This is a genomic window from Burkholderia sp. Ac-20345 (genome assembly GCF_017104825.1).
Classification (GTDB): Bacteria; Pseudomonadota; Gammaproteobacteria; order Burkholderiales; family Burkholderiaceae; genus Burkholderia; species Burkholderia lata_B.
The window spans coordinates 1-41073 of record NZ_JAAGPO010000084.1; the positions used below are offsets into that span (position 1 = coordinate 1).

Below are 41073 nucleotides of genomic sequence, written 5' to 3' on the forward strand. Positions count from 1 at the left end.
GCGTGGTGGATGATCGCGGCCGGCGGCATCGCGTACCTGGCCGGGCGCAGCGTGCCGACTTCCGCGGTGCTGTGCGCGGCGCTCGGCGGCGTGCTGCTTGCCGATCCGTGGGCCGTGCTGTCGGCCGGGTTCTGGCTGTCGTTCGGGGCGGTCGCCGTGATCCTGCTGGCCGTGGCCGGCTGGCGCGCTGTGCGTGAGGCCGATGCGGAAAGCGAGGAGGGCGACGGCACGGCCGGCTTGTCGAGCCGGTTGCGTGCGTGGGGCGCACGCGCCGGGCGGCGTATCGCCGAGGCCACGCGCGTGCAATACGCGGTGACGATCGGTCTCGCGCCGCTGACGGCTGCGTGGTTCGCGCAGATATCGCTGTCGGGCCCGCTCGGCAATGCGTTCGCGATTCCGTGGGTCAGCTCGGTCGTAACGCCGGTCGTGCTGGCCGGCATCGCGCTGCCCGCGCCGTTCGATGCGTATGCGTTCCGGCTTGCGCACGTGGCGCTCGAACCGATGATGACGTTGCTCGGATACCTTGCTGACTGGCCGGCCGGCGTGTTCTGGCTGCGCATGCCCGACTGGCCGGTGCTGGTGCTGGCCTGCGTGGGCGTCGCATGGGCGCTGATGCCGCGCGGCTGGCCGTTGCGCTGGGCGGCGCCGCTCACATGGCTGCCGCTCGTCGCGCCGGCAGCCGATGCGCCGCCGCCGGGCGGTTTCCGGCTGACCGTGCTCGACGTCGGTCAGGGCGCGTCGGTGCTGGTGGAAACCGCGCGGCGCACCTTGCTGTTCGATGCCGGGCCGGGTGCGGAGTCGACCCACGCCGGCGCGCGGATCGTCGCGCCGGCGTTGCGTGCTCGCGGCATCACGGTGATCGATTCGCTCGTGCTCAGTCACGCGGATGCCGATCACGCGGGCGGTGCACCGGCCGTTTATGCGACCGCTGACGTACGCCAGTTGCTGGCCGGCATTGCGCCGAACAGCCGGCTGTGGCGCGATGCGGCCGCCGCCGGCGTCGCCGACCGGCTGCCGTGCGCGGCCGGGCAACGCTGGGCTTGGGATGGTGTCACGTTCATGATGCTGTGGCCACAGGGCGGCCCGGGCACGGGCTCGTCGAACGGGCAGTCGTGCGTGCTGCGCATCGACGCGGGCGATACGTCCGCACTGCTGACGGGCGACGTCGAAGCGCGCGGCGAACGCCGCCTCGTGGACACCGCGCGCGACGCGCTGGCCGCGCAGATCCTGGTCGTTCCGCACCACGGAAGCCGCACGTCGTCGGTCGAGCCTTTCCTCGATTCGGTCGGGCCGCGCGTCGCGGTATTTCCTGTAGGCTATCGCAATCGTTTCGGACATCCGCACCGGACGGTTCTCGCCCGTTACGAGGCGCGCGGGATTCCGCTGCCGCGCACCGATCGCGACGGCGCCGTGCGGTTCGACGTCGCGCCGGCCGACGGCGGGTTTGCCTTCGAGCGTCATCGCGACGTTCGGCGGCGGTACTGGATGGATCGGTGAGCGCGGCGGGAGCCGGCGTATCGAGAAACAAGGCCCGGGACCCGCGCTCAATGCCGAAGCATGGGCCCGGCAGAACGCGAAGCATGAGACCGGAGCAGGGGCTGAAGCACAGACTCCGGCCGATCGCCAAGCATGGGGCGGGAGTAAGCGCTAAAGCACTAACTCCCGTCGACAAAGGAGACATCGGCGTTTGAAGGACATCCTCCACTTCTCGCATGCGAACGGCTTTCCGGCATCGACGTACCGCACGATCTTCGCCGAACTGGCCGACGACTACGAGCTGCGCTACATCGAACGGATCGGCCACGACCGCCGCTACCCGGTGACGCGCGACTGGCCGCATCTCGTCGAGCAACTGCTCGACGACATCGGCAGCCGCTACGAGCGTCCCGTCTGGCTGGTCGGCCATTCGCTCGGCGGCTACCTGTCGCTGATGGCCGCGCTGAAGAAGCCGCAATGGGTGCGCGGCGTCGTGATGATCGATTCGCCGATCATCGCGGGCTGGCGCGCCGGCGCATTACGTGCGAGCCAGTGGGCAGGGCTCGACGAGCGGCTGTCGCCGGCCGCCGCGACGCGCAACCGGCGCACGCGCTGGGTGAGCCGCGACGAAGTCTGGCGGCACTTCCGCGAGAAGCCGGCGTTCGCGCGCTGGGACGAACGGATGCTGGCCGACTACATTGACTACGGGATTCCGCAGGCCGGCGCCGACGGCGAGCGGGCGCTCGCATTCGACCGGCAGGTCGAATACCTGATCTACCGGACGCTGCCGCACACGCTTGGCCCGCGGCTCGCGCACGGCGCGCCGGTGCCGCTCGGCTTTCTTGCCGGCACGCGTTCGCGCGAGGTGCGCCAGGTCGGGCTCGATGCGACGCGACGCGCAGCGCGCGGCCGCGTCGAGTGGCTGGAAGGCAGCCACCTGTTCCCGATGGAGCGGCCGCTCGAGACCGCCCGCGCATTGCAGCGGATGCTGAATTCGCTGAGGGCGGTGGAGGGCGATGCGTCGCAGGGCGGCGCCCCGCTCACGAGGCGCGCCTGACGCATGGTCTGGCGGCCGGGGCACGCCTCCGGCACGCTCGATTGTGGCTGCCGGTGGGCGGTTTCATCCGGGCGCGCACGGCCGGTGCGGGTCGGCGCGAAAGGGCGCGATCATCGAGTCAATTGCTGAGAGAAGGGCGGGCTTTACGGTATAATCCGTTTTTCCCGCGAGCATCCAGCGATGACCAAATATGTTTTCGTCACCGGCGGCGTAGTTTCTTCCCTTGGCAAGGGTATTGCCGCCGCTTCCCTCGCCGCGATCCTCGAATCGCGCGGTCTGAAAGTCACCCTCCTCAAACTCGATCCCTACATCAACGTCGACCCCGGCACGATGAGCCCGTTCCAGCACGGCGAAGTGTTCGTGACGGAAGATGGAGCGGAGACTGACCTCGACCTCGGCCACTACGAGCGCTTCATCAGCACGAAGATGCGCAAGGCCAACAACTTCACGACCGGCCAGATCTACGAATCGGTGATCCGCAAGGAACGCCGCGGCGACTATCTCGGCAAGACCGTGCAGGTCATCCCGCACATCACGAACGAAATCCAGGCGTTCATCGAGCGCGGGGCCGCGTCGGCCACCTGCGGTGAGCCGGATGTCGCGATCGTCGAGATCGGCGGCACGGTCGGCGACATCGAATCGCTGCCGTTCCTCGAAGCCGCGCGCCAGATGAGCCTGCGCCTCGGCCGCAACAGCGCGTGCTTCGTGCACCTGACGCTGGTGCCGTACGTCGCGACGGCCGGCGAGCTGAAGACGAAGCCGACCCAGCACAGCGTGCAGAAGCTGCGCGAGATCGGCATCCTGCCGCACGTGCTGCTGTGTCGTGCGGACCGCCGCATTCCGGACGACGAATCGAAGAAGATCTCGATGTTCTCGAACGTGCCGGAAGACGCCGTGATCTCGGTGTGGGACGCCGACAGCATCTACAAGATTCCGCAGATGCTGCACGACCAGGGCCTCGACCGCATCATCTGCGAGGAGCTGAAGCTGTCGCCGAAGGACGCCGACCTGACCATGTGGTCGGAACTCGTCGAGAAGCTCGAGAACCCGAAGCACGAAGTGACGATCGGCATGGTCGGCAAGTATGTCGACCTGACCGAGTCGTACAAGTCGCTGATCGAAGCGCTGCGCCACGCATCGCTGCACACGTCGACCAAGGTCAACATCGAATACATCGACTCGGAAGAGATCGAGACGAACGGTGTCGACAGCCTGAAGCACCTCGACGCCGTGCTGGTGCCGGGTGGCTTCGGCCGTCGCGGCACGGAAGGCAAGATCGCGGCGATCCGCTATGCGCGTGAAGCCAAGGTGCCGTATCTCGGCATCTGCCTCGGCATGCAGCTCGCGGTGATCGAGTTCGCGCGCGACGTCGTCGGCCTGAAGCAGGCAAACAGCACGGAATTCGAGCCGGACACGCCGGAACGCGTGGTCGCGCTGATCACCGAGTGGTACGACCGCGACGGCAAGGTCGAGACGCGCACCGAGGAATCCGATCTCGGCGGCACGATGCGCCTGGGTTCGCAGCGCTGCCCGATCAAGCCCGGCACGATGGCGGAAGAAATCTATGGCAAGGACGTGAACGAGCGCCATCGCCACCGTTATGAAGTCAATAACCGCTTCGTGCCCCAGCTCGAAGCCGGCGGCCTTATCATCAGCGCCCGTACCCCGAGCGAGGATCTGCCGGAAATGATGGAACTGCCGCGTTCGATGCACCCGTGGTTCGTCGGCGTCCAGTTCCACCCGGAATTCACGTCCACGCCGCGTGACGGTCATCCCCTCTTCAAGTCGTTCGTCGAAGCTGCGCTTGCCAACAAGCAAGCGCGCGGAGTGTAAGCATGAAGCTGTGCGATTTCGAGGTCGGTCTCGACAAGCCTTTCTTCCTGATCGCGGGTACCTGCGTCGTCGAATCGGAGCAAATGACGATCGACACGGCGGGCCGCCTGAAGGAGATCTGCGCGAAGCTGAACGTTCCGTTCATCTACAAGTCGTCCTACGACAAGGCGAACCGCAGCTCGGGCAAGTCGTTTCGTGGCCTCGGAATGGACGAGGGCCTGCGGATCCTGTCCGAGGTGAAGCGCCAGCTCGGCCTGCCGGTGCTGACCGATGTGCATTCGATCGAGGAGATCGAGCAGGTCGCGTCGGTCGTCGACGTGCTGCAGACGCCCGCGTTTCTGTGCCGCCAGACCGATTTCATTCATGCGTGCGCGCGCTCGGGCAAGCCCGTCAACATCAAGAAGGGCCAGTTCCTCGCGCCGCACGACATGAAGAACGTGATCGACAAGGCGCGCGAAGCGGCCCGTGAAGCGGGGCTGTCGGAAGACCGCTTCATGGCGTGCGAGCGCGGTGTCTCGTTCGGCTACAACAATCTCGTGTCGGACATGCGTTCGCTCGCGATCATGCGCGAGACGAGCGCTCCCGTCGTGTTCGACGCGACCCACTCGGTGCAGCTGCCGGGCGGGCAGGGCACGAGCTCGGGCGGCCAGCGCGAATTCGTGCCGGTGCTCGCGCGTGCAGCGGTCGCGACGGGCGTCGCGGGCCTGTTCATGGAAACGCACCCGAATCCGGCCGAGGCAAAGTCGGACGGCCCGAACGCGGTGCCGCTGAACCGGATGGGTGCGCTGCTGGAGACCCTCGTCACGCTCGACCAGGCGGTGAAGCGCAATCCGTTCCTGGAAAACGATTTCAATTAAAGATCGAATGAACCTTGCGACGGCTTCGCGCGTCAGTAGCGAAAGCGGTTCAGGCGCGCGCGCCGTCGCAGTTTGAAGAATCCATCGTCATTCTCAGAGGAAACCCATGAGTGCAATCGTAGATATCATCGGCCGCGAGATTCTGGATTCGCGCGGCAACCCCACCGTCGAATGCGACGTGCTGCTCGAATCGGGCACGATGGGCCGCGCGGCGGTGCCGTCGGGCGCGTCCACCGGCTCGCGTGAAGCGATCGAACTGCGCGACGGCGAAGCCGGCCGCTACAACGGCAAGGGCGTGCTGAAGGCAGTCGAGCACATCAACACCGAAATCTCCGAAGCCATCATGGGCCTCGACGCGTCGGAACAGGCGTTCCTCGACAAGACGCTGCTCGAGCTGGACGGCACCGACAACAAGTCGCGCCTTGGCGCGAACGCGATGCTGGCCGTGTCGATGGCCGTCGCGAAGGCAGCCGCCGAAGAGGCAGGCCTGCCGCTGTACCGCTACTTCGGCGGTTCGGGCGCAATGCAACTGCCGGTGCCGATGATGAACATCGTCAACGGTGGCGCGCACGCGAACAACAGCCTCGACATCCAGGAATTCATGATCGTCCCGGTGAGCCAGCCGACGTTCCGTGAAGCCCTGCGTTGCGGCGCGGAAGTGTTCCACGCATTGAAGAAGATCCTGAGCGACCGCGGCATGAGCACGGCAGTCGGCGACGAAGGCGGCTTCGCGCCGAACTTCGGCAGCAACGACGAGTGCCTGTCGACGATCCTGCAGGCGATCGAGAAGGCCGGCTACCGTGCGGGCGAAGACGTGCTGCTCGCGCTCGATTGCGCGGCATCCGAGTTCTACCACGACGGCAAGTACCAGCTCGCGGGCGAAGGCCTGCAACTGTCGTCGGCCGAATTCACCGACTACCTCGCGACGCTCGCCGACAAGTTCCCGATCGTGTCGATCGAGGACGGCATGCACGAAAGCGACTGGGAAGGCTGGAAGCTGCTGACCGACCGCCTCGGCAAGAAGGTGCAGCTGGTCGGCGACGACCTGTTCGTCACGAACACGCGCATCCTGAAGGAAGGCATCGAGAAGGGCATCGCGAACTCGATCCTCATCAAGATCAACCAGATCGGTACGCTGACCGAAACGTTCGCGGCAATCGAAATGGCGAAGCGCGCAGGCTACACGGCCGTGATCTCGCATCGCTCGGGCGAAACGGAAGATTCGACGATCGCGGACATCGCGGTCGGCCTGAACGCCGGTCAGATCAAGACGGGTTCGCTGTCGCGCAGCGACCGTATCTCGAAGTACAACCAGCTGCTGCGCATCGAGGAAGATCTCGGCGACATCGCAAGCTACCCGGGTAAATCGGCTTTCTATAACCTGCGCTAACGCGCTACTATCGGGTTCGTCATATCGACGCCGCTCTGTGCATGTGCGCGGAGCGGCGCTTCTTATATCTGCGGTTCTTACATGCGGCTTGTCACTGTCGTCCTGATTGCCTTGCTGGCGCTCATTCAGTACCCCCTATGGTGGGGACACGGCGGCTGGCTGCGGGTGCATGAATTGCGTCAGCAGCTCGACGACCAGCTCCAGAAGAATGCGGACGAGAAGCTGCGCAACGAGCGCACAGCGGGCGAAGTGCAGGATCTGCAGGGCGGCACCGCGGCCATCGAGGAGCGCGCGCGCTACGAGATGGGCATGGTGAAGGACGGCGAGGTATTCGTGCAGTTCGTGTCGCCGAATGCGCCGGCCGTGCCGCTGAACAACACGCCGTCGAATACGTCGACGCGCGGCGCCGTATCCGCGGCACCGGTGCGTGTCGTGCCGAATCCGCAGTCGATCGCGAAGCCGTCGCGGCATCATGGCGGCGACAAGGCCAAGGCCGCGCATCACTGAGCACGATTGCTCGAATCCATTGAAAAAGCGCGGGAAATGCCGCGCTTTTTTATTTCCTGCTGGTAATCAATCCGCTGAGCGAGGCGCGCTCACCACCACCATCCCGGGTAGCCGTAGCCGATACCCGTGCCCCAGCGATTGCCCCATCCACCGTAATACCCGCCGTAGACGGTCACGGGTGGCGGCGAGTAATAGGCCCACGCGCGCGCGGCGGCCTCGGCGGCCATCGCGCTGTTCTGTTCGCGCAGCACTTGCTGGTCGATCTCGTCATAGCGCTTGCGTTCGGCGCTCGACAGCGTGCGCGGTTGGCCGCCCGATGCAGCGGGTTCGGGCAGGCGGCTCAGGATCGTGGAAGTCGGCGGCGGCATCGCGCAGCCGGCAAGGGCGAGCGTACCGGCTGCAACGCTCGTCAGGACGATGGTGCGAAACGGTCGATGAAGCGGGCGATTCATGTGTTTCTCCTGCAGCGCGCCGACGACGGGAAGCGGCTTGCGCCGAAGTGCGTGACTTCGGCGCAGGAGCCGTGCGTGCGACGCTCCTGCGTCATTATGCGCCCGTGCCCGAATGGCGGGCATCGGGCCACCGCTCAGTGACGCTGGTCGGTCGCGGGCGCGATGCCCGTCTCGACGCCGGGGGCGGCGAACAGCTGCGCGACGTCGACCGGATCGAACTCGTAGCGCTGATTGCAGAACTCGCAATGGATCTCGACGTGGCCACGTTCGACGATCACGCTGTCGACTTCTTCGCGGCCGAGCATGCGCAGCATCGCGCCGACCTTCTCGCGCGAGCACGAGCACTGGAAACGCGTGCCGGCCGGTTCGAAGTGCTGCACGTTTTCCTGCCAGAACAGCCGGCGGAACACGACCTCCGGTTCGACCTCGAGCAGTTCCTGCGCGGACAGCGTGCCGCCGAGCGTGCAGACGCGCTCCCACGTATCGGTATCGGTTTCGGCGTTACGCGGCACGATGCCGCCGTCGCCCGGCAGCTTCTGCAGCAGCATGCCGACCGCGCGGTCGCGATCCGCTGCGAGCCACATCCGCGTGTCGAGCTGCTCCGAGTGATGCATGTAATGCTCGAGCACCTGCGAGACGGATTCGAGCGGGCCGTCGACGCCGTTCAGCGGCACGATGCCCTGGTACGGCTGCTGGCCCGGCAGCTTGGCGGCCGGGTCGAGCGTGATCACGCAGCGGCCGTGACCGCTCGCATTGACGAGCGATGGAAAGCTCGTGTCGTCGCCGATCGTCTGCGCGGCGTCGCCGGCGAACTTCGCGGTGGCCCGCATCGACAGATCCGAACCGCACTGGACGACCAGCATCTGGACCGGCCCGTCGCCGAAGATCTGCATGATCAGGGTGCCGTTGAATTTCAGGTTCGCGGACAGCAGCGCGCACGCGGCCATCATCTCGCCGAGCACCGTGCGCACGGGGGCGGGGTAGTCGCGGCGGGAGAGCACTTCTTGCCACGTATTGCGCAGCGAAACGATCTCGCCGCGCACGGGCGCCGCATTGAACATGAATTTCTGTAACTGGTCGCTCACTCTTCTTCCTTGAAATCCGTGCGAATCACCCGATCCGCACGAGTTGCTCCTTGAAATGCGCACGCCGCTCGACGTACGTCTTCGCGTTCGTGCGCAGCCGCGCAATGTCTTCCGCCGACAGCTCGCGCACGACTTTCGCCGGTGCGCCGAGAATCAGCGAGTTGTCCGGGAACGTCTTGCCTTCCGTCACGACCGCGCCGGCACCAACCAGACAGTTGCGGCCGATCACCGCTCCATTCAAGACCACCGCCTGGATACCGACCAGCGAACCTTCGCCGATCGTGCAGCCGTGCAGCATGGCCTGGTGCCCGATCGTCACGTTTTCGGCAATCGTCAGCGGAAAGCCGGGATCCGTGTGCAGGACCGCGCCTTCCTGGACGTTGCTGCCTGCACCGACGGTAATCGTCTCGTTGTCGCCGCGAATCGTCGCGCCGAACCAGACGCTCGCGTTCTCCTCGAGCACGACCTTGCCGATGATGGCCGCCGTATCGGCGACGAATACGCTTTCGTGGATCGTCGGGGCCGTATCGCCCAGCTTGTAGATCGTCACGGAGTCTCCTTGTCTCTTCGATGAAGGGCGCCGGTAGAATGGCGCGTCTGGTTTGCCCGGCGCATTCGCATGCGCCGCGGAACAATCGCATATTGTAAACCGTCGCGTGCGTGCGCTCCCGCGATGCGCACGCAGGGTGTCCCCGTTCATGAACATGGCGTCTTCTTCTTTCGGCAATGCGCCCGCCTGCGTGCGCCGCACCGCGCTTGCCGCGCTGCGTGACGCCGAACCCGCGGCCAAGGCCGCGCAGGTGCGCGCGCTCTACGATGCGCTGCTGGCCGGGCAGGCGGCGATCGCCCCGTCGCTCGAATTGCCCGAACCGGCCGATCTGCCCGGGCGCCCCGCGCGCCCGCCGCTCGTCGAGCCGCGCCAGCTCGAGCGGCGCAGCATGCGTTCGCCCGAAGGGCGCGCCGTGCTGCTGCACGCGCTTGCCCATATCGAGTTCAATGCGATCAACCTGGCGCTCGACGCGGTCTGGCGCTTTGCGGGCCTGCCGGACGCGTTCTACGCCGACTGGCTGAAGGTCGCGGCCGAGGAGGCCTATCACTTCACGCTGCTGTCCGACCGCCTGGCGGCGTTCGGGCATGCGTACGGCGATTTTCCCGCGCACAACGGTCTGTGGGAGATGTGCGAGCGGACCAAGGGCGATGTGCTGGCGCGCATGGCGCTCGTGCCGCGTACGCTCGAGGCCCGCGGGCTTGACGCATCGCCGCCGATCCGCGCGCGGCTCGTACAGGCGGGCGACGATGCGTCGGCCGCGATCCTCGACGTGATCCTGCGCGACGAAATCGGCCATGTCGCGATCGGCAACCGCTGGTTCCGGCATCTGTGCGACGAAGCCGGCCGCGATCCCGTGCCGACCTACCGGCAGCTCGCCGAGCAATACCATGCGCCGCGGCTGCGTGGCCCGTTCAATTTCGATGCGCGTCGCGATGCCGGATTCGAGCAGGCCGAACTCGATGAGCTGGCCGCGCAGGACGGGGCGGACGGCAACGCGCGGCGCTAGCCTCGCATTCGGCTGCGTTTCGGCTGCCGTTAGCCGTCCCGTGCGCCCGACAGAGGGCGCTTCCCGGCGGCCCCTTGCGCAGTGGCGCCGCTAGAGCGGTGCCTCGATTGCCGGACACCGGAAAGAAGGCGTCGCCGCTATAATCGAACGACCATTCTTTTTTCTGGCGGCTGCAATGAGTGTCTCGAGTTCAGTTTCCGATTTCGTCACGGTGCGCGGCGTCCAGCTGCATGTCCGGCGCTGGGGCCGGCCCGATGCGCCGACGCTGTTCATGCTGCACGGCTGGATGGACGTCGCGGCGTCGTTCCAGTTCGTCGTCGATGCGCTCGCGGGCGACTGGCAGGTGATCGCGCCCGATGCGCGCGGTTTCGGGCTGTCCGACTGGCCGGTCGCGCGGCAGGGCGGTGGTCACTACTGGTTCCACGAGTACCTGGGCGACCTCGATGCGCTCGTCGACCACTATGCGCCGGCCGGCGAAGTCAACCTGGTCGGGCACAGCATGGGCGCGAACGTCGTGTGCCTGTATGCCGGTGCGCGGCCGGAGCGGGTGCGGCGCGTGGTCGATCTCGAGGGTTTCGGGCTCGCGCCCGCGCGGGCCGAGCAGGCGCCGCGCCGGCTGCGCGGCTGGCTGGACGAGTTGCGCGAACCGCCCGTGCTGCGCCCTTACGCGTCCCTCGACGACGTGGCAGCGCGCCTGACCAAGACCAATCCGCGGCTCGACCCGCGCCGTGCGGCGTTCCTCGCCGCGCACTGGTCGAAGCGCGGCGACGACGGCCTGTACCATCTGCTGGCCGACCCCGCGCACAAGATGCCGGGCCCGCAGCTGTACCGGCTCGACGAGGTGATGGCCACCTGGGCACAGGTGCGCGCGAAGGTGCTGCACGTCGAGGCCGTCAATTCGCCGACGCTGGCGCACATCGCCGGCGACATCCCGCTGCCGGAATTCAAGGCGCGCTTCAACGCGTTCCCCGACTGGCGCGAGAAGCTCGTCGAGGATGCCGGCCACATGGTGCACCACGACCAGCCCGAGCAGATCGCGGCGCTGATCGAGGCATTCTGCGCGTAGGCGCGCGGCGGCAGCGGCGGGGCAGGCGGGCGGCGCATTGCCGCGTTGCAGTAGAATGAGGCCTTACCTGCCATGCCGACAATGAACGCCGATCTCCACTGCCATTCGAATGTTTCCGACGGGTTGCTGTCGCCTGCCGACGTCGCGCGCCGCGCCCATGCCGGCGGCGTGACCCTGTGGGCGTTGACCGACCACGACGAGATCGGCGGCCAGGCGGCGGCGCGCAGCGAGGCCGAAGCGCTCGGCATGCGCTACCTGAGCGGCGTCGAGATTTCCGTCACGTGGGCGTCGCGCACCGTGCACATCGTCGGCCTGAATGTCGACCCTGCGAATCCGGTGCTCGTCGACGGCCTGTACCGCACGCGTCACGGCCGCGCGGCGCGCGCGGTGGCAATCGGCGATCAGCTTGCCACGCTCGGCATTTCCGGGGCGTACGAAGGCGCGCTGAAGTACGTGTCGAATCCCGACCTGATCTCGCGCACGCACTTCGCCCGGTTTCTCGTCGAGAACGGTCATGCCACGTCGACGTCCGACGTGTTCGATCGCCTGCTCGGCGACGGCAAGCCCGGGTTCGTCCCGCACCGCTGGGCGACGCTGCCCGACGCCGTCACGTGGATTCGGGCGGCCGGCGGCGAAGCCGTGGTCGCGCATCCAGGCCGTTACCGCTATACGCCCGTCGAATTCGACGCGTTCTTCGGCGAGTTCATCGATCTGGGCGGCCGCGCGATCGAAGTCGTCACCGGCAGCCACTCGCCCGACCAGTACCGCGAATACGCGGACGTCGCACGCCGCTTCGGCTTCGAAGCGTCGCGCGGCTCGGATTTCCATGCGCCAGGCGAGGGCCGTGTCGAGCTCGGCAGCCTGCCGCCGTTGCCGCCCGACCTGACACCGGTCTGGGAGCGCTGGCTCTGACAACAGGCGGCGGCCTGCCGCCCGCGCTGCTGCCGGCGCGCGCATCCGATTTCTCCCCCTTTACGACCCCCCATGTCCCAGTTCTTCAGGATTCACCCGGATAATCCGCAGCCGCGCCTGATCAAGCAGGCCGTGGAGATTGTCAGCAAGGGCGGCGTGATCGCGATGCCGACTGATTCGAGCTATGCGCTCGCGTGCCATCTCGACGACAAGGATGCGGTCGAGCGCGTGCGCCGGATTCGCGGCCTCGACGAGAAGCAGCACCTGTCGCTGCTCGTGCGCGACCTGTCGGAGCTTGCCAACTTCGCGATGGTCGACAACCGCCAGTACCGGCAGATCAAGTCGGTGACGCCCGGCCCGTACGTCTTCATCCTGCAGGCGACGAAGGAAGTGCCGCGCCGGCTGTCGCACCCGTCGCGCAAGACGATCGGGCTGCGCGTGCCCGATCACGCGATCACGCTCGCGTTGCTGGAATCGCTCGGCCAGCCGCTGCTCGGCACGACGCTGATCCTGCCGCCGGACGACGAGCCGCTCAACGATCCCGAAGACATCCGCACGCGGCTCGAGAAGCAGGTCGACCTCGTGATCGACGGTGGCGCGTGCCCGCGCGAGCCGTCGACGGTGATCGACCTGACCGGCGACGAGCCCGAGCTCGTGCGCGCGGGGCGCGGCGCGCTCGAACCATTCGGACTCTCGGCGGCGTAAGCGCGCCGTTCCATTTTTTGCGCGAGTGCGCTTGTTACAATAACGCGATATGGATGCTTCCCTGATACAGACCATCGCCGTCTACGCGCTGCCCGTGATCTTCGCGATCACGTTGCACGAGGCCGCGCACGGCTACGCCGCCCGCCTGCTCGGCGACAACACCGCCTACATGATGGGGCGCGTGTCGTTCAACCCGATGCGTCACATCGATCCGCTCGGCACGATCGCGATCCCGCTCGCGATGTATTTCCTGACGGGCGGCGCGTTCCTGTTCGGCTATGCGAAGCCGGTGCCGGTGTCGTTCGGCAACCTGCGCAATCCGCGCTGGGGCAGCCTTTGGGTATCGCTGGCGGGCCCGGCCTGCAACTTCGTGCAGGCGCTGATCTGGGGCGTGCTGACCCTCGTGCTGCCTGCCGTCGGCATCGACGAGCCATTCTTTACGCGGATGGCGTTTGCCGGCGTCAGCGCGAACCTCGTGCTCGGCGTGCTGAACCTGTTTCCGTTGCCGCCGCTTGACGGCGGCCGCATCCTGGCGGCGCTGCTGCCGACGAAGCAATCGATCGCGCTGTCGCGCATCGAGCCGTACGGTTTCATCATCGTCCTCGTGCTGGTCACGACGGGCGTGCTGACGAACTTCTGGCTGCGCCCGCTCGTCAACGTCGGCTATGCCGTCCTGAGCGCCATCCTGTCCCCATTCGCCTCGCTCCTCTAACGACAATCATGTTCCCTGAACGTATTTTCTCCGGCATGCGACCCACCGGGTCGCTGCACCTCGGTCATTACCACGGCGTGCTGAAAAACTGGGTGAAACTGCAGTCCGAGTACCCGTGCTTCTTCTGCGTCGTCGACTGGCACGCGCTGACGACGCACTACGAGACTCCCGAGGTCATCGAGAAGAACGTGTGGGACGTGCTGATCGACTGGCTCGCGTCCGGCATCGATCCGGCGCAGGCCACGCTGTTCATCCAGAGCAAGGTGCCCGAGCATGCCGAACTCGCGCTGCTGCTCGGCATGAGCACGCCGCTCGGCTGGCTCGAACGCGTGCCGACCTACAAGGAGCAGATGGAGAAGCTGAGGGACAAGGATCTGTCGACCTACGGCTTCCTTGGCTACCCGGTGCTGATGGCGGCCGACATCCTGCTGTATCGCGGCTCGCTCGTGCCGGTCGGTGAAGACCAGGTGCCGCACGTCGAGATGACGCGCGAGATCGCGCGCCGCTTCAACTACCTGTACGGCCGCGAGCCGGGCTTCGAGGAGAAGGCGCTCGACGCCGCGAAGAAACTCGGCGGCAAGCGCGCGAAGCTCTATCACGAGCTGCGCAACGCGTATCAGCAGGAGGGCGACGACGAGGCGCTCGAACAGGCGCGCGCGATGCTGCAGGAATCGCAGAGCCTGTCTATGAGCGACCGCGAGCGCCTGTTCGGCTATCTCGAAGGCGCGCGCAAGATCATCCTGGTCGAGCCGCAGGCGCTGCTGACCGAAGCATCGCGGATGCCGGGCCTCGACGGGCAGAAGATGTCGAAGTCGTACGGCAACACGATCGGCCTGCGTGAAGACGCCGAGACGATCACGAAGAAGGTCCGCACGATGCCGACCGATCCCGCGCGCGTGCGCCGCACCGATCCGGGCGATCCCGACAAGTGCCCGGTGTGGCAGCTGCACCAGGTCTATACCGACGAAGCGACGCACGACTGGGTGCAGAAGGGCTGCCGCTCGGCGGGTATCGGCTGCCTCGACTGCAAGCAGCCGGTCGTCGAAGGCATCCTGCGCGAGCAGCAGCCGATGCTCGAGCGTGCGCAGAAGTACATGGACGATCCGTCGCTGCTGCGCGCGATCGTCGCGGACGGTTGCGACAAGGCGCGCAAGTACGCGACGGAAACGATGCGCGACGTGCGCGACGCGATGGGCCTGTCGTACAACTGATCGACTGCATGAGCGCATCCGTCATTGCCGCCGCGGGCGGCCACGTCGCCCAGGCCGAGCCGTCGCGCTGGGTCGCGCAATGGTCGCGGCTCGTGCCGTCAGGCGGCGCGGTGCTGGATGTCGCTGCGGGCGGCGGCCGCCATGCGCGCTGGTTCGCGTCGCACGGGCATCCGGTCGTCGCACTCGACCGCAACCCGGACGCACTGGCCGCGCTGCGTGCGGTTCCGGGCGTCGACGCCCGCGACGCCGATCTCGAAGGCGCGCCGTGGCCGTTGCCGGCCGGCGAGCGGTTCTCGGCCGTGATCGTCACGAATTACCTGCATCGTCCGCTCTGGCCCCATCTGCTCGATGCGGTAGCGCCGGGCGGCGTGCTCATCTACGAAACCTTCGCGCAAGGAAACGAAACGGTCGGGAAACCGTCCAACCCCGCGTTCCTGCTCGCCCCGGGCGAGCTGCTGGACGCCGTGCACGGCCGCCTGCGGGTGGTCGCGTACGAGGACGGGTTCGTCGCCGCGCCGCGCGAGGCGTTCGTCCAGCGTCTCTGCGCAGTGCGCGAGGGCGCGACCCCGAAGGCGGGGGCGGGAATTCCACGTTACGAACTGCCCGGCTAATCCGCTACAATCTCAACGTTTACCGGTACATACTCTCAATCGCGTTTCATGGCTAACGGCACCCAAGACGGCATTCAAATCCGCGGCAGCATCCCCGCGATCGTCACCCCGATGCTCGAAGACGGCAGTCTCGACCTGCCGGCGTTTCGCAAACTGATCGACTGGCACATCGCGGAAGGCACCGATGCGCTCGTCGTGGTCGGTACGAGCGGCGAGTCGGCAACGCTCAACGTCGAAGAGCACATCCTGATGATCCGCACGGCGGTCGAGCATGCGGCGAAACGCATCCCGATCATCGCGGGCGCGGGCGGCAACTCGACCGCCGAGGCGATCGAGCTGACGAAGCACGCGAAGGCTGTCGGCGCGGATGCGACGCTGCAGGTCGTGCCGTACTACAACAAGCCGACGCAGGAAGGCATGTACCGTCACTTCAAGACGATCGCCGAAGCGGTCGACCTGCCGGTGATCCTGTACAACGTGCCGGGCCGCACGGTCGCGGACATGGCGAACGAGACGACGCTGCGCCTCGCGGACGTGCCGGGCATCATCGGCGTGAAGGAAGCGACCGGCAACATCGATCGCGCTGCGCACCTGATCAAGGCCGCGCCGAAGCATTTCGCGATCTACAGCGGCGATGATCCGACCGCGATCGCGCTGATGCTGCTCGGCGGCCACGGCAACATCTCGGTGACGGCGAACGTCGCACCGCGCGCGATGAGCGACCTGTGCCGCGCGGCGCTGGCCGGCGATGTACAGACGGCCCGCGCGCTGCACATGAAGCTGCTGTCGCTGCACAAGAACCTGTTCATCGAGGCGAACCCGATTCCGGTGAAGTGGGCGCTGCAGGCGATGGGCAAGATGCAGGGCGGCATCCGGCTGCCGCTCACGGCGCTCGACGAGCGCTGCCACGAAGCCGTGCGTTCGGCCCTCGTCGAGGCCGGCGTCCTCGCCTGATGCCGAGGCGGCCGCGTCCTGCGGCCGCCGGCTCGAACCCTGATCAACCCGCACCGGCCGGCTCCGTCCGGCGCCGCTCCTGACGAGCGTTCTAGCAAGACGAAGGATTTCATGAAACGTTTCGCCTTTTCTTCTCGCGCCATCCAGATGTCGGTGGTGGCGCTGGCGCTGGGCGCGCTCGCCGGCTGCGATACGCTGAACGACTACCTGGCCCCTGACCGGGTCAACTACAAGAACACCGGGTCGGCGCCGCCGCTCGCGGTGCCGAGCGATCTGAAGCCGGTGCCGACGACGCAGCAGTTCGTCGCGCCGCCGAGCAACGCGGGCCTCGGCACGCTGCCCCCGCGGGTCACGACGCAGGCCGGCAACGCAACCGACGGCATCCCGAGCGCGCAGGATCCGCTCGGCATGCACATCGAGCGTGACGGCGACCGCCGCTGGCTCGTCGTCGATGGCCGGACGCCCGAGCAGCTGTGGCCGATCCTGAAGGAGTTCTGGCAGGAGAACGGCTTCTCGCTGAAGACCGATGCGCCGTCGACGGGCATCATGGCCACCGACTGGGCCGAAAACCGCGCGAACATCCCCGACGACTGGTTCCGCCGCACGATCGGCAAGGTCATCGATTTCGCGTACTCGTCGGGCACGCGCGACCGCTTCCGTACGCTCGTGAACCGCACGTCGGACGGCAACACCGACATCTCGATCACGCACAGCGCGATGGAGGAAATGATGGTCGGCCCGCAGGGCGGCACGTCGTCGCGCTGGGAAGAGCGCCCGCGCAACCCGGTGCTCGAAGCCGTGTTCCTGTCGAAGCTGATGCAGAAGTTCGGCCTGACCGATGCGCAGGCGAAGCAACTGCTGACCGACGCGCGTCCCGCGACGGCGCCGGCGCAGGTCAGCGACACGAGCAGCGGCGGGGCGACGCTGCAACTGGCCGAGTCGTTCGACCGCGCATGGCTGCGCGTGGGCCTGGCGCTCGACCGCACCAACTTCACGGTCGACAATCGCGACCGCGAGAAGGGTGTGTACACCGTGCGCTATGCGAACACGATGGAAGAGCTCAAGCGCGACGGCCTGTTCGGCAAGCTGTTCTACGGCGGCCCGGCGGCCGCGAAGCCGGGCAAGGAATACCTCGTCAACGTGCGCGCGCAGGGCAACGGCGGCACGCAGGTCGCGGTGGTCGGCGCAAACGGCCAGGTAGACAACTCGTCGGACGCGCAGCGGATCATTTCGCTGCTCCACGCGCAGCTGAACTGAGCGCGTGCGATTCGCCAGCCTCGGAAGCGGCAGCGAAGGCAACGCGCTGGTCGTCGAGGCCTCGAGCGGCACGACGACCACCCGCGTGCTGCTCGACTGCGGCTTTTCCGCCAAGGAGGTCGAGCGCCGGCTCGGCCGACTGAATCTCTGCATCGGCGATCTCGATGCGATCCTCATTACCCACGAACACAGCGACCACGTCGGCAGTGCGCTGACGCTCGCCCGCCGCGCATCGGTGCCGCTCTACATGAGCTGGGGCACCGCGCGCGCGGTCGGCGCGGACGAGGCCGATGTCGACCTCCACGTGCTGTGGGGCGACGAGACGGCCGCGATCGGCGATCTGGCCGTGATGCCCTATACGGTCCCTCACGACGCGCGCGAACCGCTCCAGTTCGTCTTTATGGACGGCGCCAGCCGGCTCGGCGTGCTGACGGACGTCGGGATGGCCACGCCGCACATCACGGCCGTCCTGAGCGGCTGTGACGCGCTGGTGCTCGAATCCAACCACGATACCGCGATGCTGGCCGCGAGCCGCTATCCGCAGTCGCTGAAGGCGCGTATCGGCGGCAACCACGGTCACCTGAGCAATGACGCGGCGGCGGACATCCTCGCGTCGCTCGAACGCAGCCGCCTCCAGCACTTGGTCGCGGCTCACCTGAGCCAGCAGAACAACCTGCCGGAACTGGCCCGCCAGGCGTTTGGCGGCGTACTGGGGACGAGCGGGGAAGACGTGGTCGTGGCCACGCAGGACGCGGGCTTCGACTGGCTGGCGCTCGGCTGAGCGGGGCAGGGCCGCTGCGGCGGCCTGATGCGACCGCCCGGCGGCAGGCGCGGAAACGACAGGCGTAAAAAAACCGGCCCTCGGGCCGGTTTTTTTTTCAGCTGACGCTGAGGCTTACTGGCTTGCGCCCGAAGCCGGAGCAGCCGTCGCTGCCGAAGCAGCCGACGCCACTGCAGCAGCAGCGTCGCTCGCAGCAGCCGTTGCCGACGATGCAGCAGCAGCAGCGTCGCTCGCAGCACCAGCAACTGCCGAAGCAGCCGTCGAAGCAGCAGCTGCTGCGTCGCTTGCAGCCGACGAAGCAGCTTGATCAGCGCTCTTATTGCAAGCAGCCAGTGCAACAGCAGCCAACAGGGAAGCTACGAGGAGGGATTTCTTCATGATCACGTCCTTTTATGGTTAAAGGTAAGCAACAGCGCGAAACAATACCGGTAATGTGCTCCAACACCGACCTGGGCCGCTGGTGGAGATGCACTTCTAGAGCGTGAATCTTCCCTACGGCTTGGGCGGAAATTATATGCACTTTCCTATCGACCGTCGACAAATGCGGGGTCAATACGTTGTCTTTCCCATACAGAATTTGATCCGTATGGGCATACGGGGCGACTCACACTAATTCCGGTCTCCGACCCGTATCCAGCCCGCACGATACCACTCGTGCAACAAGGCTGTCATCGAGGGAACCCGGGATAGTGTTACAAACCGTTTCGCCTCCATCTGACGTTGATTGGCCAGTTCGGGCAGCCATTCACCGGCCTGCTCGAGTGATCCTTCTTCGCCATTAATGAAGTACGAGCGCGCGTTATACATCAATGCGGCCTTTCTGTCGAGACATACGCCACGGCGTGACGCTTGCGTGACGAACGCGGACTCGGTCAGCGGGCGTGCGGGCGGGTCGAATACGACGCTCGGCTTGGGCTCGCTCAGGTAGCAGCCGAGGAATTCGGCGACGTCGCGCTTGCGCCAGCGGATCGCGTCGACGATCTCGGCAACGCGCTCGACCATCGCCGGAGGCAGTTGCGCGGGCGTGTCGACGGCCGGCTGCTTCGGATCGCGGTAGAGATCGTCGCCGCACCCGTCGCGCAGGCCGCCGCGCTCCGCGAGATAGTACAGGAACTGGGCGCCCAGCTCGCCGGCGGACGGGGCCCGGAAGCCGATCGAGCAGGTCATGCATTCGCCTTCGGCCACGCCGTCGTGCGCGATGTGCGGCGGCAGGTACAGCATGTCGCCGGGCTCCAGCACCCATTCGTCGCTCGGCTCGAAGTTCTCGAGGATCTTCAGCGGCACGTCCGGCTGCAGCGACAGGTCCTTCTGCGCACCGACGCGCCAGCGGCGCCGGCCTTCGACCTGCAGCAGGAAGACGTCATACGAATCGAAGTGCGGGCCGACGCCGCCGCCGTCCGTCGCATACGAGATCATCAGGTCGTCCAGGCGCGCGTCGGGGATGAAGCGGAAGCGATCGAGCAGCGCGCGCGCCGCATCGACGTGCAGGTCGAGCCCCTGCACGAGCAGGGTCCAGGTCTTGCGCGTGACGGCGGGCAGCGCGTCGGGCTCGAACGGGCCGTGCGCAAGTTGCCACTTGTTACGAAAATGGGTGATCAGTCGCGATTCCGCGTCATAGTCCGCTGCGAGCTCGAACAGCGCGTCGCGCGAGACCGGCGACGCGACGCCGGGGATCGCCTGGCGGATCAGGAGCGGCTTCTTCTGCCAGTAGCCGCGCATGAATTGCGCCGGCGTAAGACCGCCGAGCAGCGGTGTGGGAAGATCGGAAGGCGGCGCGCCGAGCGGGGCGGCAGCGGCATCCCGCGGTTCGGCTTGAGACCGGTTGCGCATCGTATAATGAGACTTGTATTTGGGAGAATTGGATGAAAATCGCAAAAAACACCGTCGTGTCGGTCACTTACAAGCTGTCGGACGCACAGGGCAATCTGATCGAGGAAAGTGACGAGCCGATGGTCTATCTGCACGGCGGCTATGATGGCACGTTCCCCAAGATCGAGGAACAGCTTGACGGCCATGAGCAGGGTTACCAGGCGCAGATTCAGCTCGAACCGCAGGACGCGTTCGGCGACTACGATCCCGAACTCGTGAAGATCGAGCCGCGCGATCGTTTTCCCGAGCCGCTCGAAGTGGGCATGCAGTTCGAAGGCACGCCGGAAGACGGCGACGAGGAAGTCGATTCGCTGATCTACACGGTCACCGACGTCGCCGAAGACAAGGTCGTGCTGGACGGCAATCACCCGCTGGCAGGCATGGCGCTGCGTTTCGATCTCACCGTGAAGGACGTTCGCGAAGCCACCGAAGACGAAATCGAGCATGAGCACGCGCATGGCGCGGAAGGGCTCGAGATCGTCGACGAGGACGAGGACGAAGACGGCGAAGCGCCGTCAGGGCGCACCCTGCACTGAGCTCGCAGGCAGGCCGGGCGCCGGCCCCGATGCAGGGGCGGGCGCGGGCCACGACGCGCCGCCTGGGGCGGCGCTGTCACCCTGCAATGGCGGCGCGACCGACGACGAGTCGGGCAGCGCCGGCAACGCAGGGATTTCCGGCATCTGCGGCAGCGGGACGTCGTCACGCGGCACGAGCGGCAGCGCGGGCGGCACGGGCAGGTTTTTCGGTACTTCCTGCAGGCTCACGTTGAAGATCGTCTGTCGTGCCGGCGACACGCTCACCTTGACCCACTGATTCGTCGGATGGCGTGGTCCGATCGCGACGCGCGTCACGTTCCGGACCAGTTCACCGTCGTCCGCACGCAGCGGACGGTCGATCAGAAAGCCGTTCGCAAGCGGTTCGCCGCTCGCGTGCATCACGAGTATCGGGCCGCGGAACGTCGCCGCCGCCTTCACCAGCGTTCGTTTCAATTCACGGAAGCCGTCGCGTACGCGCGGCCGGTTGAAACGCAGCCATGCGAAGCGTTCCGCGCGTTCATAGCGTTCGAACTGCGGATCGCCTTCGAACATCACCACCATCGCGCGCGCCTCGCGCCGCTTCGCATATTCGGCCGCGTGGTCGATCCAGAAACCGTTCGCGATGATGCGGTCTTCGAATTCGCCGTTGCGGCCGCCGGCCGTCAGGTAGTGGTTGTTCGGCGCCGGCGCGTTGAGTGCGACGTAGACGATGTCGTCGCGCATCCAGCGTGTGTTTTCCCGATACGGCCGGAACCGTGCGACTTCGCTTTCCCGCGTGATCTGCAGCGCGCCGGGGTCGGGCAGTGCCGAATCGGCGAGCAGCGTCTGCCGCAGGAAGTCGAGCCGCTCGACTGGATCGTAGCCGCCGCCGGTCGCGGTGTTGCACGTTACCCAGTCGTCGTGACCGGGAATGAATACGATCGGCACGCGTGCCGCATCCAGGATCGCGCCGCGCTGCGAATACAGTGCATCGCGGCACGCTTCCTTCGAACCTTTGAGGTCACCCGCATAGACGACGAACGCGAGGTCGCGCTCGCGCGCGATCGCATCGAGCAGCCGCTGGGCGGCCGGCTCGTCCGCAGGGACGTTGATCACACCCGACACGACCGCGAACGAGTAGGGCGTGGTGCTGCGCTTCGGTGGCGCGGCCAGCGCGGTGGCCTGCGCGAGCGCCAGCACGGCCGCGACGAGCGCGGCGGCCGTGCGAGCCGGCAGGCCGCGCACGAAGCGCTTACGCGTGCCCGTCGGCATCGTGCGACCGGACCAGCGTGCGCAGTTCGTACAGCAGGTCGAGCGCCTCGCGCGGCTTGAGATCGTCGGGATCGATGTCGCGCAGTTTTTCCAGCGCCGGATGCGGTGTGTCGGGAGGCGCCGGCGCGTCAGCGCATTCCAGATCGTCGGCGGCCACCGGCTGCGCGCTGAACAGGTCGAGCTGCGGTGTGTGCTGCGACGCCGACTGCTGCTCGAGATACGCGAGGTGCTTGCGCGCGGCGCGGATCACGGGCGCCGGAACGCCTGCGAGCTGCGCGACCTGCAGGCCGTAGCTCTGGTTGGCCGGACCTTCGTTGACTGCGTGCAGGAACACGATGCCGTGGCCGTGTTCGACGGCAGACAGGTGGACGTTCGCCGCTTGCGGGAATTCGGCCGGCAGTTGTGTCAGCTCGAAGTAGTGCGTTGCGAACAGCGTGTAGCACGCGTTGTGCGCCAGCAGGTGGCGTGCGATGGCCCACGCGAGTGCGAGGCCGTCGAACGTCGACGTGCCGCGACCGATCTCGTCCATCAGCACGAGGCTTTGCGGCGTCGCGTCGTTGAGGATCGCAGCGGCTTCGGTCATCTCGACCATGAACGTCGAGCGGCCACCGGCGAGATCGTCCGCCGCGCCGATACGCGTGAAGATCCGGTCGATCGGACCGAAGCATGCCGATTTCGCCGGCACGTAGCTGCCGACGTAAGCCATCAGCGCGATCAACGCGGTCTGCCGCATGAACGTCGACTTACCGCCCATGTTCGGGCCGGTGATCAGCAGCAGCTTGCGCTCGGTGCCGAAGCGGCAGTCGTTCGCGATGAACTGTTCGACCTGCGCTTCGACGACCGGGTGGCGGCCCTGTTCGATTTCGATGCCGATCTCGTCGGTGAAGGTCGGCGCGACCCAGTCGAGCGCGCGGGCGCGTTCGGCGAATGCAGCGAGCAGGTCGAGTTCGGCTAGCGCCGATGCAACGCGCTGGCACTCGGGGATGAAAGGCAGCAGCGCCTGCAGCACCGCGTCGTACAGCGCGCGTTCGCGCGCCAGTGCGCGTTCCTGTGCGGACAGCGCCTTGTCCTCGAAGGTCTTCAGCTCGGGCGTGATGTAGCGCTCGGCGTTCTTCAGCGTCTGGCGCCGGCGGTAGTCGTCGGGCACCTTGTCGGTCTGGCCGCGCGTGACCTCGATGTAGAAACCGTGCACCTTGTTGTATTCGACGCGCAGGTTCGCGATGCCGGTGCGCGTGCGCTCGCGCGCTTCGAGATCGATCAGGAACTGCCCGCAGTTCTCCGAGATATCGCGCAGCTCGTCGAGCTCGGCGTCGTAGCCGCGCGCGATGACACCTCCGTCGCGCACCATCGCGGCCGGCTCGGGCGCAATCGCGTTCGTCAGCAGGTCGAGGCATTCGGCGGGCGGCGCGAGTGCTGCGTCGACGCGGGTGAGTGCGTTCGCGTTCTCGACGATCGCGCTGATGCGCTCGCGCAGCGCCGGCAGGGCGGCGAACGTGTCGCGCAGGCTCGACAGGTCGCGCGGACGCGCGGACAGCAGGGCGAGACGCCCGGTGATCCGTTCGACGTCGGCGATCTGGCGCAGCGCGGTGCGCAGCGCATCGAGGCTTACGTTGGCCGGTGCATCGAGCAGCGCACCGATCGCCTGCTGGCGCGACTGCGCGGCGACCGACGCGCGCGGCGGGTGATGCAGCCAGTGACGCAGCAGGCGGCTGCCCATCGTCGTGCAGCAGGTGTCGAGCAGCGAATACAGGGTCGGCGACTCGGTGCCGCGCAATGTCTCGGTCAGTTCGAGGTTGCGGCGCGTGGCCGGATCGAGCCCGATGTACTCGGTTTCGTTCTCGACCTTCAGGCTGCGCACGTGCCGCAGCTGCTGGCCTTGCGTGGCTGCTGCATAGAGCAGCAGCGCACCGGCCGCACCGCATGCGCTCGTCAGCGAATGCGCACCGAAACCGTCGAGGCTCGCGACATCGAGCTGGTTGCACAGGCGCTGCGTGCCCGATGCGATGTCGAAGTGCCATGCGGGCACGCGCTTGCTTGCGCCTGCGCCTGCCGGCACTGCGTCGGTCGCGCCGTCCGGCGTGAGGATCTCGGCCGGCCGGATGCGCTCGAGCGCGGCAGCGAGCTGGTCGGGTTCGATTTCGGCGAGCCGCAGCGCGCCGCTCGCGAGGTTCAGCCACGCGAGGCCGATGTTCACCGCCACGCCGCGCTTGTTGTGGCCCGTGCACATCGCGAGCAGGTAGACGTCGTTCTTGTCGGACAGCAGCGCGGCATCGGTCAGCGTGCCGGGCGTGACGACGCGCACGACCTTGCGCTCGACGGGGCCCTTCGACGTGGCCGGATCGCCGATCTGCTCGCAGATCGCGACCGATTCGCCCATCTTCACGAGCTTGGCCAGATACTGCTCGACCGCGTGATGCGGTACGCCGGCCATCTTGATCGGCGTGCCGGCAGACGCGCCACGTTGCGTGAGGGTCAGGTCGAGCAGGCGTGAGGCTTTCTCCGCGTCTTCGAAGAACAGCTCGTAGAAGTCGCCCATCCGGTAGAAGACAAGCGTGTCGGGATGGTCGGCCTTGATGCGCAGGTACTGCTGCATCATTGGAGTGTGGCCGGCGAAGGCTTCGGGCGACAGCGTGGTCATAAGTCAGGCGTGAAGTTGTTGCTTTGGTTGCCCGAGTTTACCAGTGGCTTCGTGTGCAGGCGCGAAGTTGGCTGTTTGGCCGGATGCAGGAGATGGCGAGCGGCGGCTATCTATTGCCATTGATCCAATACATGGCATGGGAGAGCCCATCCCCATATTCCGCGTCTGGGGCGTTGGCAAGTTCGCAGATTCGCGCTCTCACGGTCTGAGGGCCGAAAGTTCGGATACAGGGTTCGAGAAATAATCGGTTTGCGCTGGGATTGGGTTCTTTTAGCGCCGCTTTCAAAAGAGGGTCGAGCAGACTCCGAGGCACCGGATTTGTGTTCTCCATGACCTTCGCGACGAACCACTTTTTTGGGGCGTCCGTCAGCGCCCCTTCAAACCACGCAAGTGCTACAGCGGTATCCCTGGGGAGTGCCGATGATGCTTGACCAAGTATCCCTTTGATCGCGGCCAGATTCGCGTGTGTCGCACGCTCGACGTTTGCCAATTGCGTATAGCGATTCGCCAATTCATCCCAATCCACGTTCATTTCTCTTCCTTCGGCCTTATCAGAAAAGGCGCAGGTACTGCTGCATCGGTTGCAGGTGCTGCTGGTTGCGTGCCCATGTGACCGGGAAAAGGTGCTTTGGCTGGCCGAGTTTGCCAGTGCCTCTGGCGCGGGACAGCGAAGTTCGCCTTTCGGCCAATTTGCGATGATCATGACAGGCGGTTGCCGACCAGCAGAGGTCGATCGACTTGTGGCGTAGGATTGCCAGCGATCGCGCTGCTCTATACGCAAGCTACGGGGGGAGTCGTCATGTTCGAATTGCTTGAGCCCTTCTCTCGCCAAATGGCGGAAGACCTTCTCTCAGTCTTCCCGAACTGGGGGAGTCATCTTTCTATTGTTGCCAACGCTGGGGAGAACTATTTCAATGTTCGGGTACCGTCGCTCGCAGCATCGAAAGGTGGCGTCTTAGAGGTTTCTTCTTTATACAACGACGAGGTGACGGTTTTCTACGCAACAACCCATCGGCATTTCTTCTCCGTGCTGGGCAATACTGATGAAGCCGGAGGTGCGAGCGAGTTCATTCGGAAGATACTCGACGAACAACTTGCCGTGGTTTCATACATTTGCGCCGGTGACTCAACCATACGAGATGGGGTTTTTTCAAGCGTCGCAGTTCCGGCGGACAAGATCCCACGCGCAAACTATGAGTATTACTACACCACCTCGATGCGCGTGCGCTCTTGGAGGGGCACTTTCGATGCTGACTTCGCCGCCCCGTACGTCAAAGACAAGCCAACGGGCAACGATGGGCGAGCGTAGGTCGTGGCGTAGGTTTATCCGCCGAGCCTTGTCAGATAAGGTGCAGGTACTGCTGCATCATCGGAGTGTGGCCGGCGAAGACTTCGGGCGACGGCGTGGTCATAAGTCAGGCGTGAAGTTGTTGCTTTGGTTGCCCGAGCTTACCAGTGGCTTCACGTGCGGGCGCGAAGTTGGCCGTTTGGCCGAGGCCGCGTAGAAACGTAGGTCGAATGCTCCGTTCGAAAGACTCGACGCTTCGGATCGCGTTGAATCGGCTTGATGGCGATTCGGGAAGGGCAAAGGGCTCCCGGCACCATGCCCGTTTCGTGCTTTTACGCGGCTTTACCACCTGCATTCTCATCAACGCCGACATCCGATGGATCGTGCCGCGGCGATTGCTTGCCACCATCTGGCACCTGTGCCCAGGTGGCAAGCATCGTTCAGCGAGGGGGGCGCCGGGCGTTTACGGCATGTCCTCGCTCCGGCTCGGCTACGCGTCAACCGGAATAGAACACGCGGTTACCGCTCGTCCCGGAGGTGAAGACCACTGCGCGAGCAGCAACCGGCAGGCATGCCCCGGTGAGGTAGCTCTCATTGGTGCCGGCATTCAATGCAGGCAGCGTTCCTTGCGTCCAGTTGATGCCGTCGTCCGAAGCATAGCTCGTCGCTGCCGCTGGATACGACGACGTCAGCATGAAGAGGCGGTCGTTGCAAGTGAATGCCGCTGTCGCATTGCTGTTGATGTCGCCGGCACTCCACGTTTTCCCGTCGACGGAAACCACGGTCTTTATTCCGGTCAACCCGCCGTTTGCCACGGCCTGATTTCCAGCCGGAGAAAACACGATCGCCTTGCTATTCGAGATTGCAGTGGAAGTGACCTGGAAATAATTGGTTCCATTGACCGACGGCTGATAGGTAGTCCATGCCGTCAGGTCGGGGGAGGTGGCCTTTGCCGAGCGATAAAGGTTGTCTTTCTTGAAATTGCTTAGAAACACCAGGCTACCCGCTCCCGACGGTTGCCACGAACTACCTCTGTTCGTCGATTCGACATAAGTCACCGCCGATCCGTACGGTTGGTAACCGAGATACCACCGACCGTACGCATAGCTAATGCCGTATTCGCGCCCCGGCGAACCTCCAGTTACCGCAACTGAAGGCAGTACGCTTTGCTGCACGTTGAGCAGCGAAACCTGCCAGGTCATCGTCGAAGCATCGGCAAATGCAACGAATACCTGCCCTGTCGCCGGCGAACCACTGGTCGCGATATCGACCCCATACGCAGCGATATTCCCGTTTCCGTCGGATGTCATGTTCAGCACCTGCATGCTGTATCCGGAGCCGAGGGGATTCGGAAGCGTCGTATATTGCGCAGCCCAGTTGATACCGTCTGGCGACGTCAGGTAGGTCGCCGTATTCGTGGATGCGTTGCTTCCCAGCACCATCAGGTTGCTTCCGGTCCAGAAGGGCGAGGCGCTGGCCGCCGTGACGCCCACCGTCGTGGTGCCAGTGCCCGGAATATTGATCGTCGCGTTGATGCTGCCTTGCGTCCAACTCGTGAATATGCCCGACTTGATGGTGTTGGTCACAGCCGGTGAGGATCCGCCGGGGGTGGGCCCAGAACTGTCGTTGCCGCCACAAGCTGTCAGAAACGACGTGATCGAGACTATTGCGATGGTCTTAACGAGCAGGTTTTCGATAGGCATTTTCATGTTCTGTCGTGTCGATAGTGAAATGCGGTTTGCGTATCGTCGATGGGGCTGCAAGTACCGCTGCGCCGTCTCAGCACATAGCCATCGTCAGGGGCGAGGCGGCCAATCCCTCGTCAATTGCTTATGTGCTGGATCAGTCACTGGAACAGGAGTAAGAATTTCCAGAGATCAACGGTTTTTGCAATAGCTATATCCGGAAATCGTGGTTGTTGTCGAATTGGCTCAAGCGCTGCAGCATTTTGCCGTGTCGGAGCTCGGCGCTGCTTCATTGTGGCTGTCATTTGCACGCTGTGAAAAGCCGATGACTTATGATGATTGGCCCGATATTGCTAAGCGAAGGCTACCATATCGGGCAGCATGGCAACATGCGGAATAAATCTACGGTTTTCGGTGTATGCGGGGGCGAAAAGAAGGGCCGCGTGTGGCTTCTTCGAAACGAGCGACGCTGCCGGATGTTGCCGCCGGGCTCGGGCGTGTAGGCGATGGGGTGGTCCGGATCAGCCATTGTTTCTGATCCGGCGCCGTCACGTGTGTCACGCATCGGAGCCCCGATTGATACGGCTCTCAGGTGACTTCGAGGGGTAGCGACTTGATTTCGAGCCACCTCGAGGCGGCCTGGGACTGGTTGGGGAAATGGGGCGTAGGTTTCGGCGTAGCGTCTTGTATGCGCCTGTTTCCGGCACGGCGCAGGCGCTGCTGCATCATCGGTGTGTGGCCTGCGAAGCCTTCGGGCGGCAGCGTGGTCGCAGGCCGCGCATGATGCCGTGCTTGAGCTTGCCACCGGCTTCGACGTGCAAGCTTGAGGTTCGCCGTTCGGTCAGTTGCCAGCAACCGTCAGCTCAGTACGTATTGCGACTCCGCTTCCAGGCCCGCATGCGAAGGCCGGCCTCACCCGGCGCGCGAACCTCCGCGCGCCGACCCTGTCCGGCCCCTCAGGCCGTTTGCCCCGCCGTCACACTGAGCGCCACCGCCTGCGCGACTTCGATCCCGTCGATGGCTGCCGAATAGATGCCACCGGCATACCCCGCACCTTCACCAGCCGGATACAGGCCTTCGACGTTCATGCTCTGGTAATCGTCCTTGCGTCGGATCCGGATCGGCGACGAAGTGCGCGTCTCGACCCCGGTGAGCACTGCATCGTGCATCGCGAAGCCGGCGATCTTCTTGTCGATCTCGGGGAGGGCTTCGCGGATCGCTTCGATCACGTAGTCCGGCAGCGCGGTGCTGAGGTCGGTCGGGTTCACGCCCGGCTTGTACGACGGCTCGACGGAGCCGAGCGACGTCGACGGCCGACCTGCGATGAAATCGCCGACCAGTTGGCCCGGTGCGCGGTAATCGCCGCCGCCGAGTTCGAACGCGCGCTCTTCCCATTTGCGCTGGAACGCGATGCCCGCCAGCGGGCCGCCGGGATAATCGTCCGGCGTGATGCCGACGACGATGCCCGCATTCGCATTGCGCTCGGCCCGCGAATACTGGCTCATGCCGTTGGTGACCACGCGGCCCGGCTCGGAGGTCGCCGCGACGACCGTGCCGCCCGGGCACATGCAGAAGCTGTAGACGGCCCGGCCATTGCTGCAGTGGTGGACCACCTTGTAGTCGGCCGCACCGAGCTGCTTGTGGCCTGCGAACTTGCCGAAGCGGCTGCGATCGATCAACCCCTGCGGATGCTCGATGCGAAAGCCCAGCGAGAACGGCTTGGCTTCGACGTAGACGCCGCGTTCGTGCAGCATCTCGAAGGTGTCGCGCGCGCTGTGGCCCACGGCCAGCACCACGTGGTCGCACCGCAGCGTTTCCCCGTTCGAGAGCTTCAGCGAGCGTACCTTGCCCTGATCGATCTCGATGTCGTCGACTCGGGTTTCAAAGCGCACTTCACCACCCAGTTCGTGGATGGACGCACGCATCTTTTCCACCATGCTGACGAGGCGGAACGTGCCGATGTGCGGCCGGCTCAGGTACAGGATGTCTTCCGGTGCGCCTGCCTTGACGAATTCGTCCAGCACCTTGCGGCCGTAGTGGTTGGGATCCTTGATCTGGCTGTACAGCTTGCCGTCGGAAAACGTCCCGGCACCGCCTTCGCCGAACTGCACGTTGGATTCGGGATTGAGCACGCTCTTGCGCCACAGTCCGAAAGTGTCCTTGGTGCGCTCGCGCACGGCCTTGCCGCGTTCGAGGATGATGGGGCGGAAACCCATCTGCGCGAGGATCAGCCCCGCGAACAGGCCGCACGGCCCCATGCCGATCACGACCGGGCGCAGGAAATTGCCGTGCTCGGGCGCCTTCGTGACGAAGTGGTACGCCATGTCGGGCGTCACGCCGCAATGCGGCTTGCCGGCGAGGCGCTTGATCGCGGCCGCTTCATCCGTGACTTCGACATCGACGATATACGTGAGCTTGATGTCGGCGCGCTTGCGCGCATCGTGTGCGCGGCGGAACACGGTGTAACGGAGGAGCCCGTCTGCGGCCACACCAAGCTCCGCGAGGCGCTCGCGAATCGCGGCCTCGAGCGCGCTTTCGGGGTGGTCGAGGGGGAGTTTAATTTCGCTTAGCCGTAACATGGGGACTCGGATGCGATTGCCACGGCGTCGTGGCGGTGTTGATACGGGCGGGGGCCGGCAGTGTTGTCCGCCGTGCGGGCATGCCGGACGCAAACCATTCATTGTCATTGCGGGACAGGCGGTGCAAGCGGCAGTACGCTGGCCGGCCCGAACAACTCAAGCAACTTCAGGATAGGCGCACGACGCGACCCTTGTGCGGGAAGATTGTCCCGCCTCCCGGCAACCGGGAGGCGAACGGCGCGCCGTCGTGACGATGCCCGCGAGCGGTATGCGCGAAAGCCGCGCCATGCAGGCGCGGCCGGGGCTTACTCCGCTGCCGGATGCACGCGGGTGTAACCCTTCAGGATCGGGATCATCTGCGCGTAGATCTTCGGGTTCGCAGCGACGATTTCATGGCGATGCAGGAAATCGGCGTCGCCCGTGTAGTTGCCGACGAGGCCGCCGGCTTCGGTGATCAGCAGGCTGCCCGCCGCCATGTCCCACACGTTGATGCCCTGCTCGAAGAACGCGTCGAGGCGGCCGGCCGCGACGTTCGCGAGATCGAGTGCCGCCGCGCCCGGACGGCGCAGGCCCGTGCAGGCCTGCGTCATTTCAGTGAAGAGGCGCGCGTAGGCGTCGAGGCCGTCCTTTTCGCGGAACGGGAAGCCCGTGCCGACCAGCGCGTCCGACAGGCGGTCGCGGCGGCCGACGCGGATGCGGCGGTCGTTCAGGTACGCGCCGCGGCCGCGGGTGGCCGTGAACAGATCGTTCTTGTTCGGGTCGTAGACGACAGCCTGCGTGACGACGCCCTTGTGCTCGAGCGCGATCGACACGCAGTAGTACGGGAAGCCGTGGATGAAGTTGGTCGTGCCGTCGAGCGGATCGATGATCCACTTGAATTCGGATTCGTTCTCCGATTCGCCCGATTCTTCCGCGAGGATCGCGTGGTCGGGGTAGGCGGTCTTCAGCGTCTCGATGATCGCGTCTTCGGCGGCCTTGTCCACTTCGGTGACGAAGTCATTCTGCTGCTTCTTGCGGATCTCGATCAGGTCGAGATCGAGGGACGCGCGATTGATGATCTGTCCGGCGCGGCGCGCAGCCTTGACAGCAATGTTGAGCATGGGATGCATGAGCCTGGATCCTGTAGCCGGCGGCACGGGCCGCCACGAAGTGGAACAACCGCCCGGCACGGCGCAAGCGTGGCAGGCGAGGTGAGACGCAAATTGACAAAGAACGGGGTACGACCCGCGCCGCACGGAGTGCGACGCGTAAAGGCATGATTTTACCCGATTTTTGGCGGTTTCAGGCGACCGCGATACGGGGAAACCCCCACTATCCGTCCGGACGAGTGGGTTTGCCGCGGCGATGGCGATACCATACTGCCATTCTGATGAACCGAGTCGCATCGTAGTGGAAACCCCGCAGATCACCGCCGCGCCGTCCGAGCCGGGCGCGGCCTCGTCCCGGCCGCCGTCCGGCGGCTTCACGTCCACCCGTTTCGTGCTCGTCGAGCCGAGCCATCCCGGCAATGTCGGGGCGGCCGCCCGCGCGCTGAAGACGATGGGCTTCTCGCGTCTCGTGCTGGTCGCGCCGCGCGTGCCGCACGTGCAGAGCGATCCCGAGGCGATCGCGATGGCCAGCGGCGCGGACGACGTCCTCGCGTCCGCGCATGTCGTGCCGACGCTTGGCGACGCGCTGTCCGGTGTCCACTGGTCGATCGCGCTGACCGCGCGCACGCGTGAATACGGGCCGCCGCGCCTGGCGCCGCGTGCCGCTGCCACGCAGGCGTGCGCGCAGGTCGGCACGGGCGACATCGCGCTCGTGTTCGGTAACGAGCGCACGGGCCTCGCGAACGAGCACGTCGAGCAGTGCAGCGCGCTGGCGCACATCCCGGCGAACCCGGCCTACAGTTCGCTGAATCTCGCGCAGGCCGTGCAGGTGCTCGCGTACGAGCTGCGCGTCGCGTTTCTCGAGCAGGCGAGCGAGCCGTCGGTGCAACCGTCGGGCGAAGCCGGCACGCTTGCGCAGAGCGACGAGATCGAACGCATGTACGTGCACCTCGAGCATGCGCTGATCGCGCTCGAGTTCCTCGATCCGCGCAACCCGAAGAAGCTGATGCCACGGCTGCGGCGCCTGTTCGCGCGCACGGGCCTCGAGCGCGAGGAGGTCAACATCCTGCGCGGCGTCGCGAAGCACATCCTGCTGAAATCGGGCAAGCCCGGCGGCGACGCGTAAGCGGCCGGCGCACCGGCTGCCGGATGTCTCGGCGCGCGGCGCAACCGCCCCGTCGGGCAGGTGCCAGGTCGGCCGCCGGAAGCGCCGGTGCCGATCGCTGCGCCAGATCGACCATCCCGCAAACGCCCCCGCAGCAAGCGTTCCGCCCGAATACCCGTGCCGGCGGCGGGGTGAACGCGCGAGCTCGTGCGGCCGTGCGCGACTCGCCCTACAATCGCCGGACATCATAAGTAAATTACCCGGCGCGATAAGGGCCGGTCATTGCCGGCGATGCGCGCCGGCCTTTTCCCAGGCCACATCATGTTCACGAGACTGCGCGAAGACGTTGCAACGATTCGCGAGCGGGATCCCGCCGCTCGCAGTGCGTGGGAAGTGCTGACCTGTTATCCGGGGTTGCATGCGCTCGTGCTGCATCGTTTCGCGCACGCATGCTGGCGCGCGAAGCGCTACTGGATCGCGCGTTTCGCGTCGCAGGCCGGCCGGTTCCTGACGGGGATCGAAATTCACCCCGGCGCGACGATCGGCCGGCGCGTGTTCATCGATCACGGGATGGGTGTCGTGATCGGCGAGACGGCGATCGTCGGCGACGACTGCACGATCTATCAGGGCGTGACGCTGGGTGGCACGTCGCTCACGCGCGGCGCCAAGCGCCACCCGACGCTCGAGGCCGGCGTGATCGTCGGCGCGGGCGCGAAGGTGCTTGGCGGATTCACGGTCGGGGCGGGTGCGAAGATCGGTTCGAACGCGGTCGTCGTGAAGCCGGTGCCGCCAGGCGGCACGGCGGTCGGCAACCCGGCGCGCATCGTGATGCCGGCACAGCCGAAGCCGCAGCCCGAACGCGCGGCGTTCTGCGCATACGGGATCACGCCGAATGCTGACGATCCGATGTCGCTCGCGATTCACGGGCTGATCGATCACGCGGCGAAGGAAAGCCGCCGCGTCGACGAGATCGTCGCGGCACTCGAGCGGCTCGGCACGCATCTGGAAACGCTGCAGGGCGCCGACGCGGCGCGCCTCGACCTGCGCAGGCTGTCGGCGGTGCTGGAAGGAAAGACGGTCGAACGCGAGGTGTAACGCGAGGGTTGACGATGGCTGCCGGCCGGTGCGGCGGCAGCAGCGTCGTCAGTCGAGCGGCATCGCGTGGATGCCTTCCGCGTCGACGCGCAGGTAGCCGCCGCGCGGCTTGCCGTGGTCGAGGTCCCAGTCGGGCAACACCCAGCGGATGCCGCCCGGCTCTGCGTGGCTCGCGGGGCGGTGCGTGTGGCCGTGAATGATCACGCTCGCGCGGCTTTTCCGGAACAGCGCAGCCACGCCTTCACGCGTGACATCGTAAATCGCCGAAGCAGGGCGCACCCGGCCCGCTTCGCTTTTCGAACGCATGCGCTGCGCGAGCGCGCGGCGCCAGCGGAACGGCCACGCGAGAAACAGCCATTGCGCGACGCGGTTGCGTGCGAAGCGGCGGAACAGCTGATAGCCGCGGTCGGCCGTGCATTGTGCGTCACCGTGCGCGAGCACGATGCGCTGGCCAAACGCCATGATCAGCGAAGGATCAGGCAGCAGCATCGCGCCGGCTGCCTTCATGAAGCGCCGGCCGAGCAGGAAATCGCGGTTGCCGTGCATCACGTAGAGCGCAATGCCGCGCTCCGAGAACGTGTGCATCAGCGCGGCCATGCGTGCCGCGAACGGATCGTCGTCGAGGATGTCGTCGCCGATCCAGTATTCGAACAGGTCGCCGAGGATGAACACCGAATCGGCGCTGTCGGCGGTGTATTTCACGAAATGCTCGAACGCGGCGACCGTCTTCGGAATCGCTTCGCTCAGATGCAGATCGGAGAGAAACAGGAACGGGCGTGCGGCTTGCGCGTATTCGCGCTCGCCCGGCACGCCCGCGGAGACGCTTCGCGGCGGACTCTCCTGCAACATCGAAGTGCCTCCGTAACTGCGCGTCAGACCACGACGGCCTTCTCGATCACGACGTCGTCAGCCGGCACGTCCTGGTGGAAACCAGCGTTGCCCGTCTTGACGCCCTTGATCTTGTCGACCACGTCCTGGCCTTCGACGACCTTGCCGAACACGGCGTAGCCCCAGCCTTGCGGCGTCGGCGACGAGTGGTTCAGGAAGTCGTTGTCGTTCACGTTGATGAAGAACTGGGCAGTTGCCGAGTGCGGATCGTTCGTGCGCGCCATCGCGACGGTGTAGTTGTCGTTCTTCAGGCCGTTGTTCGCCTCGTTGTCGATCGGCGCATCGGTCGGCTTCTGCTTCAGGCCCGGCTCGAAGCCGCCGCCCTGGATCATGAAGCCGTTGATCACGCGATGGAACACGGTGCCGTCGTAGTGGCCCTTCTTCACGTAGTTCAGGAAGTTCTCGACCGTCTTCGGTGCCTTCGCGGCGTCGAGCTCGAGCTTGATCACGCCGTGGTTCGTATGCAGTTCAACCATGATGAATTCCTTCGGTGAGGCGGTTTAAATGGCACGCGGCCGGTCGTGCGACGCGGCCGCGTGTGGCGCCGGACGTGCCGGCAGGTTCTTACTTCGAGACGATGCTGGCCGATTCGATCAGGATCGGTTGCGCGGGCACGTCCTGCATCGGGCCGCGCGAGGTCGTCGCCACGCCTTCGATCTTCTTCACGACGTCGAGACCCGACACGACCTTGCCGAACACCGCATAGCCGTTGCCGTCCGGGTTCGGGTAGTCGAGGCCGTTGTTGTCGACCGTGTTGATGAAGAACTGCGCGGTGGCCGAATTCGGATCGCTCGTGCGTGCCATCGCGATCGTGCCCGTCAGGTTCTTCAGACCATTGCGGCTCTCCAGCGGGATCGGCGCGCGGGTCGGCTTCTCCTCGAAGTTGGTCTTGTAGCCGCCGCCCTGGATCATGAAGCCCTTGATCACGCGATGGAAGATCGTGCCGTTGTACTGGCCGGCCTTCACGTAATCGAGGAAGTTGGCGACGGACTTCGGCGCCTTCTCCGGGTAGAGCTCGACGCGGATGTCGCCCTGTGAGGTCTTCAGCTGCACGACGGGGTGCGCGGTAGCCGATTGCGCGAACGCAGGTGCGGTCGCGGTCGCGAGAAGGGCGGCGCCGCCAAGCGCCAGCAACAGACGTTTCATTGCGATCCTCAGGTTGGGAGGGAAAGAAGGCCGCGCCGCTTATTGCGACGGCGCGACGTACGGCGCCGCCAGTGCGCCCGACGGACCGCTGAACTGGAACGTCGGCGACATCGGCAGCGTGGTGGTGCCCACGTTCGCGGCTGCGCGGTTGGTGTAGTCGCGGGTGGCCGGTGCGACCGCGCGGGCGTTCGGCGCGGCCTTCGGCGGCGACACGATCTTCTGGAGATCGGCGAGGCGCTGCGCGGTCGCGCCGCTCGTGCGGCCGAGCGATTGCGCACGCTTGTACGACTCGGCCGCGAGGCGCAGGTACAGGTCGCCGAGGTTCTCGTATGCAAGCGAGTAGCTCGGGTTCGATTGCGTCGCCGTGACGAGCGCGGTGCGCGCGTCGTCGTAACGGCCATGCTTCGCGTAGAGCGCCGCAAGGTTGTTGTACGGCTCGGGCAGTTCGGGGTACGCCTGCGTGATCGCGACGAACTGCTGGATCGCGTCGTCGTCACGGTTCAGGCGGGCCAGCACGGTGCCGCGCTTGAACTGCGCCTGCACGTCGCGCGGGTTCGACGCGATGCGCGCGTCGAGCTGCGCGAGCGCCTGTTTCCACTGCTTGCCGGCGATCGATGCGTCGATTTCGGGTGTGCCGTCGGCGGTGGCCGGGGCTTTCTGCGCATGCGCCGCGGGGACCGCGAAAAGCGTCAGCGCGACGCCCATGACGGTGGTCGCAACGAGGGTCGCAGCGCTCTGCGCGCGGCCGCGATGAGGTTTCATAGGCGTAAATCGGAATGTTATACTCCGAGCCATTCTAACAAAACGTCTGCGCGTTCCGGCGAGCGGCAGACAGTCTTTCTTAGCCTCTCGTGGCCGTCACCGCTGTGCTTGCAGCCTGACCGCCCCATGTGATATCGAGGACGCTCGGCCTGGTGCCGCAGCAGATGGTCCGTCCGTTTCGCATGCTGGGCGAGCTTCGCCAGGGCGGTTTCCTTCGGCTCACGGTTCATCTCTATGGAATCACTGCGCATCTACAACACGCTCGCGCGTGACAAGCAAGTCTTCGTGCCGCGCCAGTCCGGCGAAGTGCGGATGTACGTATGCGGAATCACCGTATACGACTATTGTCACGTGGGCCACGCGCGCATGCTGGTCGTGTTCGACCTCGTCCAGCGCTGGTTGCGTGCGATCGGTTACCGGGTCACGTATGTGCGCAACATTACCGACATCGACGACAAGATCATCCGCCGCGCGGTCGAGAACGGCGAGACGATCAAGTCACTGACCGACCGGTTCATCGGCGCGATGCACGACGACGAAAGCGCGCTCGGCATCCAGCGGCCCGACATCGAGCCGCGCGCGACGGCGTTCATTCCGCAGATGCTCGGCATGATCGAGACGCTCGAGACGAACGGCTACGCGTACCAGGCGACCGACGGCGACGTCAATTACTCGGTGCGCAAGTTCGCGAACTACGGAAAGCTGTCGGGCAAGTCGCTCGACGATCTGCGCGCGGGCGAGCGCGTCGCCGCGAACGACGCGAAGGAAGATCCGCTCGATTTCGTGTTGTGGAAACGCGCGAAGCCGGAAGATCCGGAAGGCGCGTCGTGGGCGTCGAAGTACGGGATGGGTCGCCCGGGCTGGCACATCGAGTGCTCGGCGATGGGCTGCACGCTGCTCGGCGAGCATTTTGACATCCACGGCGGCGGGCAGGATCTGCAATTCCCGCACCACGAGAACGAGATCGCGCAGAGCGAAGGCGCGACCGGCCAGACGTTCGTCAATTACTGGATGCACAACGGCTTCGTGCAGGTCGACAACGAGAAGATGTCGAAATCGCTCGGCAACTTCTTCACGATCCGCGAAGTGCTCGAGCGCTACGATGCCGAAGTCATGCGCTTCTTCATCGTGCGCACGCACTACCGTTCGCCGCTCAATTACAGCGACGTGCATCTCGACGATGCGCGCGCGTCGCTCACGCGTCTCTACACCGCGTTGAAGGATGTCGAGGCCGACACGCTCGCGCTCGACTGGAACGAGCCGCACGCGCAGCGTTTCGCGGCCGCGATGAACGACGACTTCAACACGCCGGTCGCGGTGGCGACGCTGTTCGAGCTGGCGGGCGAGGTGAATCGCACGCGCGACGCATCGCTCGCGCGGCAACTGAAACAACTGGCGGGCCTGCTCGGCCTGCTGGGCCGCGAACCGCGCGCGTTCCTGCAGCAGGCGTCCGGCGCCGCGCAGGCGGGCGGGTTCGCCGCCGACGAGATCGAAGCGAAGATCGCCGCGCGTGTCGCGGCGAAGCAAGCGAAAGACTATGCCGAAGCGGACCGGATCCGGGCGGAACTGCTCGAGACCGGTATCGCACTTGAAGACAAACCGGGCGGATCGACCGAATGGCGTCGCGTATGAGCGCGGTGCGTTCCACTGACCGATCCGTCAGGTAGGAGGCAAGATGGCAACGGCCAGAAAAGCGCCGGTCAGGCGCGCGACCCCGGTCGCCGCGCGTCCGGCAGCCAAGCGCGTGCCGCCGGCGAAGACGGACGCGACGCGCGCCGTGCCGAACGGCGCGCTCAACGGTCATGCGCAGCCGGCGGCCGCGCTGCCGGCCGCCGACGCGGCCCGCAAGGCCCGTGCGTCCGAAGTGGACGGCGAGGAGGTCGTCGTGCGTCCTGCTTACTGGGACAAGGCATGCGCCGATCTCGTCAAGCGCGACCGGATCCTGAAGAAACTGATTCCAAAGTTCGGTCCCGCGCATCTCGTGAAGCGGGGCGACCCGTTCGTCACGCTCGCGCGCTCGGTCGTCGGCCAGCAGATTTCGGTGCCGTCGGCGCAGTCGCTGTGGGCGCGCATCGGGGATGCCTGTCCGAAACTCGCGCCGCAGCCGGTGATCCGGCTCGGCGCGGAAAAACTGATCGCGTGCGGGCTGTCGAAGCGCAAGACGGAATACATCCTCGATCTCGCGCAGCACTTCGTGTCGGGCGCGCTGCACGTCGACAAATGGACGTCGATGGACGACGAGGACGTGATCGCGGAGCTCACGCAGATCCGCGGCATCAGCCGCTGGACGGCCGAGATGTTCCTGATCTTCAACCTGTCGCGGCCGGACGTCCTGCCGCTCGACGACCCGGGCCTGATCCGCGCGATCAGCGTCAATTACTTCAGCGGGGAACCCGTTACGCGCAGCGAGGCGCGCGAGGTCGCGGCCAACTGGGAACCGTGGCGCACCGTCGCGACCTGGTACATGTGGCGCAGCCTCGATGCGCCCGACGCCGACGCCTGAGCGGCGGCTATCGGGTTTTAAACATCAATAGTTGAGAGCCGGTTTTGAGCGTCGCCCGCGCGGGTAGAATACGCGCTGCCGCAAGACCCAAGGATTCGAACACATGAAGACCACGTTTCTGGATTTCGAACAGCCGATCGCCGAACTCGAGGCCAAGATCGAAGAGCTGCGATTCGTGCAGGACGACTCGGCTGTCGACATTTCGGAAGAAATCGAGCGGCTGTCGAAGAAAAGCCAGCAACTGACGAAAGACCTCTACGCGAACCTGTCGCCGTGGCAGGTTTCGCAGATCGCGCGGCATCCGCAGCGTCCGTACACGCTCGATTACGTTGCAGAACTGTTTACCGATTTTCACGAGCTGCACGGCGACCGCGCATTCGCGGACGATGTGTCGATCGTCGGCGGCCTCGCGCGCTTCGGCGGCCATCCGTGCATGGTGATCGGTCACCAGAAGGGCCGTGATACCAAGGAGCGCGCCGCGCGCAACTTCGGGATGCCGCGCCCGGAAGGCTATCGCAAGGCCGAACGCCTGATGCGTCTCGCCGAGAAGTTCGGGCTGCCGATCTTCACGTTCGTCGACACGCCGGGCGCGTACCCGGGCATCGGCGCGGAAGAGCGCGGCCAGTCGGAGGCGATCGGCCGCAACCTGTACGTGATGGCCGAACTGAAGACCCCGATCATCACGACGGTGATCGGCGAGGGCGGTTCGGGCGGCGCGCTCGCAATCGCGGTGGCCGACACCGTGATGATGCTGCAATTCTCGACCTACTCGGTGATCTCGCCGGAAGGCTGTGCGTCGATCCTGTGGAAGAGCGCCGCGAAGGCGCCGGAAGCAGCGGAAGCGCTGGGCCTGACCGCGCACCGCCTGAAGGCGCTCGGCCTGATCGACAAGATCATCAACGAGCCGCTCGGCGGCGCGCATCGCGATCCGAAGGGCATGGCTGCGCTGCTGCGCCGTGCGCTGGCCGATTCGCTGCGCCAGTTCCAGGGCATGAGCATCGATGCGCTGCGCGAGCGCCGCTTCGAGCGCCTGATGGCCTACGGCAAGTTCAAGGAAACCACGCCGGGCGCATGACCGGCTGCGTCCACCATTCGCGCGCCGCTGCGCGCGCGTTCCTCTCGTGATTCCGCCAACCGAACTCTCCGCCGACCGCATCGTCCTCGATGCGGTCGGCGTTGCGCTTTCCGGCATGCCGCCCGATGCACGCATCGCGATCGCGTACAGCGGCGGCCTCGACTCGACGGTGCTGCTCCACGCGGCCGTGCGTGTCGCAGGCGCGTCGCGTTGCGTCGCGCTGCACGTGCATCACGGGCTGAGTGCGAACGCCGACGCGTGGGTTGCGCATGCCGAGGCGAGCGCGGCCGGGCTCGGCGTCGCATTCGAATCGATGCGCGTCGACGTGCCGCGCGACAGCGGCCTCGGTGTCGAGGCGACGGCGCGCGAGCGGCGCTACGCGGCGCTCGACGAGATGTGCGAGCGCCACGTCGCGGCCGCGCTGTGGCTCGCGCAGCATGCGGACGATCAGGCCGAAACCGTGCTGCTGCAGCTGTTGCGCGGCGCGGGGATCGCGGGGCTTGCCGCGATGGCGCCGCGTTACCGCCCTGAAGGCGTGAGCGTCGAGCGTGTGCGCCCGCTGCTGCGACTGTTGCGTGCGCAACTCGAGCGCTATGCGACGCAGCACGACCTGGCATGGATCGACGACGAGTCGAACAATGACACGCGCTATGCGCGCAATGCGTTGCGCATCGACGTGCTGCCGGCGCTGGCCGTGCATTTCCCGGGCTTTCGAGACGCGCTCGGCCGCGCGGCCCAGCATGCGGCGGCCGCACAGCGACTGCTCGACGATCTGGCCGAACTCGACTTCGCCGTTGCCGCGCGCGATGACGGGCAGGCGCTGTCGCGCGATGCCCTGGTCGCGTTCGACGACACGCGCGGCGCGAACCTGCTGCGCTTCTGGATGCGCCGGCTCGGTTTGCCGGGCGCGTCGGCTGCCCGGCTCGCCAACATGATGCGGCAGTTGCGTGCCACACATGTCGCCCATGCGCTGCGCGTCGATCACGCAGGGCAATGCCTGCGCCTGTATCGCGATGTCGTCTACTGGGAAGCGGGTGACAGCAGCGAACCGGCCGATGACGGCACCGGGAGCCCGCATCCGGAAGCGGTGCTCGCGTGGGACGGGCAGGAAGTCTGGCACCTGCCGGGATGGCGCGGCACGTT

Annotated in this window: 40 protein-coding genes; 25 read left to right on the forward strand and 15 right to left on the reverse strand. The window is 65.9% G+C overall.

All coding sequences use genetic code 11. The annotated features are described in order from the left end of the window. From G3O06_RS26700 to ftsB, 6 genes are all read left to right on the forward strand, one after another. Positions 1–1497: DNA internalization-related competence protein ComEC/Rec2 (locus G3O06_RS26700; RefSeq protein ID WP_205818022.1), on the forward strand; the 1497-nt coding region annotated here is incomplete at its 5' end. Positions 1498–1687: 190 nt separating this feature from the next. Next, positions 1688–2533: an alpha/beta hydrolase gene (locus tag G3O06_RS26705; protein WP_205818023.1), complete on the forward strand. Its 846-nt coding sequence runs from the start codon at positions 1688–1690 to the stop codon at positions 2531–2533. A 180-nt stretch (positions 2534–2713) separates the two neighbouring features. Beyond that, a complete protein-coding gene (locus G3O06_RS26710; RefSeq protein ID WP_089431257.1) occupies positions 2714–4366 on the forward strand; it encodes a CTP synthase in 1653 nt (550 codons plus the stop codon). Positions 4367–4368: 2 nt separating this feature from the next. After that, positions 4369–5223: a 3-deoxy-8-phosphooctulonate synthase gene (gene kdsA, locus G3O06_RS26715; protein ID WP_085039266.1), complete on the forward strand. Its 855-nt coding sequence runs from the start codon at positions 4369–4371 to the stop codon at positions 5221–5223. A gap of 106 nt (positions 5224–5329) precedes the next feature. Continuing rightward, complete coding sequence (gene eno, locus G3O06_RS26720) at positions 5330–6613, forward strand: phosphopyruvate hydratase (RefSeq protein ID WP_011352544.1); 1284 nt, start codon at positions 5330–5332, stop codon at positions 6611–6613. 81 nt (positions 6614–6694) lie between these two features. Then, a complete protein-coding gene (gene ftsB / locus G3O06_RS26725) occupies positions 6695–7120 on the forward strand; it encodes a cell division protein FtsB (protein WP_174967312.1) in 426 nt (141 codons plus the stop codon). Between the two features lie 89 nt (positions 7121–7209). Here ftsB and G3O06_RS26730 read toward each other — a convergent pair whose 3' ends face one another. The 3 genes from G3O06_RS26730 to G3O06_RS26740 all read right to left on the reverse strand — a co-directional run bounded on the left by G3O06_RS26730 (position 7210) and on the right by G3O06_RS26740 (position 9207). Next, complete coding sequence (locus tag G3O06_RS26730; protein ID WP_174987344.1) at positions 7210–7572, reverse strand: hypothetical protein; 363 nt, start codon at positions 7570–7572, stop codon at positions 7210–7212. Positions 7573–7706: 134 nt separating this feature from the next. Further along, the gene (gene hslO / locus G3O06_RS26735) at positions 7707–8657 is read right to left on the reverse strand and encodes an Hsp33 family molecular chaperone HslO (RefSeq protein WP_174967314.1); all 951 of its coding nucleotides are present in this window, start codon (positions 8655–8657) and stop codon (positions 7707–7709) included. Positions 8658–8682: 25 nt separating this feature from the next. After that, positions 8683–9207 (reverse strand): gamma carbonic anhydrase family protein, encoded by a 525-nt coding sequence (locus tag G3O06_RS26740; RefSeq protein WP_071334714.1) that lies wholly within the window; start codon positions 9205–9207, stop codon positions 8683–8685. A gap of 148 nt (positions 9208–9355) precedes the next feature. Between G3O06_RS26740 and G3O06_RS26745 the strand changes: the two genes are divergently transcribed. The 11 genes from G3O06_RS26745 to G3O06_RS26795 all read left to right on the forward strand — a co-directional run bounded on the left by G3O06_RS26745 (position 9356) and on the right by G3O06_RS26795 (position 18802). After that, positions 9356–10213 carry a ferritin-like domain-containing protein gene (locus G3O06_RS26745; protein WP_205818024.1) on the forward strand — a complete coding sequence of 286 codons (858 nt, stop codon included), beginning with the start codon at positions 9356–9358 and terminating at the stop codon, positions 10211–10213. 175 nt (positions 10214–10388) lie between these two features. Continuing rightward, positions 10389–11279: an alpha/beta fold hydrolase gene (locus G3O06_RS26750; RefSeq protein WP_205818025.1), complete on the forward strand. Its 891-nt coding sequence runs from the start codon at positions 10389–10391 to the stop codon at positions 11277–11279. 81 nt (positions 11280–11360) lie between these two features. Next, entirely contained in the window at positions 11361–12191 is an 831-nt protein-coding gene (locus tag G3O06_RS26755) for a 3',5'-nucleoside bisphosphate phosphatase (RefSeq protein ID WP_174987409.1), read from the forward strand. Between the two features lie 72 nt (positions 12192–12263). Further along, the gene (locus G3O06_RS26760) at positions 12264–12896 is read left to right on the forward strand and encodes an L-threonylcarbamoyladenylate synthase (RefSeq protein ID WP_174918546.1); all 633 of its coding nucleotides are present in this window, start codon (positions 12264–12266) and stop codon (positions 12894–12896) included. A 49-nt stretch (positions 12897–12945) separates the two neighbouring features. Continuing rightward, positions 12946–13608 carry a site-2 protease family protein gene (locus G3O06_RS26765; protein WP_174918547.1) on the forward strand — a complete coding sequence of 221 codons (663 nt, stop codon included), beginning with the start codon at positions 12946–12948 and terminating at the stop codon, positions 13606–13608. A gap of 8 nt (positions 13609–13616) precedes the next feature. After that, the gene (locus G3O06_RS26770; protein WP_174967317.1) at positions 13617–14819 is read left to right on the forward strand and encodes a tryptophan--tRNA ligase; all 1203 of its coding nucleotides are present in this window, start codon (positions 13617–13619) and stop codon (positions 14817–14819) included. 8 nt (positions 14820–14827) lie between these two features. Continuing rightward, positions 14828–15430 carry a class I SAM-dependent methyltransferase gene (locus tag G3O06_RS26775; RefSeq protein ID WP_205818026.1) on the forward strand — a complete coding sequence of 201 codons (603 nt, stop codon included), beginning with the start codon at positions 14828–14830 and terminating at the stop codon, positions 15428–15430. Positions 15431–15478: 48 nt separating this feature from the next. Further along, positions 15479–16384 carry a 4-hydroxy-tetrahydrodipicolinate synthase gene (dapA, locus tag G3O06_RS26780; RefSeq protein ID WP_089445923.1) on the forward strand — a complete coding sequence of 302 codons (906 nt, stop codon included), beginning with the start codon at positions 15479–15481 and terminating at the stop codon, positions 16382–16384. Between the two features lie 111 nt (positions 16385–16495). Further along, positions 16496–17641 carry an outer membrane protein assembly factor BamC gene (bamC, locus tag G3O06_RS26785; protein WP_174918549.1) on the forward strand — a complete coding sequence of 382 codons (1146 nt, stop codon included), beginning with the start codon at positions 16496–16498 and terminating at the stop codon, positions 17639–17641. A gap of 4 nt (positions 17642–17645) precedes the next feature. Then, the gene (locus G3O06_RS26790; RefSeq protein ID WP_174967319.1) at positions 17646–18422 is read left to right on the forward strand and encodes an MBL fold metallo-hydrolase; all 777 of its coding nucleotides are present in this window, start codon (positions 17646–17648) and stop codon (positions 18420–18422) included. A 122-nt stretch (positions 18423–18544) separates the two neighbouring features. Continuing rightward, complete coding sequence (locus tag G3O06_RS26795) at positions 18545–18802, forward strand: hypothetical protein (RefSeq protein ID WP_205818036.1); 258 nt, start codon at positions 18545–18547, stop codon at positions 18800–18802. Here G3O06_RS26795 and G3O06_RS50040 read toward each other — a convergent pair. Both G3O06_RS50040 and G3O06_RS26800 read right to left on the reverse strand, forming a co-directional pair. After that, the gene (locus G3O06_RS50040) at positions 18739–18975 is read right to left on the reverse strand and encodes a hypothetical protein (RefSeq protein WP_346779558.1); all 237 of its coding nucleotides are present in this window, start codon (positions 18973–18975) and stop codon (positions 18739–18741) included. The genes G3O06_RS26795 and G3O06_RS50040 overlap by 64 nt on opposite strands. A 56-nt stretch (positions 18976–19031) precedes the next feature. Further along, a complete protein-coding gene (locus G3O06_RS26800; protein WP_205818027.1) occupies positions 19032–20252 on the reverse strand; it encodes a cupin domain-containing protein in 1221 nt (406 codons plus the stop codon). Positions 20253–20284: 32 nt separating this feature from the next. Here G3O06_RS26800 and G3O06_RS26805 point away from each other — a divergent pair, with 32 nt between their 5' ends. After that, positions 20285–20827 carry a peptidylprolyl isomerase gene (locus G3O06_RS26805; protein WP_174918552.1) on the forward strand — a complete coding sequence of 181 codons (543 nt, stop codon included), beginning with the start codon at positions 20285–20287 and terminating at the stop codon, positions 20825–20827. On the opposite strand, the gene G3O06_RS26810 is transcribed toward G3O06_RS26805, so the two are convergent. From G3O06_RS26810 to G3O06_RS26820, 3 genes are all read right to left on the reverse strand, one after another. Further along, positions 20807–22078: a hypothetical protein gene (locus G3O06_RS26810; protein WP_205818028.1), complete on the reverse strand. Its 1272-nt coding sequence runs from the start codon at positions 22076–22078 to the stop codon at positions 20807–20809. The genes G3O06_RS26805 and G3O06_RS26810 overlap by 21 nt on opposite strands. Next, entirely contained in the window at positions 22059–24716 is a 2658-nt protein-coding gene (gene mutS, locus G3O06_RS26815; RefSeq protein ID WP_205818029.1) for a DNA mismatch repair protein MutS, read from the reverse strand. Before mutS ends, G3O06_RS26810 begins: the two co-directional genes overlap by 20 nt. Before the next feature lie 106 nt (positions 24717–24822). Continuing rightward, entirely contained in the window at positions 24823–25248 is a 426-nt protein-coding gene (locus G3O06_RS26820; protein WP_174918557.1) for a hypothetical protein, read from the reverse strand. Between the two features lie 267 nt (positions 25249–25515). Here G3O06_RS26820 and G3O06_RS26825 point away from each other — a divergent pair, with 267 nt between their 5' ends. Next, positions 25516–26025 (forward strand): hypothetical protein, encoded by a 510-nt coding sequence (locus G3O06_RS26825; RefSeq protein ID WP_205818030.1) that lies wholly within the window; start codon positions 25516–25518, stop codon positions 26023–26025. A 476-nt stretch (positions 26026–26501) separates the two neighbouring features. Here G3O06_RS26825 and G3O06_RS26830 read toward each other — a convergent pair whose 3' ends face one another. The 3 genes from G3O06_RS26830 to G3O06_RS26840 all read right to left on the reverse strand — a co-directional run bounded on the left by G3O06_RS26830 (position 26502) and on the right by G3O06_RS26840 (position 31377). Next, the gene (locus G3O06_RS26830; RefSeq protein ID WP_205818031.1) at positions 26502–27713 is read right to left on the reverse strand and encodes a hypothetical protein; all 1212 of its coding nucleotides are present in this window, start codon (positions 27711–27713) and stop codon (positions 26502–26504) included. Positions 27714–28645: 932 nt separating this feature from the next. Beyond that, positions 28646–30268, reverse strand: coding sequence for an NAD(P)/FAD-dependent oxidoreductase (locus G3O06_RS26835; protein ID WP_174987365.1), 1623 nt, complete (start codon positions 30266–30268; stop codon positions 28646–28648). Between the two features lie 305 nt (positions 30269–30573). Continuing rightward, positions 30574–31377, reverse strand: coding sequence for an inositol monophosphatase family protein (locus G3O06_RS26840; protein ID WP_011352522.1), 804 nt, complete (start codon positions 31375–31377; stop codon positions 30574–30576). A gap of 280 nt (positions 31378–31657) precedes the next feature. Between G3O06_RS26840 and G3O06_RS26845 the strand changes: the two genes are divergently transcribed. Both G3O06_RS26845 and cysE read left to right on the forward strand, forming a co-directional pair. Continuing rightward, positions 31658–32482, forward strand: a complete 825-nt coding sequence (locus tag G3O06_RS26845) for an RNA methyltransferase (RefSeq protein WP_205818032.1) — start codon at positions 31658–31660, stop codon at positions 32480–32482. A 270-nt stretch (positions 32483–32752) separates the two neighbouring features. Beyond that, a complete protein-coding gene (gene cysE / locus G3O06_RS26850; RefSeq protein ID WP_205818033.1) occupies positions 32753–33556 on the forward strand; it encodes a serine O-acetyltransferase in 804 nt (267 codons plus the stop codon). A 48-nt stretch (positions 33557–33604) separates the two neighbouring features. Here cysE and G3O06_RS26855 read toward each other — a convergent pair whose 3' ends face one another. From G3O06_RS26855 to G3O06_RS26870, 4 genes are all read right to left on the reverse strand, one after another. Continuing rightward, positions 33605–34405: a UDP-2,3-diacylglucosamine diphosphatase gene (locus G3O06_RS26855; protein ID WP_174918729.1), complete on the reverse strand. Its 801-nt coding sequence runs from the start codon at positions 34403–34405 to the stop codon at positions 33605–33607. Between the two features lie 23 nt (positions 34406–34428). After that, positions 34429–34920, reverse strand: a complete 492-nt coding sequence (locus G3O06_RS26860; RefSeq protein ID WP_011352518.1) for a peptidylprolyl isomerase — start codon at positions 34918–34920, stop codon at positions 34429–34431. A gap of 88 nt (positions 34921–35008) precedes the next feature. Beyond that, entirely contained in the window at positions 35009–35590 is a 582-nt protein-coding gene (locus G3O06_RS26865; protein ID WP_175000795.1) for a peptidylprolyl isomerase, read from the reverse strand. A 39-nt stretch (positions 35591–35629) separates the two neighbouring features. Beyond that, positions 35630–36352 (reverse strand): tetratricopeptide repeat protein, encoded by a 723-nt coding sequence (locus G3O06_RS26870; protein ID WP_205818034.1) that lies wholly within the window; start codon positions 36350–36352, stop codon positions 35630–35632. A gap of 234 nt (positions 36353–36586) precedes the next feature. On the opposite strand from G3O06_RS26870, the gene cysS reads away from it, so the two are divergent. From cysS to tilS, 4 genes are all read left to right on the forward strand, one after another. After that, entirely contained in the window at positions 36587–37984 is a 1398-nt protein-coding gene (cysS, locus tag G3O06_RS26875) for a cysteine--tRNA ligase (RefSeq protein ID WP_174918726.1), read from the forward strand. Between the two features lie 43 nt (positions 37985–38027). Next, on the forward strand, positions 38028–38855 hold the full coding sequence (locus G3O06_RS26880) for a DNA-3-methyladenine glycosylase (protein WP_174918725.1): 828 nt from the start codon (positions 38028–38030) through the stop codon (positions 38853–38855). Positions 38856–38958: 103 nt separating this feature from the next. Next, on the forward strand, positions 38959–39930 hold the full coding sequence (locus G3O06_RS26885; RefSeq protein WP_039364696.1) for an acetyl-CoA carboxylase carboxyltransferase subunit alpha: 972 nt from the start codon (positions 38959–38961) through the stop codon (positions 39928–39930). A gap of 46 nt (positions 39931–39976) precedes the next feature. Continuing rightward, positions 39977–41073 (forward strand): tRNA lysidine(34) synthetase TilS (gene tilS / locus G3O06_RS26890; protein ID WP_205818035.1); only part of this gene is annotated, 1097 nt, incomplete at its 3' end.

Excerpts from the sequence above, each read along its gene's own strand:
- G3O06_RS26835 (WP_174987365.1), bottom strand. The coding sequence starts at position 30,268 with ATGTTACGGCTAAGCGAAATTAAACTCCCCCTCGACCACCCCGAAAGC.
- ftsB (WP_174967312.1), top strand. The coding sequence starts at position 6,695 with ATGCGGCTTGTCACTGTCGTCCTGATTGCCTTGCTGGCGCTCATTCAG.
- G3O06_RS26885 (WP_039364696.1), top strand. The coding sequence starts at position 38,959 with ATGAAGACCACGTTTCTGGATTTCGAACAGCCGATCGCCGAACTCGAG.
- G3O06_RS26805 (WP_174918552.1), top strand. The coding sequence starts at position 20,285 with ATGAAAATCGCAAAAAACACCGTCGTGTCGGTCACTTACAAGCTGTCG.
- cysE (WP_205818033.1), top strand. The coding sequence starts at position 32,753 with ATGCGCGCCGGCCTTTTCCCAGGCCACATCATGTTCACGAGACTGCGC.
- G3O06_RS26710 (WP_089431257.1), top strand. The coding sequence starts at position 2,714 with ATGACCAAATATGTTTTCGTCACCGGCGGCGTAGTTTCTTCCCTTGGC.
- G3O06_RS26860 (WP_011352518.1), bottom strand. The coding sequence starts at position 34,920 with ATGGTTGAACTGCATACGAACCACGGCGTGATCAAGCTCGAGCTCGAC.
- G3O06_RS26830 (WP_205818031.1), bottom strand. The coding sequence starts at position 27,713 with ATGAAAATGCCTATCGAAAACCTGCTCGTTAAGACCATCGCAATAGTC.
- dapA (WP_089445923.1), top strand. The coding sequence starts at position 15,479 with ATGGCTAACGGCACCCAAGACGGCATTCAAATCCGCGGCAGCATCCCC.
- G3O06_RS26810 (WP_205818028.1), bottom strand. The coding sequence starts at position 22,078 with ATGCCGACGGGCACGCGTAAGCGCTTCGTGCGCGGCCTGCCGGCTCGC.
- G3O06_RS26825 (WP_205818030.1), top strand. The coding sequence starts at position 25,516 with ATGTTCGAATTGCTTGAGCCCTTCTCTCGCCAAATGGCGGAAGACCTT.
- mutS (WP_205818029.1), bottom strand. The coding sequence starts at position 24,716 with ATGACCACGCTGTCGCCCGAAGCCTTCGCCGGCCACACTCCAATGATG.
- eno (WP_011352544.1), top strand. The coding sequence starts at position 5,330 with ATGAGTGCAATCGTAGATATCATCGGCCGCGAGATTCTGGATTCGCGC.
- G3O06_RS26800 (WP_205818027.1), bottom strand. The coding sequence starts at position 20,252 with ATGCGCAACCGGTCTCAAGCCGAACCGCGGGATGCCGCTGCCGCCCCG.
- G3O06_RS26745 (WP_205818024.1), top strand. The coding sequence starts at position 9,356 with ATGAACATGGCGTCTTCTTCTTTCGGCAATGCGCCCGCCTGCGTGCGC.
- G3O06_RS26880 (WP_174918725.1), top strand. The coding sequence starts at position 38,028 with ATGGCAACGGCCAGAAAAGCGCCGGTCAGGCGCGCGACCCCGGTCGCC.
- bamC (WP_174918549.1), top strand. The coding sequence starts at position 16,496 with ATGAAACGTTTCGCCTTTTCTTCTCGCGCCATCCAGATGTCGGTGGTG.
- G3O06_RS26865 (WP_175000795.1), bottom strand. The coding sequence starts at position 35,590 with ATGAAACGTCTGTTGCTGGCGCTTGGCGGCGCCGCCCTTCTCGCGACC.
- cysS (WP_174918726.1), top strand. The coding sequence starts at position 36,587 with ATGGAATCACTGCGCATCTACAACACGCTCGCGCGTGACAAGCAAGTC.
- G3O06_RS26760 (WP_174918546.1), top strand. The coding sequence starts at position 12,264 with ATGTCCCAGTTCTTCAGGATTCACCCGGATAATCCGCAGCCGCGCCTG.
- G3O06_RS26755 (WP_174987409.1), top strand. The coding sequence starts at position 11,361 with ATGAACGCCGATCTCCACTGCCATTCGAATGTTTCCGACGGGTTGCTG.
- kdsA (WP_085039266.1), top strand. The coding sequence starts at position 4,369 with ATGAAGCTGTGCGATTTCGAGGTCGGTCTCGACAAGCCTTTCTTCCTG.
- G3O06_RS26750 (WP_205818025.1), top strand. The coding sequence starts at position 10,389 with ATGAGTGTCTCGAGTTCAGTTTCCGATTTCGTCACGGTGCGCGGCGTC.
- G3O06_RS26855 (WP_174918729.1), bottom strand. The coding sequence starts at position 34,405 with ATGTTGCAGGAGAGTCCGCCGCGAAGCGTCTCCGCGGGCGTGCCGGGC.
- G3O06_RS26775 (WP_205818026.1), top strand. The coding sequence starts at position 14,828 with ATGAGCGCATCCGTCATTGCCGCCGCGGGCGGCCACGTCGCCCAGGCC.
- G3O06_RS26770 (WP_174967317.1), top strand. The coding sequence starts at position 13,617 with ATGTTCCCTGAACGTATTTTCTCCGGCATGCGACCCACCGGGTCGCTG.
- G3O06_RS26840 (WP_011352522.1), bottom strand. The coding sequence starts at position 31,377 with ATGCATCCCATGCTCAACATTGCTGTCAAGGCTGCGCGCCGCGCCGGA.
- G3O06_RS26870 (WP_205818034.1), bottom strand. The coding sequence starts at position 36,352 with ATGAAACCTCATCGCGGCCGCGCGCAGAGCGCTGCGACCCTCGTTGCG.
- G3O06_RS26730 (WP_174987344.1), bottom strand. The coding sequence starts at position 7,572 with ATGAATCGCCCGCTTCATCGACCGTTTCGCACCATCGTCCTGACGAGC.
- G3O06_RS26820 (WP_174918557.1), bottom strand. The coding sequence starts at position 25,248 with ATGAACGTGGATTGGGATGAATTGGCGAATCGCTATACGCAATTGGCA.
- G3O06_RS26765 (WP_174918547.1), top strand. The coding sequence starts at position 12,946 with ATGGATGCTTCCCTGATACAGACCATCGCCGTCTACGCGCTGCCCGTG.